General features: G+C 33.9%; 55 protein-coding genes (1 of these 55 running past the window's edge). 30 read left to right on the forward strand and 25 right to left on the reverse strand.

What is annotated here, in order from left to right; translation table 11 throughout:
• Positions 1-20 precede the first annotated feature (20 nt).
• Positions 21-248: a CDGSH iron-sulfur domain-containing protein gene (locus tag BOW55_RS01340; protein ID WP_089053402.1), complete on the reverse strand. Its 228-nt coding sequence runs from the start codon at positions 246-248 to the stop codon at positions 21-23.
• 336 nt (positions 249-584) lie between these two features.
• Between BOW55_RS01340 and metG the strand changes: the two genes are divergently transcribed.
• The 9 genes from metG to BOW55_RS01385 all read left to right on the forward strand — a co-directional run bounded on the left by metG (position 585) and on the right by BOW55_RS01385 (position 9,875).
• Positions 585-2,720 (forward strand): methionine--tRNA ligase, encoded by a 2,136-nt coding sequence (metG, locus tag BOW55_RS01345; protein WP_129022643.1) that lies wholly within the window; start codon positions 585-587, stop codon positions 2,718-2,720.
• Positions 2,721-2,827: 107 nt separating this feature from the next.
• Positions 2,828-3,712: a DMT family transporter gene (locus tag BOW55_RS01350; RefSeq protein ID WP_129022644.1), complete on the forward strand. Its 885-nt coding sequence runs from the start codon at positions 2,828-2,830 to the stop codon at positions 3,710-3,712.
• A gap of 289 nt (positions 3,713-4,001) precedes the next feature.
• Positions 4,002-4,709 (forward strand): HAD family hydrolase, encoded by a 708-nt coding sequence (locus tag BOW55_RS01355; protein ID WP_129022645.1) that lies wholly within the window; start codon positions 4,002-4,004, stop codon positions 4,707-4,709.
• Positions 4,709-5,341: a chloramphenicol acetyltransferase gene (locus tag BOW55_RS01360; RefSeq protein ID WP_129022646.1), complete on the forward strand. Its 633-nt coding sequence runs from the start codon at positions 4,709-4,711 to the stop codon at positions 5,339-5,341. The genes BOW55_RS01355 and BOW55_RS01360 overlap by 1 nt, the downstream gene beginning before the upstream one ends.
• Before the next feature lie 109 nt (positions 5,342-5,450).
• A complete protein-coding gene (locus BOW55_RS01365; RefSeq protein WP_129022647.1) occupies positions 5,451-6,578 on the forward strand; it encodes an OmpA family protein in 1,128 nt (375 codons plus the stop codon).
• A 157-nt stretch (positions 6,579-6,735) separates the two neighbouring features.
• Complete coding sequence (locus BOW55_RS01370; RefSeq protein WP_129022648.1) at positions 6,736-8,208, forward strand: hypothetical protein; 1,473 nt, start codon at positions 6,736-6,738, stop codon at positions 8,206-8,208.
• 94 nt (positions 8,209-8,302) lie between these two features.
• The gene (locus tag BOW55_RS01375; protein WP_089053408.1) at positions 8,303-8,821 is read left to right on the forward strand and encodes a ferritin; all 519 of its coding nucleotides are present in this window, start codon (positions 8,303-8,305) and stop codon (positions 8,819-8,821) included.
• Positions 8,822-8,903: 82 nt separating this feature from the next.
• Entirely contained in the window at positions 8,904-9,089 is a 186-nt protein-coding gene (locus tag BOW55_RS01380) for a hypothetical protein (protein WP_083692280.1), read from the forward strand.
• Positions 9,090-9,182: 93 nt separating this feature from the next.
• Positions 9,183-9,875, forward strand: a complete 693-nt coding sequence (locus BOW55_RS01385) for a DUF2461 domain-containing protein (protein WP_129022649.1) — start codon at positions 9,183-9,185, stop codon at positions 9,873-9,875.
• 67 nt (positions 9,876-9,942) lie between these two features.
• Here BOW55_RS01385 and BOW55_RS01390 read toward each other — a convergent pair whose 3' ends face one another.
• Positions 9,943-10,275 (reverse strand): single-stranded DNA-binding protein, encoded by a 333-nt coding sequence (locus BOW55_RS01390; protein ID WP_129022650.1) that lies wholly within the window; start codon positions 10,273-10,275, stop codon positions 9,943-9,945.
• Between the two features lie 174 nt (positions 10,276-10,449).
• Here BOW55_RS01390 and BOW55_RS01395 point away from each other — a divergent pair, with 174 nt between their 5' ends.
• The 13 genes from BOW55_RS01395 to BOW55_RS01450 all read left to right on the forward strand — a co-directional run bounded on the left by BOW55_RS01395 (position 10,450) and on the right by BOW55_RS01450 (position 23,562).
• Positions 10,450-11,976, forward strand: a complete 1,527-nt coding sequence (locus BOW55_RS01395) for a bifunctional GNAT family N-acetyltransferase/carbon-nitrogen hydrolase family protein (RefSeq protein ID WP_129022651.1) — start codon at positions 10,450-10,452, stop codon at positions 11,974-11,976.
• Complete coding sequence (locus BOW55_RS01400) at positions 11,976-12,323, forward strand: hypothetical protein (protein ID WP_089058040.1); 348 nt, start codon at positions 11,976-11,978, stop codon at positions 12,321-12,323. Before BOW55_RS01395 ends, BOW55_RS01400 begins: the two co-directional genes overlap by 1 nt.
• A gap of 13 nt (positions 12,324-12,336) precedes the next feature.
• Positions 12,337-14,730 carry a M28 family peptidase gene (locus BOW55_RS01405; RefSeq protein WP_129022652.1) on the forward strand — a complete coding sequence of 798 codons (2,394 nt, stop codon included), beginning with the start codon at positions 12,337-12,339 and terminating at the stop codon, positions 14,728-14,730.
• Positions 14,731-14,734: 4 nt separating this feature from the next.
• Entirely contained in the window at positions 14,735-15,154 is a 420-nt protein-coding gene (locus BOW55_RS01410; RefSeq protein WP_129022653.1) for an SRPBCC family protein, read from the forward strand.
• A 172-nt stretch (positions 15,155-15,326) separates the two neighbouring features.
• Positions 15,327-16,142, forward strand: coding sequence for an NAD(P)H-binding protein (locus tag BOW55_RS01415; RefSeq protein ID WP_129022654.1), 816 nt, complete (start codon positions 15,327-15,329; stop codon positions 16,140-16,142).
• Between the two features lie 203 nt (positions 16,143-16,345).
• The gene (locus BOW55_RS01420) at positions 16,346-16,822 is read left to right on the forward strand and encodes a methylated-DNA--[protein]-cysteine S-methyltransferase (protein ID WP_129022655.1); all 477 of its coding nucleotides are present in this window, start codon (positions 16,346-16,348) and stop codon (positions 16,820-16,822) included.
• Between the two features lie 66 nt (positions 16,823-16,888).
• Complete coding sequence (locus tag BOW55_RS01425) at positions 16,889-17,602, forward strand: 3'-5' exonuclease (RefSeq protein WP_129022656.1); 714 nt, start codon at positions 16,889-16,891, stop codon at positions 17,600-17,602.
• Positions 17,603-17,662: 60 nt separating this feature from the next.
• Positions 17,663-18,736, forward strand: a complete 1,074-nt coding sequence (locus tag BOW55_RS01430) for a winged helix DNA-binding domain-containing protein (protein WP_129022657.1) — start codon at positions 17,663-17,665, stop codon at positions 18,734-18,736.
• Positions 18,737-18,849: 113 nt separating this feature from the next.
• A complete protein-coding gene (locus tag BOW55_RS01435; RefSeq protein ID WP_129022658.1) occupies positions 18,850-20,289 on the forward strand; it encodes a nucleoside recognition domain-containing protein in 1,440 nt (479 codons plus the stop codon).
• Between the two features lie 280 nt (positions 20,290-20,569).
• Positions 20,570-20,821, forward strand: coding sequence for a transposase (locus BOW55_RS21520; protein WP_256371686.1), 252 nt, complete (start codon positions 20,570-20,572; stop codon positions 20,819-20,821).
• Complete coding sequence (locus BOW55_RS21525; protein WP_256371687.1) at positions 20,817-21,032, forward strand: transposase; 216 nt, start codon at positions 20,817-20,819, stop codon at positions 21,030-21,032. The genes BOW55_RS21520 and BOW55_RS21525 overlap by 5 nt, the downstream gene beginning before the upstream one ends.
• 125 nt (positions 21,033-21,157) lie before the next feature.
• Positions 21,158-21,886 (forward strand): hypothetical protein, encoded by a 729-nt coding sequence (locus BOW55_RS01445; protein ID WP_129022659.1) that lies wholly within the window; start codon positions 21,158-21,160, stop codon positions 21,884-21,886.
• Between the two features lie 71 nt (positions 21,887-21,957).
• Positions 21,958-23,562, forward strand: coding sequence for a fumarate hydratase (locus BOW55_RS01450; protein WP_129022660.1), 1,605 nt, complete (start codon positions 21,958-21,960; stop codon positions 23,560-23,562).
• Positions 23,563-23,777: 215 nt separating this feature from the next.
• Here BOW55_RS01450 and BOW55_RS01455 read toward each other — a convergent pair whose 3' ends face one another.
• The gene (locus BOW55_RS01455) at positions 23,778-24,224 is read right to left on the reverse strand and encodes a PAS domain-containing protein (RefSeq protein WP_241686441.1); all 447 of its coding nucleotides are present in this window, start codon (positions 24,222-24,224) and stop codon (positions 23,778-23,780) included.
• A gap of 101 nt (positions 24,225-24,325) precedes the next feature.
• Positions 24,326-25,408, reverse strand: a complete 1,083-nt coding sequence (dinB, locus tag BOW55_RS01460) for a DNA polymerase IV (RefSeq protein ID WP_129022661.1) — start codon at positions 25,406-25,408, stop codon at positions 24,326-24,328.
• Between the two features lie 140 nt (positions 25,409-25,548).
• Here dinB and BOW55_RS01465 point away from each other — a divergent pair, with 140 nt between their 5' ends.
• Together BOW55_RS01465 and BOW55_RS01470 are read left to right on the forward strand one after the other, a co-directional pair.
• Positions 25,549-26,283 (forward strand): metallophosphoesterase family protein, encoded by a 735-nt coding sequence (locus tag BOW55_RS01465; RefSeq protein ID WP_129022662.1) that lies wholly within the window; start codon positions 25,549-25,551, stop codon positions 26,281-26,283.
• A 46-nt stretch (positions 26,284-26,329) separates the two neighbouring features.
• Positions 26,330-26,860: a DUF6646 family protein gene (locus BOW55_RS01470; RefSeq protein ID WP_129022663.1), complete on the forward strand. Its 531-nt coding sequence runs from the start codon at positions 26,330-26,332 to the stop codon at positions 26,858-26,860.
• Positions 26,861-27,551: 691 nt separating this feature from the next.
• Here BOW55_RS01470 and BOW55_RS01475 read toward each other — a convergent pair.
• The 8 genes from BOW55_RS01475 to BOW55_RS01510 all read right to left on the reverse strand — a co-directional run bounded on the left by BOW55_RS01475 (position 27,552) and on the right by BOW55_RS01510 (position 36,528).
• Entirely contained in the window at positions 27,552-28,205 is a 654-nt protein-coding gene (locus BOW55_RS01475; RefSeq protein ID WP_078006684.1) for a CoA transferase subunit B, read from the reverse strand.
• Between the two features lie 80 nt (positions 28,206-28,285).
• The gene (locus BOW55_RS01480) at positions 28,286-28,987 is read right to left on the reverse strand and encodes a CoA transferase subunit A (protein WP_129022664.1); all 702 of its coding nucleotides are present in this window, start codon (positions 28,985-28,987) and stop codon (positions 28,286-28,288) included.
• 167 nt (positions 28,988-29,154) lie between these two features.
• Entirely contained in the window at positions 29,155-31,461 is a 2,307-nt protein-coding gene (locus BOW55_RS01485; RefSeq protein ID WP_129022665.1) for a penicillin-binding protein 1A, read from the reverse strand.
• 9 nt (positions 31,462-31,470) lie between these two features.
• Positions 31,471-31,950: a gliding motility lipoprotein GldH gene (locus tag BOW55_RS01490; protein ID WP_129022666.1), complete on the reverse strand. Its 480-nt coding sequence runs from the start codon at positions 31,948-31,950 to the stop codon at positions 31,471-31,473.
• Positions 31,934-33,298, reverse strand: coding sequence for a regulatory iron-sulfur-containing complex subunit RicT (locus BOW55_RS01495; RefSeq protein ID WP_129022667.1), 1,365 nt, complete (start codon positions 33,296-33,298; stop codon positions 31,934-31,936). The genes BOW55_RS01490 and BOW55_RS01495 overlap by 17 nt, the downstream gene beginning before the upstream one ends.
• A 177-nt stretch (positions 33,299-33,475) precedes the next feature.
• Positions 33,476-33,706, reverse strand: coding sequence for a ferredoxin (locus tag BOW55_RS01500; RefSeq protein ID WP_129022668.1), 231 nt, complete (start codon positions 33,704-33,706; stop codon positions 33,476-33,478).
• Positions 33,706-34,947 (reverse strand): peptidase U32 family protein, encoded by a 1,242-nt coding sequence (locus BOW55_RS01505; RefSeq protein WP_129022669.1) that lies wholly within the window; start codon positions 34,945-34,947, stop codon positions 33,706-33,708. The genes BOW55_RS01500 and BOW55_RS01505 overlap by 1 nt, the downstream gene beginning before the upstream one ends.
• A 222-nt stretch (positions 34,948-35,169) precedes the next feature.
• Entirely contained in the window at positions 35,170-36,528 is a 1,359-nt protein-coding gene (locus BOW55_RS01510; RefSeq protein ID WP_129022670.1) for a rhodanese-related sulfurtransferase, read from the reverse strand.
• Between the two features lie 320 nt (positions 36,529-36,848).
• Between BOW55_RS01510 and BOW55_RS01515 the strand changes: the two genes are divergently transcribed.
• From BOW55_RS01515 to BOW55_RS01525, 3 genes are read left to right on the forward strand one after another with little or no spacing between them, the layout of a single operon-like run.
• Positions 36,849-37,994: an efflux RND transporter periplasmic adaptor subunit gene (locus tag BOW55_RS01515; protein WP_129022671.1), complete on the forward strand. Its 1,146-nt coding sequence runs from the start codon at positions 36,849-36,851 to the stop codon at positions 37,992-37,994.
• A gap of 18 nt (positions 37,995-38,012) precedes the next feature.
• Positions 38,013-41,186 carry an efflux RND transporter permease subunit gene (locus BOW55_RS01520; RefSeq protein ID WP_129022672.1) on the forward strand — a complete coding sequence of 1,058 codons (3,174 nt, stop codon included), beginning with the start codon at positions 38,013-38,015 and terminating at the stop codon, positions 41,184-41,186.
• The gene (locus BOW55_RS01525) at positions 41,179-42,546 is read left to right on the forward strand and encodes an efflux transporter outer membrane subunit (protein ID WP_129022673.1); all 1,368 of its coding nucleotides are present in this window, start codon (positions 41,179-41,181) and stop codon (positions 42,544-42,546) included. The genes BOW55_RS01520 and BOW55_RS01525 overlap by 8 nt, the downstream gene beginning before the upstream one ends.
• 133 nt (positions 42,547-42,679) lie before the next feature.
• Here the strand turns inward: BOW55_RS01525 and BOW55_RS01530 are convergent, their stop codons facing one another.
• From BOW55_RS01530 to BOW55_RS01560, 7 genes are all read right to left on the reverse strand, one after another.
• Positions 42,680-43,090, reverse strand: a complete 411-nt coding sequence (locus BOW55_RS01530) for a BrxA/BrxB family bacilliredoxin (RefSeq protein ID WP_089053444.1) — start codon at positions 43,088-43,090, stop codon at positions 42,680-42,682.
• Positions 43,091-43,294: 204 nt separating this feature from the next.
• Positions 43,295-44,092, reverse strand: coding sequence for a tetratricopeptide repeat protein (locus BOW55_RS01535; RefSeq protein WP_129022674.1), 798 nt, complete (start codon positions 44,090-44,092; stop codon positions 43,295-43,297).
• A gap of 3 nt (positions 44,093-44,095) precedes the next feature.
• Positions 44,096-45,280 carry a lycopene cyclase family protein gene (locus BOW55_RS01540; RefSeq protein WP_129022730.1) on the reverse strand — a complete coding sequence of 395 codons (1,185 nt, stop codon included), beginning with the start codon at positions 45,278-45,280 and terminating at the stop codon, positions 44,096-44,098.
• 18 nt (positions 45,281-45,298) lie between these two features.
• Complete coding sequence (locus BOW55_RS01545) at positions 45,299-45,763, reverse strand: thioredoxin family protein (protein ID WP_129022675.1); 465 nt, start codon at positions 45,761-45,763, stop codon at positions 45,299-45,301.
• 175 nt (positions 45,764-45,938) lie between these two features.
• Positions 45,939-48,200 (reverse strand): TonB-dependent receptor, encoded by a 2,262-nt coding sequence (locus BOW55_RS01550; RefSeq protein WP_129022676.1) that lies wholly within the window; start codon positions 48,198-48,200, stop codon positions 45,939-45,941.
• A gap of 324 nt (positions 48,201-48,524) precedes the next feature.
• Positions 48,525-49,430 (reverse strand): NAD(P)/FAD-dependent oxidoreductase, encoded by a 906-nt coding sequence (locus tag BOW55_RS01555; protein ID WP_129022677.1) that lies wholly within the window; start codon positions 49,428-49,430, stop codon positions 48,525-48,527.
• 12 nt (positions 49,431-49,442) lie between these two features.
• Positions 49,443-49,796 (reverse strand): MerC domain-containing protein, encoded by a 354-nt coding sequence (locus BOW55_RS01560; RefSeq protein ID WP_129022678.1) that lies wholly within the window; start codon positions 49,794-49,796, stop codon positions 49,443-49,445.
• A 94-nt stretch (positions 49,797-49,890) separates the two neighbouring features.
• Here BOW55_RS01560 and BOW55_RS01565 point away from each other — a divergent pair, with 94 nt between their 5' ends.
• From BOW55_RS01565 to BOW55_RS01575, 3 genes are all read left to right on the forward strand, one after another.
• Positions 49,891-50,283 carry a Fur family transcriptional regulator gene (locus BOW55_RS01565; protein WP_129022679.1) on the forward strand — a complete coding sequence of 131 codons (393 nt, stop codon included), beginning with the start codon at positions 49,891-49,893 and terminating at the stop codon, positions 50,281-50,283.
• Positions 50,284-50,357: 74 nt separating this feature from the next.
• A complete protein-coding gene (locus BOW55_RS01570) occupies positions 50,358-52,226 on the forward strand; it encodes an Nramp family divalent metal transporter (protein ID WP_129022680.1) in 1,869 nt (622 codons plus the stop codon).
• Between the two features lie 92 nt (positions 52,227-52,318).
• Positions 52,319-52,972: a metal-dependent transcriptional regulator gene (locus tag BOW55_RS01575; protein WP_089053453.1), complete on the forward strand. Its 654-nt coding sequence runs from the start codon at positions 52,319-52,321 to the stop codon at positions 52,970-52,972.
• A gap of 12 nt (positions 52,973-52,984) precedes the next feature.
• On the opposite strand, the gene BOW55_RS01580 is transcribed toward BOW55_RS01575, so the two are convergent.
• The 6 genes from BOW55_RS01580 to hemH form a co-directional block, all read right to left on the reverse strand.
• The gene (locus tag BOW55_RS01580) at positions 52,985-53,446 is read right to left on the reverse strand and encodes a hypothetical protein (RefSeq protein WP_129022681.1); all 462 of its coding nucleotides are present in this window, start codon (positions 53,444-53,446) and stop codon (positions 52,985-52,987) included.
• 84 nt (positions 53,447-53,530) lie between these two features.
• A complete protein-coding gene (locus tag BOW55_RS01585; protein ID WP_129022682.1) occupies positions 53,531-53,929 on the reverse strand; it encodes a hypothetical protein in 399 nt (132 codons plus the stop codon).
• A 130-nt stretch (positions 53,930-54,059) separates the two neighbouring features.
• The gene (locus BOW55_RS01590; protein ID WP_129022683.1) at positions 54,060-54,842 is read right to left on the reverse strand and encodes an enoyl-CoA hydratase/isomerase family protein; all 783 of its coding nucleotides are present in this window, start codon (positions 54,840-54,842) and stop codon (positions 54,060-54,062) included.
• Positions 54,843-54,852: 10 nt separating this feature from the next.
• On the reverse strand, positions 54,853-56,268 hold the full coding sequence (locus BOW55_RS01595) for a PAS domain-containing sensor histidine kinase (RefSeq protein WP_089053456.1): 1,416 nt from the start codon (positions 56,266-56,268) through the stop codon (positions 54,853-54,855).
• Positions 56,269-56,458: 190 nt separating this feature from the next.
• On the reverse strand, positions 56,459-57,007 hold the full coding sequence (locus BOW55_RS01600; protein WP_129022684.1) for a CopD family protein: 549 nt from the start codon (positions 57,005-57,007) through the stop codon (positions 56,459-56,461).
• Between the two features lie 31 nt (positions 57,008-57,038).
• A protein-coding gene (gene hemH, locus BOW55_RS01605) for a ferrochelatase (protein ID WP_089053458.1) crosses the window boundary here: on the reverse strand, positions 57,039-57,671 show its 3' portion. Its footprint extends 381 nt past the window's final position; the window shows 633 of its 1,014 coding nt (coding positions 382-1,014); its start codon lies beyond the right edge, outside the window; its stop codon occupies positions 57,039-57,041.

A 57,671-nucleotide genomic window follows, 5' to 3' on the forward strand; every position in this document is an offset into this window, starting at 1 on the left:
ATATTCAAATTGAAAAAATCTTAATTCGTTTTCATTGGCGGTAAATCGAATGCAACAGATTCGTGTTCGAAATTATTTCTGTGTCCGCCATCGCAAAATGGTTTGTTTGCAGATAATCCACAACGGCAAAGACCAAGTGCAGATCTTCCTTGTAATCCGTATACAGCTCCTTCTGAATCCATGATTTCAAAATCACCTTCGATTTTGATTGATCCATTTTTATTGATGATTAATTTTGTCTTGCTCATAAACTTGTTTTTTAGTTTTTTTTCGGAAGGCAAAGATTGCGAAATAAATCTTGAAGATTTTAGCGGCAATGCTAGTTTAAACTGGTTCTATTTTACACCCAATACATCCAATATTGTCGTTTCGACGAAGGAGAAATCTTCGCGAGAAGCTCCATTCCTAAAGTCGCCAATCTTTGTCGAGCTACTTGCTAAGATTTCTCCTTCGTCGAAATGACATAAAATGAGAAAAAACTTTGCGCCTCTGCGACTTTGCGAGATTAAAAAACTCAGCGAATGGCTGCGTAATAACAAAATCTCAATTCTATTGCTTATTTTTGCACTCAATAAAATTGAGTTATGATACAAAATCCAAAGAGATATACTATTACAGCAGCATTACCTTATACTAATGGACCAATCCATATTGGGCATTTGGCGGGGGTTTACGTGCCTGCAGATATATATTCTAGATACTTGCGTTTGCAAAATAAAGATGTTGCGTTTATCTGCGGAAGCGATGAACACGGTGTTGCAATTTCGATGAAAGCAAAAAAAGAAGGAGTTACGCCACAAGAAGTTATTGATAAATATGACGGAATCATCCGTAAATCGTTTGCTGATTTCGGAATTTCATTTGATAATTATTCTAGAACTTCTGCAAAAGTGCATCACGATACGGCTTCAGAATTCTTTAGAACGTTGTATGATAAAGGCGATTTTATTGAAGAAGTTACAGAGCAATTGTATGATGCAAAAGCAAATCAGTTTTTAGCAGACCGTTTTGTGGTTGGAACTTGTCCTAAATGCGACAATCCAGAAGCTTACGGCGATCAATGCGAAAAATGCGGATCGACTTTGAACGCTACTGATTTAATCAATCCAAAATCGACAATTACGGGTGAAACTCCAATTTTAAAAGAAACAAAACACTGGTTTTTACCTTTAGACCGCTATTCTGATTTCTTAACAAAATGGATTTTAGAAGGTCATAAAAACGATTGGAAACCTAACGTTTACGGTCAAGTAAAATCTTGGATCGACGGCGGACTTGAACCTCGCGCGGTAACGCGTGACCTTGATTGGGGAATTGATGTTCCTGTTGAAGGTGCTGAAGGAAAAAAATTATACGTTTGGTTTGATGCGCCAATTGGTTATATTTCGTCTACAAAAGAATGGGCTGCTCGCGAAGGAAAAGATTGGGAACCATACTGGAAAGATGAAGAAACAAAATTGGTTCACTTTATCGGAAAAGACAATATCGTTTTTCACTGTATCATTTTCCCAGCGATGTTAAAAGCTGAAGGAAGTTATATTTTACCAGACAATGTTCCTGCAAATGAGTTTTTGAACCTGGAAGGAAACAAACTTTCGACTTCTAAAAACTGGGCGGTTTGGTTACACGAATATTTAGAAGAATTTCCAGACAAACAGGATGTTTTGCGTTATGCATTGACATCAAACGCACCGGAAACAAAAGATAATGATTTTACTTGGAAAGATTTCCAGGCTAGAAATAACAACGAATTAGTTGCCATTTTCGGAAACTTCATTAATCGTGTGGTGGTTTTAACCAACAAATATTATGAAGGTGTTATTCCAACGCCAAATGAATTTAGTGAAGTTGACGAAGCTGTTTTAGCAGAATTAAAAGCGTATCCAGCTGTAATTTCAAGTTCTGTTGAGCGTTACAGATTCCGTGAAGCATTAGGCGAATTGATGAATGTTGCTCGTTTAGGAAACAAATATCTTGCTGACGAAGAGCCTTGGAAGGTAATGAAAGACAATCCAGAGCGTGTAAAAACGCAAATGTATGTAGCACTTCAAATTGCTGCGGCATTGAGCGTTTTGGCTGAACCATTTTTACCTTTTACAGCGGCTAAACTTTCTAAAATCTTGAATTTAGGTGATCTTAAAGAACATTTTGAAGGATTCAGCAAATTCTTGAAAGAGAAAAATCGTGATGCAAAAGACATCATTTTGGATAAAACATTGGGTTGGAATGATATTACTGAAAATTCAGATTTGATTCCAGCAGGACACAAAATTAGCGAAGCAGAATTGCTTTTCGCTAAAATTGAAGACGAAGAAATACAAAAACAAATAGACAAATTGGAAGCAACAAAAACAGCTAATTTAGCTGAAAGCAAACAACCAGAACCGCAAAAAGATTTAATTCAGTTTGAAGATTTTGCGAAAATGGATATCCGTATCGGAACTATTCTTGAGGCTGAAAAAATGCCAAAAGCAAACAAACTTTTAGTTCTTAAAGTGGATACTGGAATTGATGTTCGTACAATTGTTTCAGGAATTGCCGAGAGTTTTTCTCCAGAAGAAATCGTTGGAAAACGTGTTTCTGTTTTAGCAAATTTAGCACCAAGAGCTTTACGCGGAGTTGAAAGCCAGGGAATGATCTTGATGACAACAAATGCCGAAGGAAAATTGGTATTTGTAAACCCAGATGCTGAAGCACCTAATGGATCGACGGTAAACTAAAGTTTTATTATATTATAAAATTGCGTGAATCGATTAATCCTTAATTGATTCACGCTTTTACTTTTTATCGAATACACAAAAAAAACAAATTGAAAAATTAAGTAATAATGAAACTCACCAAACCAAGATTAGCTCTAATCTGCGGTATACTCTGCATCTCGATTTTCCCGATATTGGTTAAATTACGTTTAACATCAGGATTGATTTCGGCTTTTTACCGAATGTTTTTTGCAGTTATTCTCCTTTTGCCTTACGTGCTTTTAAGCAAAAACTTTAAACTTCCGAGTTTAAAACTTACGCTTTTGGCAATGCTTTGCGGAATTTTATTTTCATCAGATGTTGCCGTTTGGAATATCGCTATTCAGGATTCGAGTGCGACGCAGGCTTCATTGCTTACAAACTTATCGCCAGTTTGGGTAGGAATTGGTTCCTTTTTATTTCTAAAATCAAAACCTGCGACAAATTTCTGGATTGGAACAATTGTTTCTTTATTCGGAATGGTAACTTTGGTTGGTTTTGAGTTTTTTATTGATCTTAATTTCAATCAAGCCTTTCTGTTTGCCGTTTTATCAGGAATTTTATATTCGATTTATCTTTTGGTGAGCAAAAATGTATTGTCAGAAGTTGATGTACTTTCCTTTATGACAATCAGTTTATTTACATCAAGTATTTATTTAGGAATTCTATGTTATTCATTAAACGAACCTTTTACAGGGTTTACAAATACAGGTTGGTTTGTATTAGTACTTCAAGCAGTAATTTGTCAATTGTGTGCGTGGCTTTCGATTAGTTATGCCACACAACATATGCGCGCAACAAGAGTATCGCTGAGTTTATTAAGTCAGGCTGTAATAACATCAATTTTAGCTTGGTTGTTTTTAGAAGAAAAAATAACTTTACAAATGGTTTTTGGCGGTATTATTTTACTTTTCGGAATCCGAATTACGTTTTATGATAAAACGATTTCTTTGAAAAGGCTTTTTTCTAAGTAAAGAACAGCTCATAGATTTCTACAGATTTAAAGAATTAACACAGATTAATTAATTTTAAAAAAAGTTCTCACGCAGATTTGGCAGATTAAGCAAATAAAAATCCTTTTAATCTTAATAATCTGTGGCAAAAAATTAGTGCAATTCGTGTAATTTGTGGCTAAATATTTTCACGCAGATTCAGCAGATTTAAGCAGATTTTAAAAAACACTTTAATCTCAATATCACGATAGCTATCGGGAGTGGCAAAAAACCTGAAACCTGAAACAAAAAACTTGAAACAAAAAACATTATGTTACATAAAACTAAAATACCAAACTTAAAAGTAATCGCATTTGATGCCGATGATACTTTATTTGTAAACGAACCTTATTTTCAAGAAACGGAACATAAATTTTGTGCTTTGATGGAAGATTATCTTTCACATCAAGGTATTTCGCAAGAATTATTTAAAATTGAAATAGAGAATCTGCCGTTGTACGGATACGGAATCAAAGGTTACATTCTTTCGATGATTGAAGCTGCGATGAACATTTCAAACAACACAATTCCAATTGAAGTTATTGAAAAGATCATTCAATATGGAAAAGAATTACTTGAAAAGCCAATCGAACTTTTAGACGGAGTTGAAGAAACTTTGCAGGCACTGCACGGAAAATATAAACTAGTTGTTGCTACAAAAGGCGATCTTAAAGATCAGCACAGCAAATTGCATCGTTCTGGTTTGGGTCATTATTTTCACCATATTGAAGTAATGTCAGACAAGCAAAATATTGATTATCAAAAACTGCTTGGCCGTTTAGACATTAAATCTCATGAGTTTCTAATGATAGGAAACTCATTAAAATCAGATGTTCTGCCTGTTTTAGAAATTGGAGGATATGCCGTTCATATACCATTTCATACTACTTGGGAACACGAAAAAATTAATCATAAAATAGAACACGAACATTTTAGTTCATTTGAAAATATAACTGAAGTCCTTCAGAACTTACTATAATGAAAACACTTTTAGATCTAGAAAACTGGAACAGAAAAGAGCATTTTGCACACTTTAAACAAATGGAAGAGCCGTTTTTTGGCGTAACCGTAGAAATTGATTGTACAAAAGCGTATCAAACGGCAAAAGAATTAAATGTTTCTTTTTTTATCTACTACTTACACAAAACATTAGTTGCTGTAAATTCAGTAGAAAATTTTAAATACAGAATTGCCGATGATAAAATTTACATCAACGATCATATTGATGCATCGGCAACAATTGGAAGAGAAGACGGCACTTTCGGATTTTCATTAATTGAATACCATCCAGATTTTAATTTGTTCAAACAAAATGCTTTAGCCGAAATTGAACGTATTCAAAACACAACCGGTCTTTTTACAAGATCATTTGATGATGATAATTTGATTCATTTCTCGGCTATTCCGTGGATAAATTTCACTTCGATTTCACACGCCAGAAGTTACACGTTTCCAGACAGCTGCCCTAAAATTTCTTTTGGAAAAATGACAACTTCCGAAACTGGAAAACGAACAATTTCAATGTCAGTACATGTTCATCATGCTTTAATGGATGGTTTACATGTAGGACAATTTATATATCGCTTTGAAGAGGAAATGAATCATAAATAGTTTTTATCTTACATTTTTTACCTTATTCTGCTATTATAATAACTTTTAATGGACAGCATAAACGCTGATAAATTTGTTGGTTTGAGGAAAATTTAAAACTCAAATTACAATGAAAAAAATTGTTATTACTCTAGCATTTGCACTAGGGTTAATTCATGTAAATGCACAAACAGAACATACTGCAAACAACTACAATAAGTGGTCTGTAGAATTGGCAGGAGGACTAACTAAACCTCAACGACCATTCTCTTCTGGTTATTCAACAGACACTCCAAGTCCATGGGTTGGAGATTTAGGAGTTCGCTATATGTTTAACAACAAATTTGGTTTGAAAGCTGATTTTGGTTACAACAGTTTTACTTCAAAAAGTAATTCTATCGATTTTGATTCAAAATACTACAGAGTAGATTTACAGGCGGTTGCTAACTTAGGCCGCATCATGAACTTTGAAACTTGGACAAATACTTTTGGTTTATTAGGACATGCTGGTTTTGGTTATGCTCAATTAAGAAGCGATAGTTTTAGAGGTGCTGATGAAATGGGTAATTTTATTGCTGGTGTAACTGGGCAAATTAGATTATCTAACAGAGTTGCTTTAACTGGAGATTTCTCTACTATTTTAAACGCATCACAAGATCGTGCTTTTGACGGTGCATATCTTGAAGGTAACAGAGGTTTTTCTGGATTACTTTTCAATGGTACTGTTGGTTTAAATATTTACTTAGGTAAAAACACTAAACATGCAGACTGGACGGTAATTTCTGAAAATGTAGATCTTAGAGCTTACGATGAGAAAATCGCTAATCTTGAAAATCAAATCAAGAACATGCCTTCTAAACAAGTTATCGTAGAAAAACCAGTTACAACAACTGTTGTAAACGATAAAGACGTTGTAAAAGAAATGATAAACGATAAATACTATAGTGTATATTTCGATTTCAACAAATCAACTCCAATCGAAAATTCAACGGCTGCAATTGATGTTGTTTTATCTTATTTAAGAAAAAATCCTTCAGCTTCACTTGACATTTTAGGATATGCTGATCAGGTTGGAAAATCTGAATACAACGAAAAACTATCAAACACAAGAGCTACAAATGTTAAAACTATTCTTGAAAAAGCAGGTATTGCATCTTCAAGATTAAATGTAGTTGCTCAAGGTGCCGATACTTCAATTCAAAAAGACTCTGAAGAAGCTAGAAGATTAGCAAGAAGAGTTACTTTTAGAGTAAAATAACCGTTCTTAACTAAACTTAAAAAGTCCTAAGGAAATTTCTTTAGGGCTTTTTTTTATCTCCTTCAAAAGAAAAAGTATAAGTATTAAAGATCATTTTGGTTTCGGAACAGAAAATTTATTTCACTAAATTTGGAATGATTTTTGTCGCAAAATACTCATGAAAAAAATACTACTTTTCCTTGTTTTACTCCATAATTCAATACTGCTAAGTCAAACAGTATTAAATAGTTTTCCGTTAAATTTAAATAATCCGCTAGAAAATGGTCAGAGCTTAAATATAGAGGATGTAAAAACTAATGAAATATATGTATTTGCCACAGACAATAACAATGTCAATATTTTAAAATACAATAAATCCCTATTTCTAAGAGGTCAGTTTACTGATTCTATAAAAAGTGCCAAAAATGGAATTTTGCTGGGCAGCAGCTTAAGCGAAGACGGAAATCCATCGCTGTATTGGAGCTCTCCTGACTATAAAAACTTAAGAATTATTAAGTATTACTTTGATACAAAAGCTTCCAAAACTTTAAGTTTTGATTTTGGTTCTTACAATTCTTATGTTATAAGCCATTTTCAAAAAGACAACTCGTTTTATGTTTTAGCAAAGGAAATAAAAGAGCCGCATTTACTTCTTTTTATATTTAATAACGGAAAATGCGAAATAAAAATGTTTGATTTTTCAGGAATTTTATTTCAAAATAAAAATGACCAGCGCTTTTCTTTCAGCACAATTCTCCAGTATTTTCCCATAGAAAAAATGGAATATAACAACTTTAATCCGCTGGATAAAAGCGTAAGCAAAAACAAAATGTATGTTTTAGACAATCACATTCTTTTAACTTTAGATTACAATACAAAAAAAACGCAAGTTTTAGATCTTAATTTGGAAACTCAGGAAGTAACCGAGAAAAACTACGATCAGCCTGTATCTAAAAAGCCTTCTAAAACTTCAAATTCTTTTTATAACGACAACAAACTATTTCAAATCAGCACCAATAACGACGAGTTTTTATTTGATGTAAAGGACTTGTCTACCGGCAAATCTGTTAAAACAGTTTCTATTTCAAAAAAGGATACCATACGCTTTAAAAACTCTCCGCTGTTTATTCAAAATAACGGATACAAACCGCAGGAAATTACTACTACAGCTAAATTTCTAAAGCAATTATCTGCTTTAAATTCTGGAGTTACTGTTTTTAAAAACAAAGAAAATAGTTTTATCACCTTTGGCGGATTTCTGGAATATCAAATCTCACGAGCACCAAGTTTTAATTACAATCAAAACGATGCTTTCTTTGGATTTGAAGACTACAATACTTATCCTGCTTACACACAAAGCCGAATGGTTTACTTTGATTCGATGCTGAATCCTGATTATGAGTTTGTAAACAACCAACAAACTGAGCCTTTGGCTGTTGACAATATATTTTATTTTTTAGGAAAAAGTAAAAACATTATCCTGGAAAACATCATAAAACTAAAAGACTATTCGCTTTTAGGTTATTATGATCTGGGAACAAAACAATATGTAATTCGTAAATTTACTGATGGCTTTATGCGTGAAGATGCAGGAAACCCTATTAGCAATAAAGCTGTTTTTTCGAAAAATTTCCCTGTAAATAAGCCTTAATTTTATTGTGAATTAATCCAAATGTGCCATGTTTTCTTGGTTTCGAAAAAATGGAATGAATTATTTTTTCTAACTTTACAAAAAAGACATCATTATGCTATCAAAAAATATTGAAACGGCTTTAAACAAGCAAATTCGCATAGAAGCAGAATCTTCGCAAACTTATCTTTCTATGGCTTGTTGGGCTGAAGTACACGGATTAGAGGGAATCGCTCAATTTATGTACACACAATCAGATGAAGAGCGTGCACATATGCTAAAATTAGTAAAATATGTAAACGAACGCGGAGGACACGCTCATATAACAGATCTAAAAGCGCCAAAAACAAGCTATTCTACTTTTAAAGAAATGTTTGAGGAGCTTTATAATCATGAACTTTTTGTTTCAAAATCGATCAACGAATTAGTACACATAACTTTTGAAGAAAAAGATTATGCAACACATAATTTCTTACAATGGTATGTTTCTGAACAAATCGAGGAAGAAGCAACTGCTAAATCAATTTTAGATAAAATAAACTTAATTGGAGATGATAAAGGCGGACTTTACTTGTTTGATCGTGATATTCAGCAATTAACAGTTACGAGCTCAATTGCAATCAATCCAAAATAAAAAAAGTTAAAGTTTATTTAGAATACTTAAAAATAACTTTTTTGATTTATATTTGCTACTGTTTTTATAATACAGAGGAAAATTGGGCAAGAAAGAAAAAGACAAGGACAAGAAAAAGGATAAAAAGAAAAAAAAGAATAAAGCTATCCTTGAAAACATCAAGAAGTTAGAAAACTGTAAATCTTCTTGTTGTGAGAAATACAAAAAAAGTGAAAAGAAACGTTGTTCACGTTGTCCTATGTTTGATTTATTCAAAAAAACGGCTTAACGATATATAGAAAACCCACCAATAGATTTGGTGGGTTTTTAATTTTAAAGTAAATTCAGCATCTGATTTTAAAAAACACTTTCATAACTAAATATGGAAAATCACATAACTATACCAAAATCCAGCCTTGATTTTTTGTCTCAACTTAAAGAAAACAATAACAAACCTTGGTTTGATGCACATAAACCGGAATACTTAAAAGAATTAAATCATATTGAAACTTTTGCAGGCGCGTTGTTACAAGAACTTTCTAAAACTGATCTTATAGAAACAGCTTCCGGCAAAAAAAGTGTGTACCGAATTTATCGAGATATTCGTTTTTCTAAAGACAAAACTCCTTTTAAAACCTTTTGGGGCGGCAGTTTTACGCGAGCAACAAGTGAAAGACGAGGCGGTTATTATTTTCATATCGAAAAAGGAAATACTTTTGTTGGCGGGGGATTTTGGGGACCGAATGCAGCAGATTTAAAACGTATAAGAAGCGAATTTGGACACGATTCAGAATCGTTTAGAACAATCTTAAACTCAAAATCTTTTGTTTCTACCTTTGGAACTTTACAAGGTGAACAGCTTAAAACAGCACCAAAAGGTTTTGACACAACTCACGAAGCAATTGACTTACTACGTTACAAACAGTTTTTAGTACTTAAGCGCTTTACAGATGATGAAGTTTTGAGCCCTCAGTTTTTAGAACAAGCTTTAGAAACTTTCAAGAACATGCGGCCTTTTTTAGATTACATGAGCGAAGTATTAACAACGGATACAAATGGCGCTTCGATTCTATAATTTCATAAAAAAACCTAACACGTTTTAAAAACATGTTAGGTTTAGTTTTATTCTTTTGATTAAAAGATTATTTACTAAGCAGCAAAATTTCATTTACAACAACTTCAGTAATAAATCTTTTCTCTCCATTTTTATCATCATAACTTCTGTGCGTTAATTTGCCATCTATAGCAACCTCTTTTCCTTTTACAACAAACTTTTCAATGATTTCAGCCGTTTTTCCCCACGCTGTTACTCGATGCCATTCTGTTTTTTCTACTTTATCGCCTTTCTCATTTTTATAAATCTCATTTGTAGCGATAGTTAAATGGGCTAATTTTTTACCTGTTTCTAACGTTTTAATTTCTGGATCATTTCCTACGTTACCAATTAATTGTACTCTGTTTTTCATTGCATTCATGGCTTTTACTTTTTTAAATGTTCATATAAAGAATTCGTTGATCAAATTCAACAAGGCAAAGATGCGACCGACCACAAAAAATATTCGGTTATAAACTACTTACTTTCGGTTGTAAATACTTGTAAGCGTTTGTAAATGGAAATCTTTTTGTATATTTGAGATAAATCCTACGATATGCAAGCAGAAATCAAAAAAGTAGAACTACGAAATTTAGCTCTTGAAGATTACAAACAATTGAAAAACTCAATGGTTGAAGCGTATCCTGAAATGGCCAATTCGTATTGGAGATCTAGTGACATCAAAAAATTACTTTCGATATTTCCCGAAGGACAATTAGTTATCCTTGTTGATGGTGTAGTTGTTGGATCGGCATTATCGCTTATTGTTGATGAAAAACTAGTTGATAAAAGACACAACTACAAACAAATTATTGGCGATTATACGTTTTCAACTCACAATCCTAATGGAGAAATTTTGTACGGAATTGATGTTTTTATTCATCCCAACTATCGAGGTCTTCGTTTAGGCCGACGTCTTTACGATGCGCGTAAGGAACTTTGCGAACAACTTAATCTAAAAGCCATTGTTTTTGCCGGAAGAATTCCAAATTACAATCAATACGCTAAAAAATTATCTCCAAAAAACTATATCGAAAAAGTTAAAGATAAGGAACTGCACGATCCTGTACTTTCTTTTCAGCTCAGCAATGATTTTCATGTATTGAGAATCATCAAAAACTATTTAGAAGGCGACGAGGAATCAAAAGAATTTGCGGTTCTATTAGAATGGAATAATGTTTACTATGACGAAAGTCCGAAACTTATAAATCTTGAAAAAAGCGTTATCAGGCTGGGATTAATACAATGGCAGATGCGCCAGTTAAACAATGTCGAAGCTCTTTTTGAACAGGCCGAATTTTTTATAGATGTTGTTTCTGGTTATGGAAGTGATTTTGCATTATTTCCAGAGCTTTTTATCGCTCCTTTAATGGCCGATTTCAATCATTTATCCGAAGCCGAAGCAATTAGAGAACTAGCGCGTCATTCAGATCCAATTCGAAAGCGTTTTCAGGAATTTGCCATTTCATATAATATCAATATTATAACTGGAAGTATGCCGCATTTGGAAAATGGTAATTTATACAATGTTGGTTTTTTATGCAAAAGAGACGGTACTTCTGAGATGTATTCAAAAATTCATATCACACCAAATGAAGTACAGCATTGGGGAATGAAAGGCGGTTCTGAATTTAAAACCTACGATACGGATTGTGGTAAAATTGGTATTTTGATTTGCTATGATGTCGAATTCCCAGAACTTTCAAGATTATTGGCAGATGAAGGAATGAATATTTTATTTGTTCCGTTTTTAACCGATACTCAAAATGCGTACACTCGTGTAAAACACTGTTCACAAGCTCGTGCTATCGAAAATGAATGTTATGTTGCGATTGCCGGCTGTGTTGGCAATCTTCCGAAGGTAAATAATATGGACATTCAATATGCGCAGGCTTCTGTGTTTACGCCTTCAGATTTTGCTTTTCCTAGTAATGGAATTAAAGCGGAAGCAACACCAAATACCGAAATGACATTGATTGTAGATGTTGATTTAAATCTGCTTAAAGAGCTTCATGAACACGGAAGCGTTCGAATTCTAAAAGACAGAAGAACAGATCTGTATGAAACTAAAAAAATAAATTAATGAAAACGTGCCTCGAATGTTCGGAAAAACTTTTTGGAAGAGAAGACAAAAAATTCTGCTCAGACAGCTGCCGAAATGCCTACAACAATAAAATAAATAAAGACAGCAACAATTATATGCGTAATGTAAACAATAAATTACGAAAAAATTACCGTATTTTGTCTGAGTTAAATACTGATGGGAAATCAAAAGCAACAAAAGATAAAATGATTAATAAAGGCTTTGATTTTGATTTCTTTACCAATATCTTGCTGACCAAAACAGGAAATACCTACTATTTCCTATACGACCAAGGATATCGCTCTTTGGACAATGATTATTATATGCTTGTTAAAAAAGAAATTTAGTTTAATACTCATCATGAAAAAAAACCCAGCCTCAATTCTGGCAGTAGTCTGCATTTTAACCATATTAGGCATTATTTATGCCGCAATGATGCCGCAATGGCTGTCAAAAAATGATGAAGCACTCGCTGATTTTTCAACTGAAAGAGCCTTCAATCAAGTGCAGATTATCGCTCAGAAACCACATTATGTTGGGTCAACAAATCATGAATTAGTAGCAAATTATCTTAAGCTTGAACTTAATCGAATAGGTTTAGAAACTAGTGTTCAAGAGGGTTTTACACTAAACGACAAAGGTCTTTTAGTAAAATCAAAAAACATTCTAGCCCGTATTAAGGGTACTAATAATACTAAAGCACTTTTACTTTTATCGCATTACGACAGTGCTCCACACTCTTTTTCAAAAGGCGCAAGTGATGATGCATCGGGCGTAGCCACAATTCTAGAAGGAATTCGTGCTTTTTTATACGCTAAACAGCCACAAAAAAATGACATTATTATTCTTTTCTCAGATGCTGAAGAATTGGGTTTGAATGGCGCTGCCCTTTTTGTAAACAAACACCCATGGGCAAAAGACATTGGTTTAGTTTTAAACTTTGAAGCCAGAGGAACTTCGGGACCAAGTTATATGTTAATGGAAACGAACAAAGGCAATCAAACGCTTGTTGAAGAATTTTCGAAGGCAAAAACAGCTTATCCCGTTTCTAACTCGTTAATGTACAGCATCTATAAAATGCTTCCAAACGATACTGATTTAACTGTTTTTAGAGAACAGGGAAATATTCAAGGATTCAACTTTGCTTTTATCGACGGACATTACAATTATCATACACAGCAAGACGATATTCATCATTTAAGCAAAACTACTCTGGCACATCAAGGATCTTATTTAATGCCTTTGCTGAAATATTTTGCCAATACAGACTTAAACAAAACTTCATCAACAGAAGATAATGTATATTTTAACATTCCATTTTCATTTATAAGCTATCCGTTTTCATGGGTTGCGCCAATGACTCTGATTGCTTTTGGTCTATTGATTATTCTTATTTTCATTGGAAAAGCGAAACGTATTATTACTTTCAGAGAAATATTTAAAGGTTTTGTTCCGCTTTTAGGATCTATAATTACGGCTGGATTAGTTACTTTTCTGGGTTGGAAAATTATCTTAGAAATCTATCCGCAATATTCTGATTTACTAAACGGATTTACCTATAATGGTCACGCTTATATTGGAGCATTTGTAACGCTGAGTATTGCCATTTGTTTTGCCTTTTATCATCACTTTTCAGATGCAAAGGCTACTATGAATCATTTTGCAGCTCCTTTATTACTTTGGATTATCATAAATGCTTTTTTAGCAAACAGCTTAACTGGCGCAGGATTTTTAATTATTCCTGTTTATTTTGGAATAGTATTACTCGCAATCTACGTTTTTACTCAATATTCCGGCTTGGGTTTAAACTTGATTTTTAGTATTCCTGCATTGGCAATTGTAGCACCTTTTATTGTGATGTTCCCAATTGGTTTAGGCTTAAAAATACTTTTTGGAAGCGCAGTTCTAACTGTTCTTCTTTTCGGATTACTGCTTCCGGTTTTTAACTCTTTCATAAAAAAAGGCGTTTGGCTTATCGTTTTCTTTGCCTCCTCAATAGGGTTTTTCGTTTATGCGGGTTATCATTCTGGATATGAACCAGGAAAGGCAAAATCAAATAGCTTATTATACATCTACAATGCAAATTCAAACTCAGCAATTTGGGCTACTTACGATACAAATCTAGATGATTGGACAAAAGCTTATTTGGGAGAAAAAAACCAGAAAGCTCCGGGATTAAATAATCTGCCATTAAGCAGTAAATACAGCTCAGGTTTTACATACAGTGCAATCGCTCCAGTTGTCGATGTACCAAAACCAACTATCTCTTTTATAAAAGACAGTGTTGTGGGCAATAATCGTTATTTAAAAATTAAAATTACTCCTAATCGAAAAGTAAATAGATACGATATTTACGCTAACCCAAAAATGACATTTTACAACTTTAAGGCAAATGGAGTTTCGACTTCAGACGAAAAAGGAAATCGTTTAGAGCGAGAAGGAATGCGTCTTTTATGTTACTATGTTGTAGGCAATGAACCTCTTGTTTTGGATTTCTATATTAATAAATCGTCTATTTTTGATATGGATTTAATAGAGAGTTCTTTTGATTTGTTATCCAATCCGTTGCTTAAAATCAAACCTAGAAGTGACTGGATGATGCCGACTCCTTTTGTTTTAAATGATGCGGTTTTAATACAACAAAAAATAAAACGATATACACCGCCTGCCCCCGTTTTACCGCCTGCTGTAACTGTAAAAGATTCTACCATTATTACAAAAGACAGTTTAAAACCAGTTATTAAACAACAATAGTTTTATGGCAACAAACATTTCAACTACAATCTTAAATGCATCTATTGAAGAAGTTTGGAATGCATTGACAAAACCAGAGTTAGTAAAACAGTGGCAATATGGCAGCGAACTTATTACAGACTGGAAAACAGGTAATGAAATACGTTTTAGAAATGAATGGCAAGGTCAAGTCTTTGAGCAATGGGGCAGTATTTTAGAAATTGTTCCAAATCAGAAAATAAAATACTCTTTGTTTTTTCCACGTCCAGAATTAGAGGACAAACCAGAAAATTATTTCATAATGAGTTATATTTTATCTGAAGAAAACTACAAAGTAAAACTACAAATAATTCAAGAAGACAATCGTCCTGGAGCCATTCAGGAAGAACCTCAAGGTGATGAAAATCCTATACTTCAAAGTTTAAAAACTTTGGTCGAAAATTAAATCTCAGGGCAGACTTTTAAATTAAGTACTGCCCTTCCTTTTTTTCAGAAATCTTCTTTACTCAATCTTTTGTTGTTCTTGCAAACATTCTGAAACAATCGCAAGACAAGCATAAAAAGTCTTTTATAAGTTTTAACTTTGAGCCTTTTCAACTTTGAATCTTTACACGAAAATGGCAAAAATAAGCATACTGGGCTGCGGATGGCTGGGTTTACCTCTGGCTAAAAAACTAATTGAAACAGGAAATTCGGTAAAAGGATCAACAACTTCTGAACATAAACTTTCCATTTTAGAAAATGCAGGCATAAATCCTTTTTTAGTTTCGGTTGAGAGCGACAGAATTTCAGAAAGTATAGACGCTTTTTTAGACGGAAACGAAATTTTAATTATTGATATTCCGCCCAAATTAAGAGAAAACAACTCTGATTCTTCCGATAAAATTTTTGTCAAAAAAATTGAAAATTTAATTCCCTTTATAGAAAATGCAGCAATCAAAAAAGTCCTTTTTGTAAGTTCAACTTCTGTATATGGTAATGAAAACAGTTTAATTACAGAAGAAACAAACCCAAATCCAGAAACCGAAAGCGGTCGGCAATTGCTTTTGGCAGAGCAGATTCTTCAAAAAAATCAAAATTTCGAAACCACAATACTTCGTTTCGGCGGATTAATTGGGGCAGACAGACAACCTGTAAAGTTCTTAGCCGGAAAAGAAAATCTTAAGAACCCAGATGCTCCCGTAAATCTTATTCATCAAAATGACTGCATTGGCATAATTGAAGCCATCATCATACAATCAAAATGGAATGAAGTTTTTAATGCTGCTGCACCTTTTCATCCTTCGCGAAAAGAATATTACACTCAAAAAGCAAAAGAATTGAATTTAGTTTTGCCAATATTCAGTTCTGAAAAATCAGATATAAAAAAGACTATTTCAAGCGAAAAAATTCAAAACGAATTAAACTATCATTTTAAACTGGAGAATTATTAAAGATGACGAATGTCAGGCTGAGCGAAGTCGAAGTCCTTTTGTTTTCATAAGCCTTCGACTTCGCTCAGGGTGACAATAGTGTAGACTTTACGAACTTTAGTAAAACGAACAAAAACTTAAATTACTCACATAGAACCCTATATGGTTTAAAAAAACTTTGCGAACTTTGCGATATACCTTTGCACCTTTGCAGTAAAAAAACTATGGAAACAGTTTATATCAATTCACCATTAGGAATCACCAAAATTATTGGAGATGAAAATGGTATTGCTGTAATTTCAGTTTCAGATATGGGCAGCAATGAGATTTCTAAAACAATTCCTGACGTTTTGCAAGAAGCTGTTTTGCAGCTCCAAGAATATTTTGAAGGGAAAAGAACCGATTTTGATCTAAAACTAAACCCAAAAGGCACCGAGTTCCAACAAAAAGTATGGAAATCGTTACTTGAAATTCCGTATGGAAAAACGGTGAGTTATATGGATCAAAGCAAAAAATTGGGCGATGTAAAAGCGATTCGCGCAGTGGCTTCGGCAAATGGAAAAAACCCGCTCTGGATTGTAGTTCCCTGTCATCGTGTTATTGGTACAAATGGTTCTTTAACCGGTTACGCAGGCGGATTATCTCGTAAAAAATGGCTTTTGGAACACGAAAACCCAAGTACACAACAAAGCTTATTTTAAAAAAATAGGTTAATTCTTATATAACGATTAGTTTTTGTACTTTTATAAATCTAAGATGTCTAAATAATGATTGAAAAAATAAACCTCAATAACATTCTCTTTCTCGATATAGAAACCGTTCCAGAAGAAGAAAATTTCAATTCGCTTGATGCAGAAATGCAGCTGCTTTGGGATCATAAAACACAATATCAGCGAAAAGACGATTTTACTGCAGAAGAATTTTACGATCGTGCTGGAATTTGGGCCGAGTTTGGAAAAATCGTCTGTATATCTGTCGGTTATTTTACCATTAAAGGGGACATTCGTAATTTTAGAGTGACTTCTTTTTTTGGAGAAGAAAAAAAGATCTTGAAAGATTTTAATAATTTATTGAACAATCATTTCAATCAGCCGCAGCATCTTTTATGCGGACACAATGCAAAAGAATTTGATATTCCGTTTCTAGCCCGCCGAATGATTATCAATGAAATTGCAATTCCAGATAAACTAAATTTATTTGGTAAAAAACCTTGGGAAATCGCACATTTGGATACTTTAGAATTATGGAAGTTTGGCGATTATAAACATTTTACATCCTTAAAATTACTAACTAAAATTCTAGGTGTTCCATCGCCAAAAGGAGATATTGACGGCAGTCAAGTTGCCCACGTGTTTTATGTAGAAAAAGATATCGATCGAATTGTGACGTATTGCGAAAAAGATACTATTGCCGTTGCACAGATTTTTCTCCGTCTGCGTCGCGAAGATTTATTGATTGATGATGAAATTATTCACGTTTAATTTTTAAGGTACAGAGGCACAAAGGTGCAGAGATGCAAAGTTTATTTTGATATTTAAAAAATGACACATTCGGAAATTTCACATCATCGTCTTGTTTCTCAAAAACTTTACAAAACAACTAAATGTTCTCCACAAGAAGTTGTACACTATTTAGGTGCAATGCAAGCGCAAGATTATGCCATGGCAAAATGGGCTGTGGGATCTCGGTGTGATACATCTGAAAAGGAAATTGAAGAAGCTGTAGATTCTGGTAAGATTATCAGAACCCATATTTTAAGACCGACTTGGCATTTTGTTTCGGCAGATGATATTTATTGGATGCTTGATCTTTCAGCACCGCAAGTAAAAAGATTCACTACTTCAGCGGCAAAAAAATATGGTTTTGATTCCAAAAAACTAGATCAAATTAATATTTCGATTGAAAAATTATTGGCGAGAAACAATCATTTGACACGAGATGAAATAATGCAGGAACTAGGCATTAAAAAAACTTCGAAAGAAGATTTTCTAAGTGCCGCAATTATGATGAATGCAGAACTCGATGGTTTGGTTTGTAACGGTAAAATGAATGGCAAACAAATTACATATGCACTTCTTGAAGAACGTGTTGAACGACCAAATACTAAACTGACAAAAGAAGAGGGACTGACAAAATTAGCAAAACGTTATTTCGAAAGTCATGGCCCGGCAACTTTACTTGATTTTTCGTGGTGGTCTGGTTTTTCGCCTACAGTCTGTAAACTGGTGATTCATTCAATCGCATCAGAATTGAATTCGGTCGAAATTGAAAATCAAACTTATTGGTTTGGTTCTGATACTTCTAATGAGAATATCTTCCGCGAAAGCGTACATTTTCTCCCTGCTTTTGATGAAATTCTCATATCATATAAAACGCGTGAAGCATCAATTTTATTAGAACATCAAGCTAAAGCCTTTACCAATAACGGTATTTTTAAACCCATAATTATGGAAAACGGAAAGGTTATTGGAACATGGAAAAGAACGATCAAAAAAGATCACGCAAAAATTGAAACACAGTTTTTTAGTGAAATCAAAAGCGCCAAAAAAGAACTGCTTTTTAAAGAAATTAAAACTTTTGAAAATTATCTCGAAACCAAAATTATCATTGAATAAATCAAAATTTCACTAAATGATTATTACTTGTGAGAGATACTTCATGTTTCGATTATAAAATCTTTGTGCATATTATCCCTAAATAATTACATTTACAAAAAAAAATTAGCATTATGGTATTAAGCAGATTCTGGTTAGTGATTTTTATTTCTTCGATTGTCTTTATTGTAGTCAGTTTATTTACTGCCAATACTTATACTATTGATTCTGTCTTGAATGGAAAAAAAGATGATCCGATTTTAGTTTCAGAAAAATACATTGAACAACTTCCTGCTTTTATCAAGGATAGTATTAAAAAAGCGCCAGATCAAACGATGATTATCAATCGTGATACGCTTAATGCTGACACAACTTATGTTTATAAAAACAAAACAGTAAAAATTTTCAGCGGTCTTCAAAAATCGGATGGTTTACTTCCAACTTGTAAAACTACTTTACTTGACTTAATTCTGCCTCTTATGGCATATCTAGCCTTTTTCTGCGGATTAATGGAGCTTTTAATTGTTTCCGGAGCATCTGGAAGACTGGCTAAAGTATTAAGTCCTGTATTTGTAAAGGTATTTCCAAGTATTCCTAAAAATCATCCCTCAATATCTTATATGACTTTAAACTTTGCTGCTAATTTCTTAGGATTAGATTCAGCTGCGACTCCGTTTGGACTTAAGGCTATGGAAAGTTTACAGGAAATAAACCCCGACAAAGACAAAGCGAGCGATGCTCAAATTATGTTTATGTGTCTTCACGCTTCTGGATTAACATTAATTGCGACTTCTATTATTGGATATCGTGCGGCAGCTAATGCAACTAATCCAGCTGATGTTATGCTGCCTTGTATCATTACATCTTTTATTGGCACAATTGCGGCCTTTTTAATTGTTGGAATTAAACAAAAAATCAATTTTAAAAGCGCTTCACTTCTAATTGTTTTAATGGGATTAATTGCTACTATTGTTGGCTTGCTGATGTATGTAAATCATTTAGATTTAATTGGAAAAAACTACTTTACCTCTAACCTTTCTGGTTTGATATTAATTGCAATTATCGCTTTTACTTTGATTTTTTCATTCATTCACGAAAAAAAATTTACTGATGCCAATACAACCGTTTTTGAGACATTTGTAGTTGGCGCAAACAATGGTGTAAAAACTGGTGTTACTATTTTCCCTTATGTATTGGGTATGTTAGTCGCTATTTCTTTGTTCAGAAACAGTGGTTTATTTGAAATTATAAGTGATGGAATTGCTTTTGTATTCTCGAATATGGGTGTGAGTAAAGAAATCACAAATGCTTTGCCTGTAGCAATGCTTCGTCCATTTAGTTCAGCAGGATCTCGCGGATTTTTGATTGATTCTATGAATACTTTTGGAGCAGATTCATTGACGGCTAGATTAAGCAGTATTTTTCAATGCAGCGCCGAAAGTACTTTTTACGTAATTGCCGTTTACTTTGGATCTGTAAATATCAAAAACACACGCTACGCTTTGGGAACAATGCTTTTGGTTGATTTGATTTGTGTGATAACAGCTATTTTTGTGGCTACTTGGTTTTTTTAACTAATTGATTCTGCATATTGTGTAAACTGGACTGAAGTCCAGCCCTACAATATTGTTCGTACTTATGCACTTTTCTTGATTTTGAAGAACCAATTTATTCTGTATAAACTGGACTGAAGTCCCGCCCTACAATATTATTTTTTAAATTCCGAAGGAATGATTTATTTTGTAGAGCTGGACTTCAGTCCAGTTTAAAATAAATTTGAGATTGAATCAACAAATTTGTAAGGTATTTTGTATTATGATGATGATAAAAATCATTACAAATTAATACAGAAATATGTCAAATACCTTTCATCAAGTTTATATTCAGGCAGTTTTTGCAGTTAAATATAGAGAAGCGCTTATTACCGTTGAATGTAAATCAAAAATATTAGGTGTTATTGGTAATCTAATTAATGAAACTGGATGTAAAACAATAATTGTAAATGGAACAGAAGATCATGTTCATTGTTTCTTCGGTTTAAAACCAACAGTTTCTACCTCTGAATTAATGAAAAATTGTAAAAGGAAAATCTTCAAAATACATTAATGATAATCAATTAACGACTTCTAGATTTGAATGGCAGGAAGGCTACGGCGCTTTTTCCTATAGTCAGTCTCATATTGATGCTGTTTATAAATACATCAAAAATCAAGAAGAACATCATAAAAAACAAAATTTTAAAGATGAATACTTTTCTTTCTTGGAAAAATTCAACGTCAAATTTGAACAAAAACATGTTTTCCAAAACTTAATATAATTTGATTTTAAAATCGTTGTAAACTGGACTGAAGTCCAGCTCTATAATATGAATAGAATGGGTTTAATATGTTGAAACTATAACTTTACTGAAAAGGAACATTGATAATAATAATTAAAAAAATAATGAAACCACAAGCTCTTTTATTTTTATTGCTTTTTATAAGCTGTCAAAAACCAAAACCTGAAACGCAACTTACAAGTACAACTGCAGAATCTAAAACAGAAACAACTGCCGTAAAAGAACATTTTTTAAAAACAGATACAATTTCAATTGCTGAGGGAGAAGAAACCTCAAAAAGTAATTTTATTTTGGCACATCTTCTAAATCAAACAGCAGATAAAGACAGCATTGTAACTGCAAAATATCGTCTTGATTTCTATGTAAATAAAACTAAAGTTACCGATTCACAAATTTCAATTAAAGGCGTTGATAAAGGATCTGAATGGGGAGCAACTTATGGATTAAATTCTACTGCTTCCAAAAATTCTCCTTTTGTTCAAATTACTTTTGGATATCCTGCCTGCGGTTATAGCCAAAATAATTATTTGTTTTATTTAAAAAACAGTGACTTACAACTGGTTCATGAATGGGATTCTATGCTCGATGGCGGTTGGGGAAGCTGGGTTGAGTTTGACAATCCTAATGCAAAATCTAATCCTGAATCTTTTTATTGTAAAACCGTGACCTATTTCCCCGAAGACGATAATGAAGATATGGGAACTGTTTCACATTCTGACTCTATTGCTTTTCGCTTAAACGGCAATCATTGGAAAAAGCAGTTAGTTTCTGCCAAAGACAAGGTTTATTTCGAGAAAAAAGTATCTTTTGACGAATTTCACAAACGAGAATAAACACTCAAAAACAAGTCTTATTCAAATTCTTTCTTAGGTAAATAATTTCTAACTTTGTAAAAAACAAAGCAATGATTGATTTTATATACCAAGATCCTTATCCTATTTTAAAGGATGATACGCAATACCGCAAAATCACTTCTGATTTTGTAAAAGTGGAACAATTTGGTGAACGCGAAGTTCTTACCGTTGACCCAAAAGGTTTAGAGTTATTGGCTGAAGAAGCTTTAACTGATGTTTCGTTTATGCTTAGAACGACGCATTTACAGAAATTAAGAAAAATTCTTGACGATCCTGAAGCTACAGATAATGATCGTTTTGTGGCTTACAATTTGCTTCAAAATGCTTCTGTCGCTGCCGAAGGACAATTGCCAAGCTGCCAAGATACCGGAACTGCAATTGTAATGGCAAAAAAAGGTGAAAGCATTTTCACTGGTGTTGATGATGCAGAATGGTTAAGCAAAGGAATTTTTAATACCTATCAAAAACGTAATTTACGTTATTCGCAGATCGTTCCAATTTCGATGTTTGAAGAAAAGAATTCAGGTTCAAATCTTCCGGCTCAAATTGATATTTATGCTAAAAAAGGGGCTTCTTACGAGTTCTTATTTATGGCAAAAGGCGGAGGTTCTGCAAATAAAACGTATTTATACCAACAAACTAAGTCTTTATTAAACGATAAATCTTTAGATGCTTTTATCCGTACTAAGATTAAAGATTTAGGAACTTCAGCTTGTCCGCCATACCATTTAGCTTTGGTTATTGGAGGAACTTCTGCTGAAGCGAATTTAAGTGCTGTAAAAAAAGCTTCTGCGGGCTATTATGACCATTTACCAACTTCAGGAAACATGGCTGGTCAGGCATTTCGTGATCATGAATGGGAAGAACGTGTACAGCAAATTTGTCAGGAAAGTGCAATTGGCGCTCAGTTTGGAGGAAAATATTTTACACATGATGTTCGTGTAATTCGTTTACCGCGTCACGCTGCTTCTTGCCCGGTTGGATTAGGAGTTTCTTGTTCTGCAGATAGAAATATCAAAGGAAAAATTACGAAAGACGGAATTTTTGTTGAGCAGTTAGAAGTGAATCCAAAACAATTTTTACCAGAAACAGCTCCGCATTTAGAAGCTCCGGTTGAAATTGACTTAAATCAGCCAATGGCAGATATGCTGGCAAAACTATCTCAATATCCTATCAAAACACGTTTAAAGTTAAACGGAACTGTAATTGTAGCACGTGATATTGCACATGCTAAAATTAAAGAGATGCTTGAAGAAGGAAAACCAATGCCGGAATATTTTAAAAACCACCCAGTGTATTATGCTGGACCAGCTAAAACACCAGAAGGAATGCCTTCAGGAAGTTTTGGTCCAACTACGGCAGGACGTATGGATGTTTATGTTGATGAATTTCAAAAACATGGCGGAAGCATGATTATGCTTGCAAAAGGAAACAGAACCAAACAGGTTACGGATGCTTGTCATAAATACGGCGGATTCTATTTAGGTTCTATTGGCGGGCCGGCAGCTATTTTGGCTCAAGATAATATTCTAAAAGTTGAAGTTGTTGATTTTGAAGAATTAGGAATGGAAGCGGTTAGAAAAATCACCGTTAAAGATTTCCCAGCTTTTATTATCACTGACGATAAAGGAAATGACTTCTTTGAAAATTTATAGTTTTTTCTAGATGCTGAGGAACTAAGGTTCTGAGGTACTTAGATTTTAAAAAAGAAACCGCCATTTGGCGGTTTCTTTTTTACTATAACTTAAAGGTCTACCCTTTTATGATTTTCTTTAGTGACTCTGAGCCTTTGTCACTTTGAGCCTTTGAACCTAAAACTAAGCACTTTTATCTTCTTTTTCGAAAGCTATAAAATGAGAAACTTTACCTTTTAAATTATAAACAGGTATTGCATCAATGTTGCATTTGTAAACTTTTCCGTCTTTTTATAGTTTTTAAGGGTTTTATTGAATGGAACTTGCTGTTGTATCGCTTCTCTTATTTCATTTAAAACCACTTTTGATGTGGCTGGCCCTTGAAACATTTTTGGTGTTTTTCCTAAAACTTCATCTTCTGTATAACCAGTCATTTTTTTAATTCCATTTGAAGCGAAAATGATTTTCAAATTCAAATCTGTAACCAAAACAACTTCCTTTGTAATACGTTCTTCAATATCAAAGTTTTCCTGATTCCAAACGAACTGATTGGAGATTTTATTCATTCTTTTTAAGTCTGCAAGAAATGCTTTGAGCTCTCTAAAATACTCACAATGAAAATCCCACGCCAAAATAGGAACTGAATTACGATCCGAAGTCTCCTCAGATAAGTTTGTTTTCATGCTCAGATATTTGATTTTATCTAAATTTTCAACTCAAATATAAGAAGAAAATTCATCACAAAAACAAAAATATTCATAAGTTTAATTATTTAATAATACACTTAAAATGAAAACTTTAACTGCACAACAACGGCTTTTTTCTCTTCGGTATTTAGATTACTTAAAGAAATTCCCAACAATCGAACTGAATCTTTCATTTTCTCCTGATATAGTAATTCTTCAACAATTTCGATAATTAAACTTTTATCCGAAATAAAATAAGGCAGTGTTTTACTTCTAGTTTGCTGTGTAAAATCGCTGTATTTTATTTTAAGTGTAACTGTTTTTCCTGAAATAGTATGCTTTTTCAACCGCCTTTCTAGTGAAGCGGCAATTTTTTCAAGCTGCTCCAGCATAAAAATTTCAGAAGACAAGTTAACATCAAAAGTATGTTCGGCTGCGACGGACTTAGTTGTACGAGATGCTTTTACCTCGCTGTTATGAACGCCTCGAACAACATGGTAGTAAAAAGTTCCTGACTTGCCAAAATGTTTTTCAAGAAACTCCAGCGATTTGTTTTTTAAATCTAATCCTGTAAAAATGCCCAATTGATACATTTTTTCTGTTGTGACTTTTCCAACACCATAAAACTTTCGAATAGGCAGTTCTTCCAAAAAACTTAAAATTTCATCTGGATTTACCGTTTTTTGTCCGTTTGGTTTGTTGACATCACTGGCAATTTTGGCCACAAACTTATTAACTGAAATTCCAGCCGAAGCGGTTAGACCAACTTCATTTAAAATCCTAAGCCTAATTTCTTGCGCCAATAAACTTGCACTGGGATTTCCTTTTTTATTTTGAGTAACGTCGAGATAAGCTTCATCCAGCGAAAGCGGTTCAACTAAATCTGTATAGTCATGAAAGATCTTATGAATTTTACTAGAGATTTCTCTATATCGATCAAATCTCAGAGGAACAAAAATAATATCTGGACAGTATTTTTTGGCCAAAACTCCGCTTATCGCACTTCTAACTCCAAACTTTCGAGCTTCATAACTTGCTGCAGAAACCACTCCTCTATTCTCTGAGCCTCCAACTGCCACAGGTTTTCCTCTCAGCATCGGATTGTCCATCTGCTCAACAGAAGCATAAAAAGCATCCATATCAATATGAATAATTTTTCGATATGTTGGCAAGTCTGACATAATGCAAATTTAAACAGGAAACCTATAACTAGAGAGCTTCTGCTGTTATAAATAGTATCAATTTTTAAAGATTAACAACTAAATGATTCCAAACAAATCATTTTAATTATTTTTGTAGTTAATACCCGAAATTTTTTAAAATGCGAACATTTGTTATAGGCGACATACACGGAGGATTACTCGCACTTGAGCAAGTGATGAAAAAAGCTCAAGTTACTACAAAAGATACTCTTATATTTTTAGGTGATTATGTTGACGGCTGGAGTCAGTCAGCAGAAGTGATTGATTATTTGATTGATCTAAAAAGTAAACAAAACTGCATCTGCATTAGAGGAAATCACGATCAATTGGCTTTAGAATGGCTTGAAAACAGACATGATGACCTTGATGAAGAAATGTGGTATAAACATGGCGGAAGAGCAACTGTTGAAGGCTATGCCAAAGTATCTGAAGAAAAAAAGAAAACACATATTACTTTTTTAGAAGCACTTAAGGATTATTATTTAGATGATCAAAATCGTCTATTTGTACATGCTGGTTTTACTAATTTAAATGGTGTTGTTTGGGAATACTTTCCAAAACTATTTTATTGGGATAGAACACTATGGGAAACTGCACTTTCATTAGATCCAAACTTAAAACCAGATGATTTGTACTATCCGAAGCGTTTTACAGTTTATAAAGAAATCTATATTGGGCATACGCCTGTTACCAGAATTGGACAGACTATACCTGTACAAAAGGCTTGTGTTTGGAATGTTGACACTGGTGCTGCTTTTAAAGGTCCGTTGACAATTATGGATATTGATACTAAAGAATTCTGGCAGAGTGATCCGCTGAACGAATTATATTCCGATGAAAAAGGTAGGAATTAGCACCTAAAAAACTAAATTTGCACTCAATAATTAATATTTAAGTTTTATGAAAAAGGTTATTACATTTTTGTTTTTAGTAACATTTGGGTTTACTCAGGCGCAGCAGGCTTTTAAAGGAAAAGGAGACATGAAAGTAAACGTTGGTGCTAATATACAAGATGGAGGTTCTGGAATTCAAGGGTCTGTAGATTTTGGTTTAGGAGAAAATTTCTCTTTTGGTTTTGTTGCCAATTATTTACTTGGAGTAGATAATTTTACTGGTTTCTATCATAACAACCCAACTCCTTACAACGATTACAAACCAGATTTTCAAGATCGTTTTGACGCTAAAGCAAGAATTAATGCTAATTTAAGTAGTGTTATTGGTGTAGAACAATTAGATATTTACCCGGGTTTAAGTTTAGGATTACATAATTTTGGAGGTCACATTGGCGGACGTTATTTCTTTACAGATGGTTTTGGAGTTTTTACTGAAATTGGATTTCCAATTGCAAAATACGGAAGTAATGATGGTGTTTTTGATCACTTAAATAATCAAACGACTTTTAGTTTAGGAGCTTCTTTCAATTTAGATTAAGTTTTTAAGTTCCAAAGGCTCAAAGTGGCAAAGGGACAAAGTTTTTAAAAAGAAAAAAAACCGCCTTATTGGCGGTTTTTGTGTTTTATATCTAAATTTCTGACACTAGTCTAAGTTTTCTTTTTAACATAAAAATAAAATCATTTAATGTAGTGGAGTAGTCTTCATTTGAATCCTCATCAATCAAAAATTCGGAAAGGTCTTTTTTTCGATGATAAATCAATAAGGAAGAGTAATTTATACCTATACTCGGAGCCCAATTTACAAATGACATCAGAAAGAAATAGAATATCAAAACCCTAATAAAAACAAAGAACTTCCAAAAACCTTTACTTAAACCATTTTCATTATTTTCTCTAAAAGCTTTAATGGTAAAATAAAGCAGTTGAATTATAAAAATCGGTATAAGAATATTCGACAGATGTAATAAACACCGAACATCTATCAAAAACATTAACAATGCTATAAAATTCGAAATTGCTGTATTTATTATGAAGAAATAACTTCCCCATTTAATATCTATTTCAAACTTTTCCAAATTTGCGTGTTTTTTAAGTCAGAGCTAATGTAAATAAAAGATTACACTCTATTAATGCCCTCTCGGAAATAAAAAAAATCTTCATTCAAGAAAGTTCTCTTTATCTAAATCACTCTTTACACCTTTGTGCCTCTGAGTCTTTGAGCCTAAAAATCAAATCGCCATTTCTGGAATTTCTCCCTCAATAATCAAATCGGCTTCAGTTGAAGCAATGATATGCTCAACAGAAACACCTGGCGCTCGTTCTAAGAGCTTAAAACCTTTTTCTGTTACTTCGAGAACCGCAAGCTCAGTTACAACCTTTTTAACGCATCCTACACCTGTTAATGGCAAAGTACATTTTTTTAAGATTTTAGATTCGCCTGCTTTATTCACATGCATCATAGCAACGATGATGTTTTCGGCGGAAGCCACTAAATCCATCGCACCTCCCATTCCTTTTACCATTTTACCCGGAATTTTCCAGTTTGCGATATCTCCGTTTTCAGAAACTTCCATTGCTCCTAGAATGGTTAAATCTACTTTTTGACTGCGAATCATTCCGAAACTAAACGCCGAGTCGAAAAAACTTGCACCCGGAAGTGTGGTTATGGTTTGTTTTCCTGCATTGATAATATCTGCATCTTCTTCACCGGCGAAAGGAAAAGGTCCCATACCAAGAACTCCGTTTTCGCTTTGAAATTCAACTGCAATATCTTCTCTGACATAATTTGCAACCAAAGTCGGGATCCCGATTCCAAGGTTTACAAAATATCTGTCTTTTACTTCTTTTGCAATTCGTTTTGCTATATCTTCTTTTGTTAACATGTCTTGAATGTGTTAATTAGAAAATTTGATAATTAGAAAATTTTTACGCAATCTGCTTAATTATCAAATTTTCTCATTATCTAATTTTTAGTTCTCACTGTTCGTTGCTCGATTCTTTTTTCAAATTTTTCTCCTTGAAAGATACGCTGTACCATAATTCCTGGAATATGAATTTGATTTGGATCTAAAGTCCCAACTGGAACCAATTCTTCAACCTCTGCAATTGTAATTTTCCCTGCACCGGCCATACAAGCATTGAAGTTTCTGGCAGTTCCTTTAAAAATCAAATTTCCAGCTTCGTCACCTTTCCATGCTTTTACAATGGCAAAATCGGCTTTAAAAGCTTGTTCCATAATATGCATTTTACCGTTGAATTCGCGAACTTCTTTTCCTTCGGCAACTTCAGTTCCGTAACCAGCAGGTGTAAAGAAAGCTGGAATTCCGGCTTGTGCCGCACGACAGCGTTCTGCCAAAGTTCCTTGCGGCGTTAATTCAACCTCCAATTCTCCTGAAAGCATCTGACGCTCGAACTCGGCATTTTCTCCCACATAAGAGGAGATCATTTTTTTGATTTGTTTTTTCTGCAAAAGCAATCCTAAACCAAAATCATCGACTCCGGCATTGTTCGAAATACAAGTTAAATCTGAAATTGTAGTTTCTACTAAAGCCGCAATAGTATTTTCAGGAATACCGCATAGACCAAAACCGCCAAACATAATTGTCATTCCCGTTTTTATTCCATCAATTGCTTCCTGAACATTATTTACTTTTTTTGTTATCATAACAAAGGGTCTTTATTATCGTATATTTTTGATAAAAATAAGATTTTTAGATTAATTTATATCGATTTCGTAAAAAATAAAATCAACCAATCCAAAAAAATATCCTTTTGCGTTTTTCAAATCTGAAAGCCGCAAAAGGATATTTTATATTTTAAAAAGAGACTAAATTACAACTCGAATTCGTCTGTATTTTGTTCTGTTTGTGTTGTGTCTTTTACAACAGCAGGTCTGCTGTAACAATCTACTTTTATAGAAAGATTTGCTGGACGTTCAAATTCTGATTTAGAAATTTGAAGTCCTGGATCAGCATAACAAAGTTTCATGAAATAACCCCAAATTGGTAATGCTGCTGTAGCTCCTTGTCCGTAAGTTAAACTTTTAAAACGAGCCGAACGATCTTCGCAACCTACCCAAACTCCAGTTACTAAATTCGGAACCATTCCCATAAACCATCCATCTGACTGATTTTGTGTTGTTCCGGTTTTACCTGCAATTGGATTTTTGAACATATACGGATATCCTGTCCATCTATTATCACCACTTCCTCCGCCTTGCGTACGCAAACGAGCACCAGAACCAGTTTCTGTAACCCCTTCTAACAATTTGATTACGGCAAAAGCAATATCTTTATTTAAAACGTCATGAGATTCTGGAATTGGTTCGTAAATAACCTCGCCGCTTTTATTTTCGATACGGCTTAAAAATTGTGGTTTTACATACACTCCTTGATTGGCAAATGTACTATAAGCAGCCACCATATCTTCAACCGTAATATCAACAGCTCCAAGAGCAATAGACGGCTGTGCAGGAATTTCGGTTTTTACCCCTAATTTATGTGTTAATTCAACCACAGCTTCTGGGCCAGTTCTGTCAATTAATTTTGCTGAAATCGTATTAATCGAATTAGCCAAACCTTGCTTTAAAGTAACCATTCCGCGGTATCTGTTGTCAGAGTTTCTCGGTTCCCAATCTGCTGTAACATTATGACGTCCTTTATGAATCATAAATGGTCCATCTAGAATTGAATCACAAGGAGACATATTTAATTGTTCAATAGCAGTTGCGTAAACAAATGGTTTAAAAGTAGAACCAACTTGTCTTGCTCCTTGCCCAACGTGATCGTATTGGAAATATTTATAATTAATTCCCCCAACCCATGCTTTAATATTTCCAGTTTGCGGCTCCATAGCCATCATACCTGATTGTAAAAAATGCTTGAAATAACGAATAGAATCTAATGGCGTCATTACTGTATCACGCTCGCCTTTCCAAGTAAAGATGCGCATCTTTGTTTTTACTTTGAATGAAGCAATAATATCATCTTCGCTTTTGTCCATGTCTTTCATCTGAGCCCAGCGAACAGAGTTTTTCATTGCCTGCATCATAATACGATCAGTCTCTGCTTGCGTAATGTTTACGAAAGGCGCATTTTTATTGGTTTTCATTTCAATAAAAAATTGCTGCTGCAGATTTTTCATATGCTCAGAAACTGCTTCTTCGGCATGTGCCTGCATTCTCGAATCGATGGTAGTATATATTTTTAAACCGTCTTTATAAATATCATAATCTGAACCATCTGGTTTTTTATTTTCGGCAACCCATTTTTTCATGTAATCACGAAGGTATTCTCTAAAATAAGTAGCTGTTCCTTCACGGTGGCTTTCTAGTTTGAATTTTAATGCAATTGGCAAGGCCTGCAACCTCAACTTTTCAGCTTCAGTAATCATTTTTGCTTTTTCCATTTGAGAAAGCACTACGTTACGACGATTTTTTACTCCTTCTGGATTACGAACGGGATTGTATAATCCTGAGTTTTTGAACATTCCGACTAAAATAGCCGATTCGTCCATGGTTAAATCTTTTGGATCTTTTGAGAAATAAGTTTGAGCAGCAGAACTAACTCCTACTGAATAATTTCCGAAATCGTAAACGTTGCAATACATTGCCAAAATTTCGTTTTTGGTGTATTGTCGTTCTAGACGAATTGCGATAATCCATTCTTTTATTTTTTGTACAATTCTAAAAGGGAGAAATTTAGAACCTTCTCCATGAAATAATTGTTTTGCAAGCTGTTGTGTTAATGTACTTGCTCCTCCATTTGTTCCTAAACTAAATACCGCTCTTAAAGTTCCACGTCCGTCGATTCCTGAATGTTCGTAAAAACGAGCATCTTCGGTTGCAACCAAAGCTTCAACTAAACTTTTTGGTAAATCCGAATATTTAAGCTGAGATCTATTGGTTTTAAAATACTTACCAATTACAACTCCATCAGAAGAAATAATCTCGGTTGCCAAATTAGAATCTGGATTTTCCAAATCTTCAAATGAAGGCATCGAGCCAAAAAGTCCCCAAGAAGCAAATAAAAAGAAAGCCAGAATACCTAATAAGGAATAAGCAAAAACTCTCCAGAACTTCTTTTTGTAATAATTAATATCCTTAACGCTATTTGTTTGATTGTTTTTCTTAGCAGCCATAACTATTTTCTAATCTTTTTGTTCTATTCTAAAACCTACATCTGTAATACCATCTAAAGCTTCAACTCCTGGTATTTTTCCTGATTCTCTAACCGCTTGTTTAATATGAACTTTGTAGGTTCCTTTAAACTTTACATCTTCTTTGTAAAAAAGTTTACTTTCTTTAATATCGCTAAAACCGTTTCCTAAAAGAGTTCCGTCAGGATTTGCCATTTGATATTCTAAAGTATCCACTTTTGTAAAACCGCTTGGTGTTTCTAAAGCTACAATTAAGAACAGATTATTAAACGGATAATTGTTGTTGTCTCTCAAATTTACAAACAAATTGTATTTTTTGGTAGAATCTAAAACTGGCAGATCAAAAGTTATAATACTGTCTTTGTGCCAAGCACTTCCAACAGATTTATACTCATCGAACACTCTTTTTTTATCGCACGAAAAAAGGAGTATCGCTGCCAAAAAAAGAATTCCGCTATTTTTTATTCTCATTTTTTGTAATAATTATAGGTTTTCTAGGTTCAGCCGTTTTATTTTCATTTGAATTTGGCTTATTCGAGTTATTTCCTTTATTCGTATTTTGCGGCTTATTCTGGTGATTTGGCTTATTCGGATTATTCCCTTTATTTGGTTTATTCGAATTTCCTCCACCAGGTTTATTATTAGCTTGCTGTGTTTTTTCAGGAGCAGCAACAATCGCATTTTCAGCATTTGGCTTACGCTTGCGATTTGGTTTTTTCTTTCTTTTCGGCTGGTCAAAACGAGTTAAACTTTCTTGACCCATTGCATTATTAAAGTCTTTTTCAGGCTCTGAAGTCACTTCAATTGCAAAATCTTCTAATGAAGAAACTTTGTTTTTTTGTTTATTCTCAGCTATAATTTCTTTTACCTGATCAATTTTTAAAACATGCCAATTTGCAAAATTATTGGTATAAGCAAACCACATTAATCCTTTAAAAATATCTTGTTTCTGACAAATTGCGTCTCCTTTTTCAGTCACTAATTTAGTGTCGTAATCTGGAAAATCTTTCAATGCGTCCATGTAAGTATCTAACTCGTAGTTTAGACAGCATTTTAATTTACCACATTGTCCTGCTAATTTCTGCGGATTCAATGAAAGCTGCTGGTAACGTGCTGCCGATGTGTTGACACTTCTAAAATCTGTTAACCAAGTGGAACAGCAAAGTTCTCTTCCGCAAGATCCAATTCCACCCAAACGAGCAGCTTCCTGACGGAAACCAACTTGTTTCATCTCAACTCTTGTGCTAAATTCTTTTGCAAAATCTTTAATCAAAAGTCTAAAATCGACTCTGTCATTTGCGGTGTAATAAAAAGTAGCTTTTGATCCATCACCTTGAAATTCAATATCTGAAATCTTCATTTCCAGCTTATGCTGAATTGCCAATTCACGTGCACGAACTTTCATTGGTTCTTCACGATCACGTGCTACTGACCAAATATCAATATCTTTTTGAGATGCTTTTCTATAAATCTTTGGAACTTCGTTACTATCTGGATTTACTCCTTTTTTCTTCATTTGAATTTTTACCAATTCTCCTGTCAAAGTAACAATTCCTATATCATGTCCTGGTGATGCAACAGTTGCTACAATATCACCTATGCTTAACGTTAATTTTTCTGAATTTCTAAAAAACTCTTTACGTCCGTTCTTAAAACGAACCTCAACACAATCAAAAACCACCTCTCCATTAGACGGGCTCATGTTCGAAAGCCAATCAAAAACCGTCAATTTATTGCAGCTGTCGGTGCCGCAAGTCCCATTATTTTTACAACCCTTTGGTGCGCCGCCATCAGAGGTTGAACAACTTGTACATGCCATAATTATATATGTAGTGTTGCAAAAAAGCAACTTAAGTTCATAAACGTTTGATCGGTAAAGATAGTATTTTTTTTATTTTGCTTTTTATCGTTTGAATTATAAGACGTGTAAAATAAAAAAACCTGTTCTGTTTAACACAAAATAGGTTTTTTTAAGCTTTTTTTAGGCTGAATATATCTATGTCTCTTTAACCGTAATAATTTTCACAGGACAAGCTTTTGCTGCTAGTTCGCAGCTTTCAACAATACTATGATTTGGAGATTTTAATGTAAAAAAGCCTTTTGCATTCACCGAATGAATCAAAACTGATTTCCCATCCTTTTTTGACATTTGAAAATGCACTGGATCCATTTCGACGCAGTAATTACATCCAATACATTTATCTCTTTGTAAAGTTACGATAACCATTACGCTTCAACAATTTTATATAATTTGTCCGACATTCTGATTCTAAATGGAAGTTTAAAAGTACAATCGTCTCCTTTTGTAGCTTTTTCTGCTGCGAGATCATTTACAAACATCTCATCAATAATCATTTCCTGAGCGCCGGTGCTTGGTCCGGTTACGAGAATTTTATCCCCAATTTTTATATCGTAAGCTTCTATTTTGAATTGTCCTACGTTGGCTTTTGGAAAATAATGTGTTCCTTTTCCAACATAAACCTTTTTCTGTGTTGCTGCAGATCCTGGAATAGCACTCCATTCTCCTAATTCTTGTCCCAAATAATATCCTGACCAGAAACCACGATTGTAGACAGTTTCTAAAGCCTGCATCCAAACTGTTACTTTTTCTTTGGAGAAAGTTCCATCATAATAAGCGTCAATAGCTTCACGATAGGTTTTAATAACTGTTGCTACATATTCTGGCGCACGACCGCGCCCTTCAATTTTTAAAACCTGAATTCCAGAATCTATAACTTGATCTAAGAAATCCAGCGTACATAAATCTTTTGGCGACATCATGTATTCGTTATCAAGTTCGATTTCAAAACCAGTTTCCTGATCGATAACAGTATATTTTTTTCGGCAGTTTTGTTTGCAGGCGCCACGATTCGCAGATGAATTATGAGAGTGTAAACTCAAATAACATTTCCCTGAAACTGCCATACACAAAGCTCCGTGGCCAAAAATTTCGATTTCGACTAAATTTCCATTTGGACCTTTTATCTGTTCTTTTTCAATTTGAGCCGTAATATTCTTTACTTGACGCAAGCTTAATTCTCGACTCAAAACCATTGTATCTGCAAATAAACTGTAGAATTTTATGGTTTCGATATTCGTTACATTTAACTGAGTTGAAATATGAACTTCCATTCCAATTGATCTTGCCATGGCAATTACGGCTTGATCAGAAGCAATTACCGCAGTTATATTAGCTTCCTTCGCTTTGTTCAATAATGTTTTTACGACAGATAAATCGTGATCGTAAATGATCGTGTTTAATGTAAGATAGCTTCTAACATTTTTGGCTTCACAACGCTTCGCAATTTCTTTTAAATCTTCAATTGTAAAGTTCACCGTCGAACGTGCGCGCATATTCAGCTGTTCAACTCCAAAATATACGGAATCACAACCATTATCTAAAGCAGCCTGAAGCGACTCAAAGTTCCCTGCGGGAGCCATGAGTTCAATTTTGTTGGTAAGTGTCATTTTGATTTATTATTCAAATGACAAAAATAATGCGGGTATAGATTAGATTCCTATGATTTATATCATAGTCTATATTTTAAAAATTATTTGTAACACATTAATATAGCCCACGATTGAAACCATGGACTATATTTATATTAATTTTTGGTGGACAAAATGGCATGAATCCATAATTTGGTAAAATATGGCTGCACCATTTTAAATTTAGGATTTTAAAAATCACTAATTTAAAATTTTATACAATTTATCTGATAATCTAATTCTAAAAGGAACTTCAAAAGTAACTTTATCACCAATTTTAGCTGTTGCAGTTTCTGCCCCATCAACAATTAGTTTTTCTAAAATCATTTCCTGATTACCTGTTGTTGGTCCCGAAATTAAGATTTTATCTCCGCTGTTTAACTCTTGGTTTTCAATAGTAAATTGTCCCACTTGCGCTTTTACGTAGTAATGTTCTGCTTTTCCAAGAAGTACTTTTTTTACTTTAACTTTCTGGCGAATATCAACAGGCTTTTCGGCCGCACCCAAAGCTGAGTTTGGCAGTTCACCTGAATGTTTGAATTTTAGATTTTCTGATTTTCCTTTTCTAAACACTTTGTTTCCAACTTGTTTTCCGGTTCTTAAACGAACTTGGTCTACTAAAGGCATATGAATAATCTCTAAACATTCTGTAGAACAACAGTTTTCCATTGCGGCTTTACAATCGTCACATTGAATAAACAATAAATGACAGCCGTCATTTTCGCAGTTTGTGTGATTATCGCAAGGTTTTCCGCATTGGTGGCATTGTGAGATAATATCATCTGTAATTCTTTCTCCAAGACGATTATCAAATACAAAGTTTTTTCCAATGAATTTGCTTTCTAAACCTTCAGCTTCAATTTGTTTAGCATAATTGATAATTCCGCCTTCTAATTGAAATACATTTTTAAAACCTTGGTGTTTAAAATAAGCACTTGCTTTTTCGCAACGAATTCCTCCGGTACAATACATTACCAGATTTTTATCTTCTTTATGGTTCTGAAGTTGATCGTTGATTATTGGCAGACTTTCTCTAAAAGTTTCAACGTCTGGAGTAATGGCGTTTTTAAAATGTCCTACTTCACTTTCGTAGTGATTTCTAAAATCAACAACAATTGTGTTTGGATCATCTAAAATCTCGTTGAATTCTTTGGCTTTCAAGTGAACGCCTATATTGGTAACATCAAAAGTATCATCATTTAAACCGTCGGCAACGATTTTATGACGAACTTTAATAGTTAATTTTAAAAAGGAATGGTCATCATGTTCTACAGCTTCATTTAAACGAATGCCTTTCATGAAATCATAAATTTCAAGAGTTGCTCTAAAAGCTTCCAAATTTTCTTCAGGAATACTCATTTGAGCATTAATTCCTTCGTTAGCAACGTAAATTCGACCTAAAGCATCAAGTGCGTTCCAGGCTAGAAATAAATCATCGCGAAATTTTTTGGGATCTTCAATTTTTGCATACGCATAGAAAGACAACGTAAGACGTTGTTTACCTGCATCATCGATCATGATGGCTCTTTCTTCTGCGCTCAAAGTGTTGTACAGTTGCATGCTATAAACAGTTTTAAGTTAAGAATATATGTGATTTTTAAAATCTGCTGCAAAAATAAGGTTTATTTTCAGATTAAAAATTCTATTAACATTTTATCTGTTTTTTTTGATTCAAAGAATTGGATCAATTCATTCATTTTCTCTTTACTTCTCATCAAAACCTCCGTAATTACTGATTATCAAATAAATACAGTCTTTACAAAGTGAGATAAAATGAAATATACTTTTTTTACTTTTTTATTAAAAAAATGTTAACTTAGCTATGGACTTAATTGGTTTTTAATTAGTTGAATATTAATGCATCTTAATATAAATTAAAAATGAACAAAATTTACCTCTCGGCAATTCTATCCCTTTTCTTTCTTTCAGCCTGCAAAAAAGAAACTCCGCCAGCGCCCAAACCATTAGAAATCTCAATCCTTACAGTTTTGAATCAGGATGTTAAAGTTGAATCTGAATACACTGGACAAACTTACGGGCAATCAGATATTCAAATAAATCCGCGAGTCGATGGTATTATTACAAGCTTAAATTTTAAAGAAGGTGGTTTTGTAACCAAAGGTCAGTTATTGTACAGCATTGATCCATTACCATATAAAGCAAAAGTTGCCGAAGCCGAAGGAACATTGGCAGAATCGCAAGCACGTTTGGCAAAAACCAAGGCCGACTTAGATATGATTGCACCTTTAGCTAAAATAAATGCTGTTAGTCAGAGAGAATTAATTTCGGCAAAATCTGCCAATAGTGCTTCTCAAGCTCAAATTAAAGCATCACAAGCTTCTTTAGAAAATTCAAAAATTGAATTGGGTTACTGCCAAATTCTAGCTCCAATTTCAGGTTTAATTGGAATATCTAAAGTAAGAGTGGGCGATTATGTGAGACCTGGTGCGGCATCTGTTTTAAATACAATTTCTGATCTAGGCGATGTTAGAGTCCGATTTACAATGAGCGAACAAGAATTTCTGCGTCTTTTTAGAGAATTTAGTAAACCCGATTCTCCCTTAAAAGGATCTGGCGCAGTAGTTTCTCTAAAATTATCAGACGGATCAACGTACCCTGAAACAGGTCGAGTTAGTTTTGCCGACAGACAAATTGATCCTTCTACTGGTGCCATAACATTTGAAGCTTCATTTGCAAACCCTGATAAATTATTGCGTCCGGGACAATATGTAAAAATTGGTTTACTTACAGATGTTCGCAAAAATGCAATCGTGATTCCGCAGCGAGCAGTAATAGAAGTACAAGGTATTTATCAAGTGTATGTTCTTGGAAAAGACAATAAAGTCAATATGCAGATTGTAAAACCGGGTCCATCAGTAAAAGATGGTTATGTTATTGAAGATGGTTTAAAACCTGGAGATAAGATTGCCATGGGAGGCACTTCATTATTAAAAAATGGAAGTGTTATTACACCAAAAATAGTGCAATGGGAATTAGGTCAGACTGGGGCTGGAGCAGCTAAATAATTTATACAACACAGTATTATGGGAGAATTTTTCGTTCGCAGACCAATTGTTGCTATTGTAATAAGTATTATTATTGTAATACTTGGATTACTGGCACTACAAAAAACGCCTATTTCACAATATCCTGACATCAATCCGCCTGTTGTAAAAATTACTACAAGTTTTACAGGAGCTAATGCATTGAATGTTGAACAAGCTGTTGCTACACCAATTGAACAAAAGGTAAATGGTGTAGAAAATATGTTATACATGAAATCTACCAATACTTCTGATGGAGCTTGTACCATTGAGGTAACTTTTGATGTAGGAACCAATTTGGACAATGCCAATATGCTTACGCAAAACAGGCAGAATCAATCTTCGCCTTTTATGCCTTCAAGTGTAAAACAACAAGGTGTTGTGGTAAAAAAGTCACTTTCATTCCCAATGATGTTGTTTACAGTAACATCAAACAATCCAAAATATGATGCTAAATTTTTAAATAATTATGCCAGTATCAATATTGTAGATCAATTGGCACGTATAAAGGGTGTTGGAGAAGTTTCACTCTTTGGAGGAAGTGATTATTCAATGCGTATTTGGCTAAAAGCAGATGTAATGAGCAAACTAGGCGTTACTGTTGATGATGTCAAAAATGCATTGAATGCTCAAAACATGATTAGCCCGGGAGGAAAATTTGGAGCTGAGCCTGCACCGCCCGGAACCGAGTTTACTTATGGTGTTACACTGCAGGATCGTTTAGTTACTGAAAAACAATTTGGAGAAATTGTTGTTCGAAGTAAAAAAGACGGTGCTCAGGTTTTACTAAGTGACATCTCAAGAATTGAATTAGGAACTGAAAATTATAGTTCTTCTGCTCGTCGTAACAGCTCTCCAAGTGCGGTAATGGCAGTTTATCAAATGCCGGGCAGTAATGCTCTCGAAGTGGCTAAACTAGCCAAAAGCACCATGAAAGACTTGTCTGAAAAATTCCCAAAAGACATAGAATATCAAGAATCATTAGATACTACTCTTGCCATTACTGCAGGAGTTGATGATATTGTTCATACGCTCTTTGAAGCTATTATACTAGTAATTTTGGTCGTTTTTATTTTCCTTCAAAACTGGCGTGCAACATTAATACCTTTAATCACAGTCCCAGTTTCTTTAATAGGCACAATTGCCGTTTTCCCATTATTAGGATTCTCTATAAATACACTTTCGCTTTTAGGATTAGTATTAGCTATTGGTATCGTAGTTGATGATGCCATTGTTGTTGTAGAAGCCGTAATTCATCATATCGAAAAAGGAAAAAGTCCGCGAGAAGCAACAATTCAAGCAATGCGTGAAGTATCTGGTCCTGTAATTGCAATTGCCTTAATTTTGATTGCTGTATTTGTACCTGTTGCAATGACTCCAGGAATTACAGGTCGTTTTTATCAGCAGTTTGCCATAACCATTGCCGTCTCTGTAGCATTCTCTGCATTTAGTGCCTTATCTTTAAGTCCCGCTTTATGTGCCATGCTGTTGAAACCAACTAAACCAATCGAAGAACAAACAGGCTGGTTAGCTAAGTTTTTTACTGGATTTAATAGAATTTTCGAAAAAGTAACGGGCAGATACATAAAAGGAGCCACTTTTTTTGCCAAAAAATCAATGCGAATTGTTGTATTACTGGCAGTTATTCTAACTGCGGTTGTATTACTAGGCAAAAAAATTCCGTTGGGATTCATTCCTGAAGAAGATCAAGGTTATGTATTGGTCAATATGTCTTTACCGCCCGCATCTTCATTGCAACGTACTGATGAAGTATCAAGAAAAGTGGATAGTTTTTTAAAAGAAGAAAAATCAATACTGTCCTATACTACCATAAACGGGTTTAGTATGCTTACGAATTCTTACCAGCCTAATAGTGCATTTGTTTTCATTTCATTAAAACCTTGGGAAGAAAGAGAAGAAACCTCTAAACAATTTGTTGACAGAATAAACAAAAAATTTGCAACTCAAATAACGACTGCTTCTGTATTTGGATTTGGTCCTCCGGCAATTCAAGGTCTTGGCGCGTCTGCCGGTTTTAGTTTAATGCTGCAGGATAAAGGCGGTAACACGCCGCAATATTTAGCCGAGCAAACTCAGGCTTTTATAGCGGCAGCTCAGCAGCGCCCTGAAATAAAACGTATTTACACCACCTTTAATGCTGGTTCTCCGCAAATTAAACTTGATATTGATAATGACAAAGCCATGAAACTGGGCGTACCCGTATCGAAAGTTACAGAAGCTTTAGGTGCATTTTTAGGAGGAAGTTATGTAAATGACTTTAATCGTTTTGGGCGTCAGTATAAAGTTTTCATACAAGGTGAAGCTGTTAATAGAGTAAAGCCAGAAGATTTGAATTTAATTTATATCAAGAATAATGATGGCGATATGCTGCCAATATCTACATTAGTTACGGCGACAAAAGTTATGGGGCCAGATTTCACCAATCGTCTAAATCTATTTAGATCTGCCGAAATTGGAGGAAGCCCTGGTGACGGTTACAGTAGTGCCCAAGCCTTACAAGCTTTAGAGGAAGTTGCCAAACAAACTCTGCCTTCAGACATGGGCTACGATTACATCAACCTTTCCTATCAAGAAAAACATTCTCCCGGCGGAAGTTCAGTATTTATAATGGCATTAGTTTTTGTATTTCTAATTCTAGCCGCACAGTACGAAAGCTGGAAACTGCCTTTTAGTGTTTTACTTGGTGCCCCTTTTGCCGTTTTTGGTGCATTTTTAGGGCTGCTTTTAGCGAGAATTGGAAGTGATGCATATGTCAACAACGTTTTTGCTCAAATTGGACTAGTACTGTTAATTGGATTAGTCGCCAAAAATGCCATTCTAATTGTCGAGTTTGCCAAAGAAGAATATGAAAAAGGAAAACCGCTTTATGAATCAGCAATGGTAGCAGCAAAACTTCGTTTTCGACCAATTTTAATGACCGCCTTTGCTTTTATTCTTGGAGTTGTTCCGCTGTTAACCGCTACAGGAGCAGGTTCTCAGGCTCGAATTGTAATGGGAATGGCAGTATTCAGCGGTATGTTAATCGCTACCGTTTTAGGTGTATTAATTGTTCCCGGCTTATTTGTAATGATTGAAAACATCGGTAAAAAGAAAGATGATGAGATCGTAACATCTGAAAATAATATGGACTCAAAAACTACAGACCATGATTAAGAAATACAAAATAATCGTAGTTATATTTATACTTTCACTACTACCGGTGGGCTGTATGGTGGGACCAAAATATACTAAACCAGAACAGCTAAAGTCAGATTCTTATAAAAACGAGAGAAATTTAGATACACTGGCTTCTGTAACCAACTTAAAATGGTTTGATCTATTTAATGATGATGTTTTAAAAGATTTGATTACAAAAGGACTTCAAAATAATTATGATTTAAAAATTGCAGTCGCTAGAATTGATCAGCTTAGAGCAGAATTAGGATACTCTAAAACAAATTTATTGCCTTCATTTCAATATGGAGCAACAATAAACAGCAATGAGAAAAACTTAACGCCATCGAATGTTGGAGCCAGTATGTCATGGGAAATTGATTTTTGGGGAAGATACCGCCATGAAAATAATGCTGTACAAAATGAACTTCTTGCGACAGAAGAAGCTCGAAAAGTTGTTTTGTCTGATATTGTAAGCAGTATAGCTACAGCTTATTTTCAGATGCGAAACTTTGACGATCAATTGGAAATTGCAAAACATACTCTTTCTACTAGAGAAAAGTACTATGAAATTATAAGCAAAAGATTTGAAAGCGGTTATATCTCTGAGGTTGATAAAGTTCAAATTGAACAGCAGGTTGCCATAGCGCAAGCCGCCATTCCTAATATCAAAAGGCAGATTACCTATCAAGAAAATGTTATTTCTCTTCTTACAGGTCAGCTTCCATCTGAAATTCCGCGAGGAAAATCTAACACTGAACTGCGAGTTGTAAATGAAATACCATTATCAATTCCTTCTTCCTTATTAGAAAACAGACCTGATGTAAAAGCTGCAGAATTAAAGTACAAAGCTTCAAATGAAAGAATTGGAACAGCTCAGGCCATGCGTTTTCCTTCTCTAAACCTTGCCGCAATTGCAGGATTTGCTAGTGCCGATTTAAGCAATTTATTTTTAGGAAGTTCCTATGCTCAGAATGCATCGGCTGGAATTGCCGGACCAATATTTGCTTTTGGAAAAAACAAACGAAGAGTTGAAATATACAGACAACAGGCTGAAGAGCTCAAATTTTCTTATCAAAAAACTTATATTTCTGCTGTTACCGAAGTAGAACAATCTATTCAAAACATCAAAACCTACAAAGAAGAATGGGAAGCTCGCAACAGACAGGTTAAAGCGGCTTTAATAAACTTTAATCTTTCTCGAGAAAGATACGACAGCGGCTACGTTTCTTACTTAGAAGTCCTAGATGTAGAAACTAATTTATTTAATGCTCAATTAAGCTTAGCACAATTATCTGAAAGACAATTAAGCTCGATGGTGGAGTTGTATAAAGCACTTGGCGGGGGATGGAGCTTATAAAGGCGCAAAGGTTCAGAGTGACAAAGGTTCAAAGGTTTCTTAACATACTCTAAAAAACAAAAAAGCACTATTTTCATAGTGCTTTTTTTTAATCTTTGTCCCTCTGTGCCTTTGCTACTTTGAACCTAACGAATTAACAAAACTCATTAAATGCATCTTGCAAATTCTCAGCGATCATTTCAGCTGGACGACCTTCAATGTGGTGACGCTCTAACATGTGAACCAATTCTCCGTTTTTGAACAAAGCCATAGATGGCGATGATGGAGGAAATGGGAACATATGTTGTCTTGCAGCATCAACAGCTTCTTTGTCTACACCAGCAAAAACTGTAATAAGATGATCTGGTTTTTTAGCACCTTCTAAACTCATTTTTGCTCCTGGACGTGCATTTCTTGCAGCACAACCACAAACAGAGTTTACAACAACTAAAGTGGTACCTTCAGCTTTGATAGCATTATCTACAGCCTCAGCACTATGTAAATCTTGAAAACCTGCAGCAGTTAATTCAGCTTGCATTGGTTTTACCATTTCTTCTGGATACATATTTTTTATTTTTAAATTTTACTTTTGAATTGCAAAGTTACAAAGTTTACTCGCAACTACTTAATTTGAAGTATAAAGTTTTGTTATAGTTCGATCGATTTAGTCAAAAATTGTAAAGTCTTAAATCAAAAGTCAAAACCAAATTGAAAAATAACCTCTTTTTAAAATAAAACGCATAATTAACTTGATTACAATGGCATAATCTTATTTAGTGAATTTCTTTTGGTACGGATAAGTTTCATAAATAGTATTGTCTTCATTAATCGAAAATCCTTTCGCCGCATCCTCTCTAGCAATTCCTACCAAAGCCACAACTTCTTCTCTTGGCTTACCTTGTTTCAGCCAGCAAATTGCTTTGTAATATTTAGCATCTGAGAATTCAGGATAGATTTTTAGAGCTTTGTCAAAAATAGCAATTGCTTCATCCCATTTTTTAAGTTCATACTTTGCAATTCCCTGATAAAAATAAGCCGTAGCATGTTCTAGTTGTTGTCTGTTTTTATAAATATCATTTACATAATCATCAAAAAGCTTTTCTGCCTTTTCGTATTCGTTCAACTGAAGATAGCAAAGCCCTTTATAAAAATTAAACGAATGATCCATAACATAGCTGTTTCCGTATAATTTTATTGCTTCATCAAAATCAATAATAGCTTCTTTATATTCACGCGAAAAAATGCATTTCATAAAAGCACGATAAGACAGCCAGCGATCTTTATTATAAAAAACAGCTTTATTTAAATATTGCATTCCAACTTCATATTTTTTACACTTAAAATACGGCATTGCTTTTTGCTGCCAGAGATAGGCAACAGTACTGTCTTTTTTTAATCCCTGATCAAGGCAGTCCTGCCATTCAGCCATTTCGAAAACATAATTGTGTTTTTCGGCGCAATTGGTTAAAAACTCCTCCACAATAGCATCATGCACTTTATTTGTAGAAACTTGTCCAGATGATAAAAGAGTAAAAAAGAAAGAAATTCCTAAAGTAATATTTTTCAAAGGTTATTGGTTTTGGTTAATTTTATTTGAGAGAAAAATCACCCTAAATAACGCTTTAATAAATGGGATTTTTGGACACTTTAAAATAACTTTAACATCTTCCCAAAAACTCGTTTCTTCGTCTAAGAACTTAAAAATCAATTGAGGATTTCCTTTTCTAAATAAAGAAGAAAAAATAGAACTTCCTAATTCATTATGACGATACAAAATATCCAACAACAGTAAATCATAAAACCAAAATCGGCTTCTCTTGTGAAAATCTTTCATTTTGAAATTCTCATCTTGAAGAAAATCAACTAATTCCGAAGATTTTTTATCCGAATTTTTAAAGGTATAGCCTGTACTTGCTTTTGTCCATCCGCCTGCAGTTCCAATGTTTAAAACCCTTTTTGTGTTTTTCTTCCAAAAAGGATAACAAGTCATCGGGATACTTCCCTGCTCTTTTTCTTTAATTTCATATTTCTGAATTCCGAGTTTTTCCAAATAAACTTGAATTTCACTTTCGTATTCTTCTGTAGAAAGCCTTTTTTCTGAAAACAAAGTATATTCAACCAAAGCTTCAGTTGTAGAAGTCGGCAAAACATACATAAATCGAGTATTCCCTTTTTGTTCAACCGAAAAATCCATAAAAGTGACTTTTTCGGAATTAAAAATTTCAGTTTCAGTTTTCACAAACCAACCCACAAAATGCTGTTGTAAAACTGGGTATTTGTTTTGACTTTCGGCAAAAGCCTTTGTGTAAATACTATTGAATAAACGATTACAGGTATATCGATTTTCTTCCGTACCCACAAAAACATGAGTTTCGAGTTCGTTTATATCCGTAACTTTCTCGTTCGAAAAAGTAACATTTGGCTGATTTGAAATAATTTCAAAAACGAAATTATAAAAATCTAATCCATTGATTTTATTATATGTATAAGGGCTAAGATCTAAATCACGTTTAAAATCTTGATTCGCAAACAAAGCCAAATCCCATTTTTTTGAAATAACAGGATTCCAAATTGAATCTTCCTTTTCCCAAAAACACCAAGTTCTGTCGTTTCTTTTCTTTGAATCTTGATCTAACAGCAAAATAGATTTATCTGAAAATTTTTCAGCTAAAATCATTTTGTAAACTGTCATTAAAGCAGCCAGCCCAGTTCCCGTAAAAATGTAATCGAAGTGTTTGATTTGCGAAGAATTCATTCTCAAAAATAAGAAATTTTATTCTTCCAATTTTTCTAAAAGAAGTTTAAAATCTTTTGGACTTAAATAGTTGTTGTACTGAAGAATGATTTCATAATTCTCATTCAAAACGCATAAAACCGGATATACAATTTGGTTGTTAATTGTTCCAAGCTGCAAAGCCAGTTCATGAACGCCAACATTATTTCCTGAAGGTTTGTATTTAAATATCTTATTGTTAAAAGCAATATTGCGTTTTTCTTCGGCATTAAAATCAATGAAATAGAAATTTGAATTTAATATTTCAATGATTTCTTTATTCTTAAAAGTTGTCGCTTTCATTCTTTGGCAAAACTGACACCAATCAGTATGAATGAAAACGATGATTTTTCTTTTTTGAATTTGCTGCAAACTATCTACTTCTTCAAAAGTTCTACTCTTTAACTGGCAGAATCCTGTTGAAGTTATTCCTAACAAGCAAATTAAGAGAAATAGCTTTTTCATTGTTTTGTTTTTTTTCACAAATTAAAAAAGATTTTTTCGCCACGAATTGCACGAATTTGCACAAATTAGTGCATAGTAAAATTTTAAAATTCGTGGAAATTCGTGCAATTCGTGGCAACATTTTGGAATCTTTTTAACCTTCGATCCCGATAGCTATCTGGAGTGGCCTATAAATTTATCTCAAAGTATATCGTAATCCTACAAAACCACGAATAGTTTGGTTTTGCCCGTAAACATAAGTTGTATCAAAAGTTAAACCGTATGGATTATCAGGCGTAACCAATACTTTTCCAGCCGAATCATATTGTACATTTTTATCGAAAGGATCGTTTGCTCTCGAAATCAAAAATGGATTATTCCGCATTGGAGTAAAATTAAGCAGATTTTTTACTCCGCCGTAAAGCTCAAAATTTTTCCATCCTGTATACGTAAACTGAATATTTTGAATACTGTACCAAGGCGAGTTTGGATTTCTTGGATCATATTCGTTCAGCAAAGGCAGCTTCATTGGGCTGTACACATTTCCGGTATAATCTAATAACAAATTCCAAGGTTCAATCTTATACGAAATACTCCAAGTTCCCGTAAAGTTTTCTGTTAAAAAAGGGCGTGAAGCAATTCCATCTTCAACATTTTTATTATCCAAAAAAGTCGCGCCGAGAATAAATTTCAATCCATTGGTAAAATTCACATCAACATTAGTGCTGATTCCTTGACTTAAAGCATATCCATCAATATTATCATAAATAATTTTGTTAGGATCAGTCTCGTAATCTGAAATTATTTTATTGCTGAATCGTGTATAAAAAGCAGTCGTTTCAATACCCATAAATGTTCCATTTCCGAAATTAATCTTCTGAATATAATTCAAATTAACATTTACAGATTTTTCTGGTTTCAAATCATTCTGAATTACAACATCTCGAGAACCTGTAAGTGCTGCGTGATCTTCGGTAAATAAATTCACAACTCTAAATCCTGTTCCAGCATTCAATCTAAAAATAGTATTTTCATTTGCTTTTAGGCGATAAGCAAATCTTGGCGTAAAAATCGAACCATGAATGGAGTTATAATCATAGCGCGCTCCTAACAAAATTTGGCTTTTGGGAGAAATTGTAATTTCATCCTGAACAAAAATTCCAGGAAGCCAAGTACTTTCAGCTTCTTTTGTTGCCGTAGTGTTATCATCATAATAAGAATATCGAGTGGCAATTCCGGCAAGGAAATCATTTCTGCCTATTTTTTTATCCCAAGTCAATTGCAGAAAACCAATTTTTTGATTTGCTATATACGAAGTTGTTCCGTAACGACTGTCCTGATAATGCACGTTTCCAGAGAAAGAAAGCATTAATTTCTCTTCAAACGGTAATTGATAACTTCCTATCAACTCTCCTCTTTTTGTATAAATACTTTCGCCATAAATTTCGTCGCCGCCTCGATATTTTTTCTCCCATCTTACATCTCCACCCCACCGATCTTCATACATTCCGCGTGCTGCAATGGTAAACAAACGATTATTATTTCGACGAAAACTCCATTTATTAAAAACTGAAATACGATCAGAAAGCGTGACATCTGTAAAATTATCCTTGTCTTTATCGATAACCTGATCATAATTGAAGTAATTAATTCCTAAAAGTGAAGTTGCTTTTTTTCCAACATTAAATTTCATTCCCAAATCAAGATTATTCTCAAAATAAGTTGTTGTAAAATAATCTGCAGAGAACATTGGTGCATTTGTTGGATTTTTAGTGATAATATTAATTAATCCGCCAACCGCCTCACTTCCGTAAAGAGAAGAAGCGGGACCTTTTACAATTTCAATTCTCTCGACCAGCGAATTTGGTATTCCTGACAAACCATAAACTGTCGAAAGACTGCTTACAATTGGCATTCCATCAATCAAAACTAAAGTATAAGGCCCTTCCAAACCGTTTATATGAATATCACCCGTGTTGCAAACGCCGCAATTGAGCTGAGGACGAACGCCATTTACATTTTGAAGTGCATCGTAAATACTTGGTGTTGGGTTTTTCTTGAAGAAAACGGGCGAATAAACCTCAACTGGAACAGCACTTTCTAATCGCTTTACGGCTTTTAAAGTCCCAGAAACTACTACTTCATTAAGCTGATTCTCATTATCGGTCAATTCAAAATCATAAGATTGAATAGAATCTTTAGTTACTTCTATTTTCTTTTTCAGGGTCTGAAATCCCATTTGAGAAACCTGAATGGTGTAATTCCCAAAAGCAACATTCTCAAAAGCATAAAACCCTAAACTGTCCGTAACCGTTTTTTGCTTTGAACCTAATAAATGAACATTTGCGGCTTGTATTTTCCTTCCTTCTCCAGATATAAAACCCGATACTTTTGTAGTTTCTTGTGCAAAAGAAAAGTGTAAATTAAATAATATCAATATCCAAATTGAATTTTTCATCGTGGTAAAATTAAATTTAGACAAAACTAAAAATTAAATTTGACAAATATTGTTTCTGTTTAAAATAATTTTAAACGGATTGAATTCAATGTGTTAGATTTTTATTTTTTTTAAAGATCTAAAACAAAATAAACTCAATAAAGTCAAGCTTTATCTGGATCTTTCATGAATGATACAAACAAAGACTTTAAACATAATTAAAATTTGGCTAAAGCCCTTTTGAATACAAATCGTATTCCCCTAGCTGAAACTAGTGGCTATGAAAAAATCTAAACGTTCCATTTTACAAAGCCGACAGCTTTTAAAAACCTATCTAATTTAACATCAAAAATCCTCATCAATAAGTTCTTTATTAATCACAGCTCCGGCAAACGATCCTGTAGAAACTGCTATTGAGACAGATCGCATTTGAGTCGTGCAATCTCCACTTGCATAAATACCGGCAATATTTGTTTTTTGCATTGCATCTACTTTTAGCAAACCTTGCTCGTTTAAATCACAACCTAATGTTACGGGCAATGAACAATGTTGTTCTAAAGGCGGTTTCGCATACACAGCCTTTACAGCCGTTTTTTTACCATTTTTGAAGACAATATATTCCACATATCCATTTGTATGCTCAAAAGCTTCAATTTCATCCACAAATAGGATAACTCCATGTTTTTTTAAAGCATCAATTTGATCTAAAGTCAAAGTTGATTTTCCGTTCGTACATAATCTAAGATCTTTTGTCCAATTTGAAATCAGCTTTGCATATTCAAAAGCCATTTCACCATTAGCAATAATTGCCGTTTTTTCGTTCTTAACTTCATAACCATGACAATACGGACAATGCAAAACTGAAATTCCCCAGCAATCTGCAAAACCTTTAATTTCAGGAAGTAAATCTTTAACGCCAGTTGCAAACAAGACTTTTCTAACGCCGAAAACTTCACCAGATTCTGTTGAAATTTCAAATCCGTTTTCTCTCTTAACCGCTCCTACCGCAAGTCCATTATAAAAATGAATCGTTTTATAAAGATCAACCTGCAATTTGGCTTTCGCCGAAATAACAGCCGGTTTTTCACCGTCCTGCGTAATAAAATTATGAGAATAAGGTGTCTGCCTGTTACAAGGCAAACCACTATCGATAACCAAAACCTGACGCAGAGCGCGCCCCAAACTCATTGCCGCTGACAAACCGCTATAACTGCCGCCAACGATAATTACATCAAAATTTTTCTGTTTCATAACAATGCTTTTTTAATGATTTTGTTTTTTGTGTAATTTGTAATTGATCAAATGCCCGATAATCATTCCGATGCCTCCCAAATAAATTAAATCTGAATGTATGTCTAACACCAGCTCGCTTAAAATGCTTATCCAGATCAACATCATTGAAACAACTAGAATTGTTGAGACTAAAAGAGCAGATTTTTTAATAATTTTGAAGATGGCAAATAAACCTATTGAAGCAAATAATAAATCGATAATTGGATTGTGACTTAAGCCTAAAGGCAAAATGGTTAAGAGTGGAAAAATTAAACAATGAACCAGGCAAATAGTTGCACTCGAAATTCCTAAAATATCGTAAAAGGATGTTGTTGTTTTCTTCATTTCTTGTATTTTTGCTTAATGCAATTTTGTTGCAAATATACACATTAAAACCAAACGCAACATTGTTGCGTTAATTTTTTAATTTATAAATAGAATGAAAACCACACGCAATACTACAGCAAAGACAGCCGTTTTAGAGATTTTTGAGAAATCTAAAACAGCTCTGTCTCATACCGAAATTCAAAAACAATTGAACGAGATATGCGATCGTGTCACTACTTATCGAATTTTAGACCGTCTGGTTAACGATGATATTATTCATAAAATTTCAAATCTAGACGGCACAGTAAAATATGCAAAATGCAATCATTCGCATCAGCGTGTCCATATACATAACCATGCCCATTTTAGCTGTGAAAACTGTCATGAAATTACCTGCCTCGAAAATGTAAAGCCAAGTTATATTATGCCGCATAATTATAAAGTAAACGAGATAAATTTTACATTATCAGGATTATGTCCAAATTGTTTAAATTCTAACATCTAATATTTAGACTCGCCTAAAAATATTGTTCTGCGAATATAATTTATCCCTATATTTGTTAAAACAATACTTTTAAAATGACCAAATCTTTAGAAGAGGTAAACCAATCGGTTGCTACAGAACATAAAAAAACAGGTTTTAGAAAAATATTAGCCTTTCTAGGCCCCGCATATCTAGTAAGTGTTGGATACATGGATCCCGGAAACTGGGCAACGGATATCGCCGGCGGAAGTCAATTTGGTTACACTTTAGTCTGGGTTTTATTAATGAGTAACTTAATGGCTTTGTTGCTGCAAAGCTTAAGTGCGCGCTTAGGAATTGTAACGCAGCGCGATCTTGCGCAGGCTTCAAGAGAAACCTATTCAAAATTCATTAATTACATTTTATATTTTCTGGCAGAAATTGCCATTGCCGCCTGTGATCTTGCAGAAGTTCTTGGAATGGCGATTGGAATTAATTTATTGTTTGGAATTCCACTTTTCGAAGGTGTTTTAATAACGGTATTAGATACTTTTCTTCTCTTATTCTTAATAAATAAAGGAATTCGAAAAATGGAGGCCTTTATAATTGTTTTGGTCGCAATTATTGGTCTTTCTTTCATTTTTGAAATGATTTTTGCACAACCTGAAGTTCCTAAAATCCTTGCGGGCCTTATTCCATCAATTCCAAATTCGGCAGCTTTATACATCGCGATCGGAATTATTGGAGCGACTGTAATGCCGCACAATTTATATCTGCATTCTTCTTTAGTACAAACTAGAAAATTTGACCGAAGTCCAGCAGGCATAAAACAAGCTTTAAAATACAATTTAATCGATTCTACGATTGCCTTAAACTTAGCTTTCTTCGTAAACGCCGCAATTTTAATTCTTGCAGCTGCAACTTTTCATAAAAACGGAATGTTTGAGGTTGCTGAAATACAAGACGCACATCAATTTCTAGAACCACTATTAGGAACAAAATGGGCTCCAATTTTATTTGCTGTTGCCCTTATTGCTGCAGGACAAAGTTCTACTGTAACGGGAACTCTTGCCGGACAAATTGTAATGGAAGGTTATTTGCATTTGCGTATTCAGCCTTGGGTTCGTCGTATTCTAACTCGTTTAATTGCAATTGTTCCCGCGTTAATTGTTATATCAATTTATGGCGAAAGTGTTACTGGAAAATTGTTAATCTTAAGTCAGGTAATTTTAAGTCTTCAGCTTGGCTTTGCTATTATTCCTTTAATTCATTTTGTGAGTGATAAATCTAAAATGAATGGTTTTCATATCTCTAAAACTACTCAAGCCGTTTCTTGGATCATTGCTGCGATCATTGTTTCATTAAATGCTAAATTGGTTTATGACGAAATAACTACTTGGCTTGCTACTTCAGAGCATCCCGCAATAATATGGTTTACGGTTGTTCCGCTTGCTTTTGGTTTTCTAGCTTTGTTACTTTATATCATTGTAAAACCATTTATTGCCAGAGCAAAATCAAACATCGAGAATCACTCTCCACACCATCTTAAATTACAATATGTTCAAAAAGAGATCTACAACAAGAAAAACATAGCCATTTCTGTTGATTTTTCTAAGGCTGATGAAGCGGCGCTTAACAATGCGTTTGAACTGGGCGGAATTAACGCTCAGTACACTTTAATTCATATTGTTGAAACAGTAGGAGCATTAATGTACGGAGGAAATATTGCCGACCATGAAACTACTATAGACGGAAAATTATTGCTGGAATATAAAGATATGCTTTCGCAGAAAGGGTTTAAAATCGAAACTGAACTTGGTTTTGGAAAACCTAACACTGTGATTCCAAATATTGTTAATCAAGGAAATTTTGATGTTTTAGTTATGGGAACTCACGGCCACACCGGATTAAAAGATATTCTTTTTGGCACTACAGTAGACAAACTCAGACATAAAATTTCGATACCTTTGTTGATTGTTAAATGAAATAGGTTCAAAGCCCCAAAGTAACAAAGTGACAAAGGTTTTTTCTTTGCTCCTTTGCTCCTTTGTCACTTTGTCCCTCAAAAAGAAAAAAAATGACTTTTTCAGAAGAAAACTACCTTAAATCTATATACCACCTTACAGCTTCTCTTGAAACTGAGGTGAGCACGAATGCTATTGCCGAAATGATGGAAACTAAAGCTTCATCTGTTACCGATATGCTTAAAAAGTTAGCCGAGAAAGATTTGGTTAACTATAAAAAATATCAAGGTGTTTCGTTAACTGAAAATGGAAAACTGGCGGCAAAAATGATTGTTAGAAAGCATCGCTTATGGGAGGTTTTTCTTGTTGAAAAACTAAATTTCAGCTGGGATGAGGTTCATGATATTGCAGAACAATTAGAACACATAAAATCTGAGCAGCTAATAAATCGTTTGGATGATTTTCTTGGAAATCCGACTGAAGATCCACACGGAGATCCAATTCCAGATGCAAATGGCCGAATTATTAAGATCGAGAAACAACTGCTTTCTGAATTATCCGAAAATCAAACAGGCGTTTGTGTTGGGGTAAAAGACACTTCATCAGAATTCTTGAAGTATCTGGACAAGCAAGGAATTGCTCTAGGTTCTAAAATAGAATTTCTTTCTAAAGAATCTTTTGATTTATCGGTTAAAATAAAGGTTGACAACAAAGAATTGTCTATTTCGAACAAAATTGCTTCTAATTTATTTGTGAAATTAGTGTAGATTATCTATCAATTAGAAATCTAAATTTGTAAATCGCACTTCTAAACTGCGTATCAAATTATTTGTTCTTTCTAAACTAACAAGATTTATCGCAATCTGTTTTTTCTCGTTTGAATTTGTGACTATGTAAAGCATTGAATTATTAATTTTATAGCCTTTTATCTCACCGTATGCAAGTTTTCGGGTACTAAATATGTTTCTTGAAATAATAGAATCATTTGTAAAAATGACTCTTCTGACAAAGACATTAATTAATAAAATTAGGGCTAAGGCAATAATCACAATTGCTAACAACACCACTAGAGCATTTAAATAAATGGAAGAACAACAGAAACTGTACAATTCCAAAATACGGGAATCTGGCGGTAATGTAACAAAAGGAACTAGCAATAAGCTGCCAAAAATCAATATTAATACTATTGAAAAAAAGAAAATAAAAGCTTTCAATCGACCTGATACTCTATATACATTCATCTGCAATTATCTTTAATCTGAAAATCACTGCTAAAATAAAGTATTTTTCTTACGAATTAGAAAAAGACACTAACTTTAACTATATTAAATAATTCCCTTCTCAATCATCTCCAGCATTACTGGTGAAGCATTTTTAAATGTCGGCTGTTGTTCGATAATACTTCCAGCATTCTTTTTGTTTACTTTAAAAGTAACGTCATTGTCTGTTGTAAATAATAAAGCGGTTAAAAACGGATTTTTAATATAGGTGCCTAACACTAATAAGGCTTCGTCTAAAGTATGAATACTTTCAACTTCTTCTGTTTTATAACGTGTGGTTAATGAAATCGAAAAAGTATTATCTTCATTTAAAACCAAACGAAAGTAGATGTTTTTAATCTCTGTATCTCCCATTGTTTTGGCCAAAGTAAGTTTCGCAAAAGTTCCATTTTGAATACTTTCTCTAACACGTTCGCAAAAAAGAGCAAATATTGGTTCGTACATTTTTTTTAAGGTTCTAAGGTTGTAAGAGACTAAGGTTCTAAGTTTTTAAAACCTTTGTCTGTTATTATTTAACCGCAAAGTTCGCAATTTTGATAACTATCTGGATTATGAGCTTTGCGGTTAAGAAAAATTATTTTCCTGTAAATTCGGCTTTACGCTTTTCTAAAAACGCTGTTGTACCTTCTTTAAAATCTTGGGTTCCAAAACATTTTCCAAACGATTTTATTTCAGTATCAAACCCATTCTTTCCATCGGTAAAGTTTGCATTGATTGCTTTAATCGCTTTACTTATTGCAAATGGAGCATTTTTAATTATTTTTTGCGCGATACCGTTTGTAAACGATAAAAGTTCTTCTTGAGACACAACATGATTTACCAAACCGTATTGTTTTGCTTCTTCAGCAGAAATCATTGCTGCGGTCATAATCATTTCCATTGCGCGTCCTTTTCCAACTAATTGAGGCAAACGCTGTGTTCCGCCATAACCTGGAATTAATCCTAAAGTAACCTCTGGCAATCCCATTTTAGCATTATCTGATGCTACTCTAAAATGACATGCCATTGCTAATTCTAATCCGCCTCCTAATGCAAAACCATTTACAGCTGCAATAACCGGTTTTTTAAGGTTTTCGATAAAATCAAATAGTGATTCCTGACCTTCAGCTGCTAATTGTGCACCTTCTATAATAGTGTAGTTTGCAAATTCTGAAATATCGGCTCCAGCCACAAACGCTTTTTCTCCGCTTCCTGTTAAAATAATAACACGAACATCGTCGTTTTTTCCCAATAATTTAATCGCTTTACTAAGATCACTAATTGTTGCTTTGTTTAAAGCATTCAGTTTTGCAGGTCTGTTAATCGTAACAGTCGCGATTTTTTCCTCAATCGAAATTAAAAGATTTTCGTAGTTCATGACCTTGAATTTATGAGTTTGTTATTGGTAAAGAAACTCTAAAAGTGGTTCCCTTCCCGTATGTTGATTCAAAGGTAATTGTTCCTTTGTAATTTTCGATAATGTTTTTTATAATTCCTAATCCAAGACCCATTCCGCTGGTTTTAGTGGTGAATTTTGGCTCAAATATTCGGCTTATATCTTGTTTTTGAATTCCAATTCCGTTGTCCTTTACGGCGATTTCAACATTATTGTTTCGTCTTTTCACCTTGACAACAATCGATTTATGAATCTGACTTTCTGGAATTGCTTGTGTTGCATTTTTAACCAAATTGGTAATTACACGTATTAATTGCGTACGATCCATCTTTGAAATGATCTCTTCCTCATCACTTTCAAAAGAAATATAATCTTCATTAAAAATATCCAATGCCAATTCTACAACCTCAACTACATTTAATGTCTCATTTTGCTGTGCCGGCATCGAGGCGAAATTCGAGAATGCCGAAGCAACGGCTGTCATGGTATCGATTTGCTGAATTAAAGTTTCGGAATAATCGTTCATCTTCTGCTTTACATCAGGATCGTTTGGATCGAATTTTCGTTGAAAACTCTGAACAGTTAAACGCATTGGGGTAAGCGGATTTTTTATTTCATGCGCCACTTGTTTCGCCATTTCGCGCCAAGCTTCTTCACGCTCGCTTTGAGCCAATTTTATGGCACTGGTTTCAAGTTTATCCACCATTCCATTGTATGCCTTGATCAAGAAGTTTACCTCCTTACTGGTGGCTTCTATTACGATTTTCTCGTTTTTCTGATCTAAATTGGTTTCTTCTAATTTATCAGAAATTGTTTTTAATGATTTTGTAATATAAGTCGAAAGAAAATACGCCAACGCAAAAGCAACAAGCAACATAAAAGAATATACTTGACTTAAACGGATTAAAAACGTATTCAGCTCATTATCATAATAACCGTCGTCTTCTAAATAGGGAAGATTTAAAATCCCTAGAGGTTTGAATTTTTCGTCTTTAATTAAACTGTACGACGATCTATTTTTAACGCCGTCGATGGTTTTAATATCCACAAAACGTTTTTCGATTGATGAACGAACTAATTTCAGAATATATTCAGGAATTGGCGGTGATATTTTATCGACTGCAAAGGATTCTTTTGAAGATTTTAGCAGCTTTCCGTCGAGGCTGTAAATATTGATTTCAATTTTATGAATCTGAGCAAGTTCATGAATTTTATCTTTGAAAATTAAATCTAGATTTTGGGTTTTCAAAGGATAAGTGGTTGTAGAAAGCACATAATTAATATGCTCTTTTACGGCATTTTCTTTACGTTCGAGCCGCTCTTGATGGTATTCTTTTGCTTCGGTTTTGAATTGGATAATCGAAATCGAAGCCAATAAAAAAGATGCTACAACAATCAATACAATCATCGACAGGAAAATCCTGGTACGAAGTGAAAGCATTGACATTTTGAAGTTGAGCATGATTTTAGTATTCAGTGTTCAGATTGTTAGTGTTCAGTTATTTTGCAAACGTGTAAATTCGTTTTAAAGTTATAATATATAAAAATTTAAAAGACAATGATTGTAAACTGATCACTAAAAAACTGACCACTGCCAACTATTTCCTTTCTCTAATTCTTTTATAAAACCTAAATCCAAGCATAATTAAAACTGAGAATAAAATAATTCCTATTACTCCAAAAATCCAGTTGATGGCACTTTTTAAAACTACTAAAAAAACAACCGCAAATAGTATAATTGTTGCGCCTTCATTCCATAAACGCATAAAATTATTGGAATATTTTACTTCGTCATTTTGCAGCTGTTTAAAAATCTGATGGCATTTTCCATGATATAAATATAACAGAAAAACGAAGCATAATTTTACGTGCATCCACGGCATTTTGATCCAAACGCTTCCGGCATCTGTAAAAAACAGCATCCAAAAAGCAAAAATACTCGCCAAAACTGCCGAGGGCCACGTAATAATGTACCACAAACGGTAAGCCATTATTTTGTATTGTGCCTGCAGAATTTCTTTTTCTGGAGATGGTTTTTCATTGGCTTCAATTTGGTAAACAAACAAACGCACAATATAAAACAAACCAGCAAACCAAGTGATTACAAATATAAGATGCAATGATTTTAGATAATTGTAATATTCCATAAAGTCTTTTCTTTACTCTTGCTTCTATTCTCTATTTAGCCCAATCGTTTATCCAATTCCCAACAGTCTCACACCATTCGTCATCATCATTCAAGCAAGGAATTGCCAAAAACTCTTCTCCTCCGTTTGCTTCAAAATCTTCTTTGGCGCGCATTGCGATTTCTTCCAAAGTTTCTAAACAATCCGAAACGAAAGCTGGTGTTACAACTGCCAATTTCTTGATTCCTTTTGCCGGCATGTTATCAATTTCAACATCCGTGTAAGGTTCTAACCATTTGTCTCCAGCTAAACGCGATTGAAATGTCAAACTATATTTATCCTCAGGAAGTCCTAATAGCTTAATAACTTGTCTTGTCGTTTCATAACATTGGTGACGGTAACAAAAATCGTGTGCAGGAGATGGCGTATTACAACAAGAACCATCAATTTTACAATGTGATTTGGTTACATCTGTTTTGCGAATGTGACGCTCTGGGATTCCGTGGTATGAGAACAATAGATGATCATAATCAAACCCAACTAAATGCTTCTGAATCGAATCAGCCAAATTCTTGATATAATCTGGTTTGTTGTAAAATGCCGGAACATCAGTAAATGTTATATGTGGAAATTTCTTCTTGCGAATTTCTTCCGCTTTAACCAAAATTGTCAAAGTTGAAGCCAT

It is taken from the genome of Flavobacterium sp. YO12 (assembly GCF_004119495.1).
Classification (GTDB): domain Bacteria; phylum Bacteroidota; class Bacteroidia; order Flavobacteriales; family Flavobacteriaceae; genus Flavobacterium.

Excerpts from the sequence above, each read along its gene's own strand:
- BOW55_RS01340 (WP_089053402.1), bottom strand. The coding sequence starts at position 248 with ATGAGCAAGACAAAATTAATCATCAATAAAAATGGATCAATCAAAATC.
- metG (WP_129022643.1), top strand. The coding sequence starts at position 585 with ATGATACAAAATCCAAAGAGATATACTATTACAGCAGCATTACCTTAT.
- BOW55_RS01350 (WP_129022644.1), top strand. The coding sequence starts at position 2,828 with ATGAAACTCACCAAACCAAGATTAGCTCTAATCTGCGGTATACTCTGC.
- BOW55_RS01355 (WP_129022645.1), top strand. The coding sequence starts at position 4,002 with ATGTTACATAAAACTAAAATACCAAACTTAAAAGTAATCGCATTTGAT.
- BOW55_RS01360 (WP_129022646.1), top strand. The coding sequence starts at position 4,709 with ATGAAAACACTTTTAGATCTAGAAAACTGGAACAGAAAAGAGCATTTT.
- BOW55_RS01365 (WP_129022647.1), top strand. The coding sequence starts at position 5,451 with ATGAAAAAAATTGTTATTACTCTAGCATTTGCACTAGGGTTAATTCAT.
- BOW55_RS01370 (WP_129022648.1), top strand. The coding sequence starts at position 6,736 with ATGAAAAAAATACTACTTTTCCTTGTTTTACTCCATAATTCAATACTG.
- BOW55_RS01375 (WP_089053408.1), top strand. The coding sequence starts at position 8,303 with ATGCTATCAAAAAATATTGAAACGGCTTTAAACAAGCAAATTCGCATA.
- BOW55_RS01385 (WP_129022649.1), top strand. The coding sequence starts at position 9,183 with ATGGAAAATCACATAACTATACCAAAATCCAGCCTTGATTTTTTGTCT.
- BOW55_RS01390 (WP_129022650.1), bottom strand. The coding sequence starts at position 10,275 with ATGAATGCAATGAAAAACAGAGTACAATTAATTGGTAACGTAGGAAAT.
- BOW55_RS01395 (WP_129022651.1), top strand. The coding sequence starts at position 10,450 with ATGCAAGCAGAAATCAAAAAAGTAGAACTACGAAATTTAGCTCTTGAA.
- BOW55_RS01400 (WP_089058040.1), top strand. The coding sequence starts at position 11,976 with ATGAAAACGTGCCTCGAATGTTCGGAAAAACTTTTTGGAAGAGAAGAC.
- BOW55_RS01405 (WP_129022652.1), top strand. The coding sequence starts at position 12,337 with ATGAAAAAAAACCCAGCCTCAATTCTGGCAGTAGTCTGCATTTTAACC.
- BOW55_RS01410 (WP_129022653.1), top strand. The coding sequence starts at position 14,735 with ATGGCAACAAACATTTCAACTACAATCTTAAATGCATCTATTGAAGAA.
- BOW55_RS01415 (WP_129022654.1), top strand. The coding sequence starts at position 15,327 with ATGGCAAAAATAAGCATACTGGGCTGCGGATGGCTGGGTTTACCTCTG.
- BOW55_RS01420 (WP_129022655.1), top strand. The coding sequence starts at position 16,346 with ATGGAAACAGTTTATATCAATTCACCATTAGGAATCACCAAAATTATT.
- BOW55_RS01425 (WP_129022656.1), top strand. The coding sequence starts at position 16,889 with ATGATTGAAAAAATAAACCTCAATAACATTCTCTTTCTCGATATAGAA.
- BOW55_RS01430 (WP_129022657.1), top strand. The coding sequence starts at position 17,663 with ATGACACATTCGGAAATTTCACATCATCGTCTTGTTTCTCAAAAACTT.
- BOW55_RS01435 (WP_129022658.1), top strand. The coding sequence starts at position 18,850 with ATGGTATTAAGCAGATTCTGGTTAGTGATTTTTATTTCTTCGATTGTC.
- BOW55_RS21520 (WP_256371686.1), top strand. The coding sequence starts at position 20,570 with ATGTCAAATACCTTTCATCAAGTTTATATTCAGGCAGTTTTTGCAGTT.
- BOW55_RS01445 (WP_129022659.1), top strand. The coding sequence starts at position 21,158 with ATGAAACCACAAGCTCTTTTATTTTTATTGCTTTTTATAAGCTGTCAA.
- BOW55_RS01450 (WP_129022660.1), top strand. The coding sequence starts at position 21,958 with ATGATTGATTTTATATACCAAGATCCTTATCCTATTTTAAAGGATGAT.
- BOW55_RS01455 (WP_241686441.1), bottom strand. The coding sequence starts at position 24,224 with ATGAAAACAAACTTATCTGAGGAGACTTCGGATCGTAATTCAGTTCCT.
- dinB (WP_129022661.1), bottom strand. The coding sequence starts at position 25,408 with ATGTCAGACTTGCCAACATATCGAAAAATTATTCATATTGATATGGAT.
- BOW55_RS01465 (WP_129022662.1), top strand. The coding sequence starts at position 25,549 with ATGCGAACATTTGTTATAGGCGACATACACGGAGGATTACTCGCACTT.
- BOW55_RS01470 (WP_129022663.1), top strand. The coding sequence starts at position 26,330 with ATGAAAAAGGTTATTACATTTTTGTTTTTAGTAACATTTGGGTTTACT.
- BOW55_RS01475 (WP_078006684.1), bottom strand. The coding sequence starts at position 28,205 with ATGTTAACAAAAGAAGATATAGCAAAACGAATTGCAAAAGAAGTAAAA.
- BOW55_RS01480 (WP_129022664.1), bottom strand. The coding sequence starts at position 28,987 with ATGATAACAAAAAAAGTAAATAATGTTCAGGAAGCAATTGATGGAATA.
- BOW55_RS01485 (WP_129022665.1), bottom strand. The coding sequence starts at position 31,461 with ATGGCTGCTAAGAAAAACAATCAAACAAATAGCGTTAAGGATATTAAT.
- BOW55_RS01490 (WP_129022666.1), bottom strand. The coding sequence starts at position 31,950 with ATGAGAATAAAAAATAGCGGAATTCTTTTTTTGGCAGCGATACTCCTT.
- BOW55_RS01495 (WP_129022667.1), bottom strand. The coding sequence starts at position 33,298 with ATGGCATGTACAAGTTGTTCAACCTCTGATGGCGGCGCACCAAAGGGT.
- BOW55_RS01500 (WP_129022668.1), bottom strand. The coding sequence starts at position 33,706 with ATGGTTATCGTAACTTTACAAAGAGATAAATGTATTGGATGTAATTAC.
- BOW55_RS01505 (WP_129022669.1), bottom strand. The coding sequence starts at position 34,947 with ATGACACTTACCAACAAAATTGAACTCATGGCTCCCGCAGGGAACTTT.
- BOW55_RS01510 (WP_129022670.1), bottom strand. The coding sequence starts at position 36,528 with ATGCAACTGTACAACACTTTGAGCGCAGAAGAAAGAGCCATCATGATC.
- BOW55_RS01515 (WP_129022671.1), top strand. The coding sequence starts at position 36,849 with ATGAACAAAATTTACCTCTCGGCAATTCTATCCCTTTTCTTTCTTTCA.
- BOW55_RS01520 (WP_129022672.1), top strand. The coding sequence starts at position 38,013 with ATGGGAGAATTTTTCGTTCGCAGACCAATTGTTGCTATTGTAATAAGT.
- BOW55_RS01525 (WP_129022673.1), top strand. The coding sequence starts at position 41,179 with ATGATTAAGAAATACAAAATAATCGTAGTTATATTTATACTTTCACTA.
- BOW55_RS01530 (WP_089053444.1), bottom strand. The coding sequence starts at position 43,090 with ATGTATCCAGAAGAAATGGTAAAACCAATGCAAGCTGAATTAACTGCT.
- BOW55_RS01540 (WP_129022730.1), bottom strand. The coding sequence starts at position 45,280 with ATGAATTCTTCGCAAATCAAACACTTCGATTACATTTTTACGGGAACT.
- BOW55_RS01545 (WP_129022675.1), bottom strand. The coding sequence starts at position 45,763 with ATGAAAAAGCTATTTCTCTTAATTTGCTTGTTAGGAATAACTTCAACA.
- BOW55_RS01550 (WP_129022676.1), bottom strand. The coding sequence starts at position 48,200 with ATGAAAAATTCAATTTGGATATTGATATTATTTAATTTACACTTTTCT.
- BOW55_RS01555 (WP_129022677.1), bottom strand. The coding sequence starts at position 49,430 with ATGAAACAGAAAAATTTTGATGTAATTATCGTTGGCGGCAGTTATAGC.
- BOW55_RS01560 (WP_129022678.1), bottom strand. The coding sequence starts at position 49,796 with ATGAAGAAAACAACAACATCCTTTTACGATATTTTAGGAATTTCGAGT.
- BOW55_RS01565 (WP_129022679.1), top strand. The coding sequence starts at position 49,891 with ATGAAAACCACACGCAATACTACAGCAAAGACAGCCGTTTTAGAGATT.
- BOW55_RS01570 (WP_129022680.1), top strand. The coding sequence starts at position 50,358 with ATGACCAAATCTTTAGAAGAGGTAAACCAATCGGTTGCTACAGAACAT.
- BOW55_RS01575 (WP_089053453.1), top strand. The coding sequence starts at position 52,319 with ATGACTTTTTCAGAAGAAAACTACCTTAAATCTATATACCACCTTACA.
- BOW55_RS01580 (WP_129022681.1), bottom strand. The coding sequence starts at position 53,446 with ATGAATGTATATAGAGTATCAGGTCGATTGAAAGCTTTTATTTTCTTT.
- BOW55_RS01585 (WP_129022682.1), bottom strand. The coding sequence starts at position 53,929 with ATGTACGAACCAATATTTGCTCTTTTTTGCGAACGTGTTAGAGAAAGT.
- BOW55_RS01590 (WP_129022683.1), bottom strand. The coding sequence starts at position 54,842 with ATGAACTACGAAAATCTTTTAATTTCGATTGAGGAAAAAATCGCGACT.
- BOW55_RS01595 (WP_089053456.1), bottom strand. The coding sequence starts at position 56,268 with ATGATTGTATTGATTGTTGTAGCATCTTTTTTATTGGCTTCGATTTCG.
- BOW55_RS01600 (WP_129022684.1), bottom strand. The coding sequence starts at position 57,007 with ATGGAATATTACAATTATCTAAAATCATTGCATCTTATATTTGTAATC.